Source organism: Microbacterium sp. 22215, from assembly GCF_052045655.1.
GTDB lineage: Bacteria > Actinomycetota > Actinomycetes > Actinomycetales > Microbacteriaceae > Microbacterium > Microbacterium phyllosphaerae.
Genome location: NZ_JBQEPC010000003.1, coordinates 170,007 through 227,549, shown reverse-complemented (window position 1 = coordinate 227,549; position 57,543 = coordinate 170,007). Strand labels below are relative to the sequence as shown.

At 68.0% G+C, this 57,543-nt stretch carries 49 protein-coding genes (1 of these 49 cut by a window edge); 35 read left to right on the top strand and 14 right to left on the bottom strand.

Annotated elements, in window-relative coordinates; genetic code table 11:
- Positions 1-857, top strand: partial view of an EamA family transporter RarD gene (rarD, locus tag ACTJKH_RS07010; protein WP_440736439.1) — the 3' portion only. It extends 79 nt beyond the left edge of the window; only the last 857 of its 936 coding nucleotides appear in the window; its start codon lies off the left edge, out of view; it ends in the stop codon at positions 855-857.
- Positions 858-1,000: 143 nt separating this feature from the next.
- The gene (locus ACTJKH_RS07005) at positions 1,001-2,269 is read left to right on the top strand and encodes an ABC transporter substrate-binding protein (protein ID WP_210097204.1); all 1,269 of its coding nucleotides are present in this window, start codon (positions 1,001-1,003) and stop codon (positions 2,267-2,269) included.
- 152 nt (positions 2,270-2,421) lie between these two features.
- Here ACTJKH_RS07005 and ACTJKH_RS07000 read toward each other — a convergent pair whose 3' ends face one another.
- The 4 genes from ACTJKH_RS07000 to ACTJKH_RS06985 are packed head-to-tail and all read right to left on the bottom strand — an operon-like array spanning position 2,422 to position 6,494.
- Positions 2,422-3,189, bottom strand: a complete 768-nt coding sequence (locus ACTJKH_RS07000) for an ABC transporter ATP-binding protein (protein ID WP_440736310.1) — start codon at positions 3,187-3,189, stop codon at positions 2,422-2,424.
- The gene (locus ACTJKH_RS06995) at positions 3,186-4,208 is read right to left on the bottom strand and encodes an ABC transporter ATP-binding protein (protein WP_440736309.1); all 1,023 of its coding nucleotides are present in this window, start codon (positions 4,206-4,208) and stop codon (positions 3,186-3,188) included. The genes ACTJKH_RS07000 and ACTJKH_RS06995 overlap by 4 nt, the downstream gene beginning before the upstream one ends.
- On the bottom strand, positions 4,198-5,175 hold the full coding sequence (locus ACTJKH_RS06990) for a branched-chain amino acid ABC transporter permease (protein WP_440736308.1): 978 nt from the start codon (positions 5,173-5,175) through the stop codon (positions 4,198-4,200). Before ACTJKH_RS06990 ends, ACTJKH_RS06995 begins: the two co-directional genes overlap by 11 nt.
- A gap of 2 nt (positions 5,176-5,177) precedes the next feature.
- Positions 5,178-6,494: a branched-chain amino acid ABC transporter permease gene (locus ACTJKH_RS06985; RefSeq protein WP_440736307.1), complete on the bottom strand. Its 1,317-nt coding sequence runs from the start codon at positions 6,492-6,494 to the stop codon at positions 5,178-5,180.
- A gap of 299 nt (positions 6,495-6,793) precedes the next feature.
- Here ACTJKH_RS06985 and guaB point away from each other — a divergent pair, with 299 nt between their 5' ends.
- Positions 6,794-8,296, top strand: a complete 1,503-nt coding sequence (gene guaB / locus ACTJKH_RS06980) for an IMP dehydrogenase (protein ID WP_210097208.1) — start codon at positions 6,794-6,796, stop codon at positions 8,294-8,296.
- 58 nt (positions 8,297-8,354) lie between these two features.
- On the opposite strand, the gene ACTJKH_RS06975 is transcribed toward guaB, so the two are convergent.
- Positions 8,355-8,747, bottom strand: coding sequence for a DUF4190 domain-containing protein (locus ACTJKH_RS06975; RefSeq protein ID WP_210097209.1), 393 nt, complete (start codon positions 8,745-8,747; stop codon positions 8,355-8,357).
- Positions 8,748-8,882: 135 nt separating this feature from the next.
- Here ACTJKH_RS06975 and ACTJKH_RS06970 point away from each other — a divergent pair, with 135 nt between their 5' ends.
- The 9 genes from ACTJKH_RS06970 to ACTJKH_RS06930 all read left to right on the top strand — a co-directional run bounded on the left by ACTJKH_RS06970 (position 8,883) and on the right by ACTJKH_RS06930 (position 17,609).
- Positions 8,883-9,197 (top strand): DUF2277 domain-containing protein, encoded by a 315-nt coding sequence (locus tag ACTJKH_RS06970; RefSeq protein ID WP_440736306.1) that lies wholly within the window; start codon positions 8,883-8,885, stop codon positions 9,195-9,197.
- Positions 9,198-9,360: 163 nt separating this feature from the next.
- Positions 9,361-10,404, top strand: a complete 1,044-nt coding sequence (locus tag ACTJKH_RS06965) for a response regulator (protein ID WP_440736305.1) — start codon at positions 9,361-9,363, stop codon at positions 10,402-10,404.
- Positions 10,404-11,393: an ATP-grasp domain-containing protein gene (locus ACTJKH_RS06960; protein WP_440736304.1), complete on the top strand. Its 990-nt coding sequence runs from the start codon at positions 10,404-10,406 to the stop codon at positions 11,391-11,393. The genes ACTJKH_RS06965 and ACTJKH_RS06960 overlap by 1 nt, the downstream gene beginning before the upstream one ends.
- Positions 11,390-12,103: a PHP domain-containing protein gene (locus ACTJKH_RS06955; protein ID WP_440736303.1), complete on the top strand. Its 714-nt coding sequence runs from the start codon at positions 11,390-11,392 to the stop codon at positions 12,101-12,103. The genes ACTJKH_RS06960 and ACTJKH_RS06955 overlap by 4 nt, the downstream gene beginning before the upstream one ends.
- On the top strand, positions 12,103-13,590 hold the full coding sequence (locus ACTJKH_RS06950) for a glycosyltransferase family 2 protein (RefSeq protein WP_440736302.1): 1,488 nt from the start codon (positions 12,103-12,105) through the stop codon (positions 13,588-13,590). The genes ACTJKH_RS06955 and ACTJKH_RS06950 overlap by 1 nt, the downstream gene beginning before the upstream one ends.
- Entirely contained in the window at positions 13,587-13,730 is a 144-nt protein-coding gene (locus ACTJKH_RS06945) for a hypothetical protein (RefSeq protein WP_210097215.1), read from the top strand. Before ACTJKH_RS06950 ends, ACTJKH_RS06945 begins: the two co-directional genes overlap by 4 nt.
- On the top strand, positions 13,727-14,074 hold the full coding sequence (locus ACTJKH_RS06940; RefSeq protein ID WP_210097216.1) for a response regulator transcription factor: 348 nt from the start codon (positions 13,727-13,729) through the stop codon (positions 14,072-14,074). The genes ACTJKH_RS06945 and ACTJKH_RS06940 overlap by 4 nt, the downstream gene beginning before the upstream one ends.
- Positions 14,071-15,846 (top strand): sensor histidine kinase, encoded by a 1,776-nt coding sequence (locus tag ACTJKH_RS06935; RefSeq protein WP_440736301.1) that lies wholly within the window; start codon positions 14,071-14,073, stop codon positions 15,844-15,846. Before ACTJKH_RS06940 ends, ACTJKH_RS06935 begins: the two co-directional genes overlap by 4 nt.
- A gap of 74 nt (positions 15,847-15,920) precedes the next feature.
- Complete coding sequence (locus ACTJKH_RS06930) at positions 15,921-17,609, top strand: ABC-F family ATP-binding cassette domain-containing protein (protein WP_440736300.1); 1,689 nt, start codon at positions 15,921-15,923, stop codon at positions 17,607-17,609.
- 27 nt (positions 17,610-17,636) lie between these two features.
- On the opposite strand, the gene ACTJKH_RS06925 is transcribed toward ACTJKH_RS06930, so the two are convergent.
- Entirely contained in the window at positions 17,637-18,719 is a 1,083-nt protein-coding gene (locus ACTJKH_RS06925; protein ID WP_440736299.1) for an FAD-dependent oxidoreductase, read from the bottom strand.
- Positions 18,720-18,795: 76 nt separating this feature from the next.
- Between ACTJKH_RS06925 and ACTJKH_RS06920 the strand changes: the two genes are divergently transcribed.
- From ACTJKH_RS06920 to ACTJKH_RS06910, 3 genes are all read left to right on the top strand, one after another.
- A complete protein-coding gene (locus ACTJKH_RS06920) occupies positions 18,796-19,911 on the top strand; it encodes a GuaB3 family IMP dehydrogenase-related protein (RefSeq protein WP_210099112.1) in 1,116 nt (371 codons plus the stop codon).
- A gap of 58 nt (positions 19,912-19,969) precedes the next feature.
- Positions 19,970-20,722: an SURF1 family protein gene (locus ACTJKH_RS06915; RefSeq protein WP_440736438.1), complete on the top strand. Its 753-nt coding sequence runs from the start codon at positions 19,970-19,972 to the stop codon at positions 20,720-20,722.
- A gap of 236 nt (positions 20,723-20,958) precedes the next feature.
- A complete protein-coding gene (locus tag ACTJKH_RS06910; protein WP_440736298.1) occupies positions 20,959-25,593 on the top strand; it encodes an ExeM/NucH family extracellular endonuclease in 4,635 nt (1,544 codons plus the stop codon).
- Positions 25,594-25,685: 92 nt separating this feature from the next.
- On the opposite strand, the gene ACTJKH_RS06905 is transcribed toward ACTJKH_RS06910, so the two are convergent.
- Complete coding sequence (locus ACTJKH_RS06905) at positions 25,686-26,489, bottom strand: DeoR/GlpR family DNA-binding transcription regulator (protein ID WP_210097221.1); 804 nt, start codon at positions 26,487-26,489, stop codon at positions 25,686-25,688.
- A 250-nt stretch (positions 26,490-26,739) separates the two neighbouring features.
- On the opposite strand from ACTJKH_RS06905, the gene ACTJKH_RS06900 reads away from it, so the two are divergent.
- The 11 genes from ACTJKH_RS06900 (at position 26,740) to ACTJKH_RS06850 (ending at position 37,951) form a co-directional block, all read left to right on the top strand.
- The gene (locus ACTJKH_RS06900) at positions 26,740-28,035 is read left to right on the top strand and encodes an ABC transporter substrate-binding protein (RefSeq protein WP_210097222.1); all 1,296 of its coding nucleotides are present in this window, start codon (positions 26,740-26,742) and stop codon (positions 28,033-28,035) included.
- A gap of 82 nt (positions 28,036-28,117) precedes the next feature.
- Positions 28,118-29,041, top strand: a complete 924-nt coding sequence (locus tag ACTJKH_RS06895) for a carbohydrate ABC transporter permease (RefSeq protein WP_440736297.1) — start codon at positions 28,118-28,120, stop codon at positions 29,039-29,041.
- Positions 29,042-29,043: 2 nt separating this feature from the next.
- Positions 29,044-29,889: a carbohydrate ABC transporter permease gene (locus ACTJKH_RS06890; RefSeq protein ID WP_210097224.1), complete on the top strand. Its 846-nt coding sequence runs from the start codon at positions 29,044-29,046 to the stop codon at positions 29,887-29,889.
- 45 nt (positions 29,890-29,934) lie between these two features.
- Positions 29,935-30,798, top strand: coding sequence for a ketose-bisphosphate aldolase (locus tag ACTJKH_RS06885; protein ID WP_210097225.1), 864 nt, complete (start codon positions 29,935-29,937; stop codon positions 30,796-30,798).
- Positions 30,799-30,816: 18 nt separating this feature from the next.
- Positions 30,817-32,025 carry an ADP-dependent glucokinase/phosphofructokinase gene (locus tag ACTJKH_RS06880; RefSeq protein ID WP_440736296.1) on the top strand — a complete coding sequence of 403 codons (1,209 nt, stop codon included), beginning with the start codon at positions 30,817-30,819 and terminating at the stop codon, positions 32,023-32,025.
- Positions 32,022-32,999 carry a class I mannose-6-phosphate isomerase gene (locus ACTJKH_RS06875; RefSeq protein WP_440736295.1) on the top strand — a complete coding sequence of 326 codons (978 nt, stop codon included), beginning with the start codon at positions 32,022-32,024 and terminating at the stop codon, positions 32,997-32,999. Before ACTJKH_RS06880 ends, ACTJKH_RS06875 begins: the two co-directional genes overlap by 4 nt.
- Positions 33,000-33,040: 41 nt before the next feature.
- Positions 33,041-33,511 (top strand): DUF3817 domain-containing protein, encoded by a 471-nt coding sequence (locus ACTJKH_RS06870; RefSeq protein WP_440736294.1) that lies wholly within the window; start codon positions 33,041-33,043, stop codon positions 33,509-33,511.
- Positions 33,508-35,094, top strand: a complete 1,587-nt coding sequence (gene guaA / locus ACTJKH_RS06865; protein ID WP_210097228.1) for a glutamine-hydrolyzing GMP synthase — start codon at positions 33,508-33,510, stop codon at positions 35,092-35,094. The genes ACTJKH_RS06870 and guaA overlap by 4 nt, the downstream gene beginning before the upstream one ends.
- A gap of 87 nt (positions 35,095-35,181) precedes the next feature.
- On the top strand, positions 35,182-36,120 hold the full coding sequence (locus tag ACTJKH_RS06860; RefSeq protein WP_440736293.1) for an L-lactate dehydrogenase: 939 nt from the start codon (positions 35,182-35,184) through the stop codon (positions 36,118-36,120).
- 114 nt (positions 36,121-36,234) lie between these two features.
- Positions 36,235-36,663, top strand: coding sequence for a YciI family protein (locus ACTJKH_RS06855; RefSeq protein ID WP_210097230.1), 429 nt, complete (start codon positions 36,235-36,237; stop codon positions 36,661-36,663).
- A 1-nt stretch (position 36,664) separates the two neighbouring features.
- Positions 36,665-37,951, top strand: coding sequence for an RNA polymerase sigma factor (locus ACTJKH_RS06850; protein ID WP_440736292.1), 1,287 nt, complete (start codon positions 36,665-36,667; stop codon positions 37,949-37,951).
- 84 nt (positions 37,952-38,035) lie between these two features.
- Here ACTJKH_RS06850 and ACTJKH_RS06845 read toward each other — a convergent pair whose 3' ends face one another.
- Positions 38,036-38,308, bottom strand: a complete 273-nt coding sequence (locus tag ACTJKH_RS06845) for a GlsB/YeaQ/YmgE family stress response membrane protein (RefSeq protein ID WP_210097234.1) — start codon at positions 38,306-38,308, stop codon at positions 38,036-38,038.
- A 158-nt stretch (positions 38,309-38,466) separates the two neighbouring features.
- Positions 38,467-39,381 carry a Bax inhibitor-1/YccA family protein gene (locus ACTJKH_RS06840; protein ID WP_440736291.1) on the bottom strand — a complete coding sequence of 305 codons (915 nt, stop codon included), beginning with the start codon at positions 39,379-39,381 and terminating at the stop codon, positions 38,467-38,469.
- 87 nt (positions 39,382-39,468) lie between these two features.
- Here ACTJKH_RS06840 and ACTJKH_RS06835 point away from each other — a divergent pair, with 87 nt between their 5' ends.
- Positions 39,469-40,455: a glycerophosphodiester phosphodiesterase family protein gene (locus tag ACTJKH_RS06835; RefSeq protein ID WP_440736290.1), complete on the top strand. Its 987-nt coding sequence runs from the start codon at positions 39,469-39,471 to the stop codon at positions 40,453-40,455.
- A 27-nt stretch (positions 40,456-40,482) separates the two neighbouring features.
- Here the strand turns inward: ACTJKH_RS06835 and ACTJKH_RS06830 are convergent, their stop codons facing one another.
- Complete coding sequence (locus tag ACTJKH_RS06830) at positions 40,483-40,878, bottom strand: YccF domain-containing protein (RefSeq protein ID WP_210097236.1); 396 nt, start codon at positions 40,876-40,878, stop codon at positions 40,483-40,485.
- A gap of 98 nt (positions 40,879-40,976) precedes the next feature.
- Here ACTJKH_RS06830 and ACTJKH_RS06825 point away from each other — a divergent pair, with 98 nt between their 5' ends.
- The 6 genes from ACTJKH_RS06825 (at position 40,977) to ligD (ending at position 51,102) form a co-directional block, all read left to right on the top strand.
- The gene (locus ACTJKH_RS06825; RefSeq protein WP_440736289.1) at positions 40,977-41,996 is read left to right on the top strand and encodes an ABC transporter ATP-binding protein; all 1,020 of its coding nucleotides are present in this window, start codon (positions 40,977-40,979) and stop codon (positions 41,994-41,996) included.
- Positions 41,993-43,012: an ABC transporter permease gene (locus ACTJKH_RS06820; protein ID WP_440736288.1), complete on the top strand. Its 1,020-nt coding sequence runs from the start codon at positions 41,993-41,995 to the stop codon at positions 43,010-43,012. Before ACTJKH_RS06825 ends, ACTJKH_RS06820 begins: the two co-directional genes overlap by 4 nt.
- A gap of 130 nt (positions 43,013-43,142) precedes the next feature.
- Positions 43,143-46,229: a lamin tail domain-containing protein gene (locus ACTJKH_RS06815; protein WP_440736287.1), complete on the top strand. Its 3,087-nt coding sequence runs from the start codon at positions 43,143-43,145 to the stop codon at positions 46,227-46,229.
- A 150-nt stretch (positions 46,230-46,379) separates the two neighbouring features.
- Positions 46,380-48,833, top strand: a complete 2,454-nt coding sequence (locus ACTJKH_RS06810; RefSeq protein ID WP_440736286.1) for an ATP-dependent helicase — start codon at positions 46,380-46,382, stop codon at positions 48,831-48,833.
- A gap of 27 nt (positions 48,834-48,860) precedes the next feature.
- A complete protein-coding gene (locus ACTJKH_RS06805; protein ID WP_440736285.1) occupies positions 48,861-50,009 on the top strand; it encodes an SseB family protein in 1,149 nt (382 codons plus the stop codon).
- Positions 50,010-50,049: 40 nt separating this feature from the next.
- Positions 50,050-51,102 (top strand): non-homologous end-joining DNA ligase, encoded by a 1,053-nt coding sequence (ligD, locus tag ACTJKH_RS06800; RefSeq protein ID WP_440736284.1) that lies wholly within the window; start codon positions 50,050-50,052, stop codon positions 51,100-51,102.
- Between the two features lie 3 nt (positions 51,103-51,105).
- Here ligD and ACTJKH_RS06795 read toward each other — a convergent pair whose 3' ends face one another.
- Positions 51,106-52,149, bottom strand: a complete 1,044-nt coding sequence (locus tag ACTJKH_RS06795; RefSeq protein WP_440736283.1) for an ATP-dependent DNA ligase — start codon at positions 52,147-52,149, stop codon at positions 51,106-51,108.
- 58 nt (positions 52,150-52,207) lie between these two features.
- Positions 52,208-53,659, bottom strand: a complete 1,452-nt coding sequence (locus ACTJKH_RS06790) for a phytoene desaturase family protein (protein ID WP_440736282.1) — start codon at positions 53,657-53,659, stop codon at positions 52,208-52,210.
- Between the two features lie 41 nt (positions 53,660-53,700).
- Between ACTJKH_RS06790 and ACTJKH_RS06785 the strand changes: the two genes are divergently transcribed.
- On the top strand, positions 53,701-54,186 hold the full coding sequence (locus tag ACTJKH_RS06785; protein WP_440736281.1) for a hypothetical protein: 486 nt from the start codon (positions 53,701-53,703) through the stop codon (positions 54,184-54,186).
- Between the two features lie 33 nt (positions 54,187-54,219).
- Here the strand turns inward: ACTJKH_RS06785 and ACTJKH_RS06780 are convergent, their stop codons facing one another.
- Both ACTJKH_RS06780 and ACTJKH_RS06775 read right to left on the bottom strand, forming a co-directional pair.
- The gene (locus ACTJKH_RS06780) at positions 54,220-55,455 is read right to left on the bottom strand and encodes an acyl-CoA dehydrogenase family protein (RefSeq protein ID WP_440736280.1); all 1,236 of its coding nucleotides are present in this window, start codon (positions 55,453-55,455) and stop codon (positions 54,220-54,222) included.
- A 126-nt stretch (positions 55,456-55,581) separates the two neighbouring features.
- Positions 55,582-56,244 carry a TetR/AcrR family transcriptional regulator gene (locus ACTJKH_RS06775; RefSeq protein ID WP_056508423.1) on the bottom strand — a complete coding sequence of 221 codons (663 nt, stop codon included), beginning with the start codon at positions 56,242-56,244 and terminating at the stop codon, positions 55,582-55,584.
- Between the two features lie 79 nt (positions 56,245-56,323).
- Between ACTJKH_RS06775 and ACTJKH_RS06770 the strand changes: the two genes are divergently transcribed.
- A partial coding sequence (locus ACTJKH_RS06770) for a S8 family peptidase (protein WP_440736279.1) occupies positions 56,324-57,543 on the top strand: 1,220 nt, incomplete at its 3' end.

Sequence of the window (57,543 nt, the reverse complement as noted above, 5' to 3'; positions counted from 1 at the left end):
TGCTGCCGCTCTACTTCCTGCTGCTCGTGCCGACCGGCCCCTGGGAGGTCGTCGCCTGGCGCGTGCTGCTGTCGTTCGTCTTCTGCATCCTCCTGCTGACGATCACCCGCGGGTGGAAGGCGATCGGCGCGATCATCCGGCAGCCGAGACTGCTCGGGTGGACGGCACTGGCCGGAGCGCTCATCTACGTCAACTGGCAGGTCTTCCTGATCGGCACCCTCACCGGTCACGTCGTAGAGACCAGCCTCGGCTACTTCATCAACCCGATCGCCACCGTGCTGCTGGGCGTCTTCGTGCTCAAGGAAAGGATCCGCAGGCTCCAGTGGGCCGCGATCGGCATCGCCGCCGTCGCGGTGATCGTGATCGTCCTCTTCTACCGGTCCTTCCCGTGGATCGCGCTGTCGCTCACGGCCTCGTTCGGCGTGTACGGGCTCATCAAGAAGAAGATCGGTCCGGCGGTCGACGCGATCAGCGGGCTCACTCTCGAGTCGTTCTGGCTGATCCCGATCGCCGTAGCGCAGCTGATCCTCGTCGCCACGACTCCCGAGGGCATCACGATGGGCGCCAACGGCACCTGGCATGCCGTGCTGCTGGCCTTCGCAGGAGTCGCCACCGCGGTGCCGCTGCTGCTCTTCGCGGCAGGAACCAGACGCATCAATCTCACCGTGATCGGCATGATCCAGTTCGTCACTCCGGTGATGCAGTTCATCATCGGCGCCGCCGTGCTCGGCGAGCCCATGCCGATCGAGCGATGGATCGGATTCGTCATCGTCTGGATCGCCATCGCGGTGTTCGTGGTCGACCTGGTGCTCGCCGCTCGGCGAGGGCGTAGGAGCGCTCACACGAGTCTCGGCTGAACGGCCGGATCAGCCTGCGGGAACTCGGTGTCGGATCGTTAACGCACCGAAACATCGGCGACCCCTACACGAAGCTTTTCGGTCCTAGTGTTAGAGCACCCGACCGTGGTCACAATCCACGGCCAGTCACGCAAGGGAGCATCATGACCGCATTCACGCGCTCGCGCAGCGCCAAGATTCTCGCCGGAGTCGCGCTGCTGAGCGTCTCGGCGATCGTCGTCGCAGGCTGTAGCAGCACCCCCTCGGACGAGCCGTCCGACGGCGGCAAGCCCGCCGCCGACCTCACCCTCGAGCTCGGCTCTCTGCTGCCGCAGACCGGTTCGCTGTCGTTCCTGGGCCCGCCCATGGAATCCGGCGTCGGACTCGCGGTCAGCGAGGTCAACGAGGCCGATGCAGGCGTCACGATCAATCTGACCGCCGAAGACGAGGGCGACACCGACACCAAGGCGTACGAGACCTCGATCACCAAGCTCCAGGGTGCAGGCGTCTCCGCGATCGTCGGCGCAGCGGCATCGGGCGTCTCCCGCCTGATCCTCGACGGAAACGTCAGCGCAGGAATCCTGCAGATCTCCGCCTCGAACACCGGTCCGGACTTCACCGACTGGGACGACAACGGCCTGTACTTCCGCACCGCCCCCAGCGACCTGCTGCAGGGCGAGGTGCTCGGCAACCTGATCGCCGAGGACGGCCACAAGACCCTCGGCGTCATCTACCAGAACGACGCCTACGGCACCGGCCTCTTCGACAACATCAAGTCGACGTTCGAGGGCGCCGGTGGCGAGGTCGTCGCCGACGCGTCGTACAACGTCGGTGACGGTCAGTTCGACGCACAGGTCGAGACCATCAAGGCTCAGAACCCCGACGCCGTCGCGATCGTCTCGTTCGACCAGTTCAAGACCATCGCCCCGCTGCTGGTCAATGCCGGCATCACGCCGGACAAGTGGTACCTCGTCGACGGAAACCTGTCGGACTACGGCTCCTCGCCCGACACGAACTTCCCGTTCTCGCTCGAGGGCGCACAGGGCACCAAGCCGGGCCCGGCGCTCGAGGATGACTTCACCGGTCGTCTGCAGACGTTCTGGACGGGTGAGGGCAACCCCGAGGTGAACGACTTCACCTACGCGGCCGAGGCCTACGACGCCGTCGTGCTCGTGGCACTCGCCTCGCTCGCAGCAGGCTCCACCGAGGGCGCGGACATCGCGGCCAAGATGGAAGAGGTCTCGGGCGGCTCGGGCGACGGAGAGAAGTGCACCAGCTTCGCCGACTGCGCCAAGATCATCAACGACGGCGGCACGGCCGACTACGACGGCTACTCCGGCGAGATCACGTTCGATGAGAACGGTGACCCGCAGGGAGCCTCGATCGGCACGTACAAGTACAGCGCCGACAACCTGATCACCCGCACCAACTGATCACGAGCGAAGGCCCCGGATGCAGCATCCGGGGCCTTCGTCGTGCCCGGGCTCCTTGAGGTGCCGTCCACTGTGCGGTGCGGGCGCGGCGCTCGGGCACGAGAGAGGGGCGGATGCCGCAGCATCCGCCCCTCTCTCTGTGTATACGCCGGTCAGGCGGCGTCGGTGCCGAGCGTGCCGAGGTAGAGGCCGATGACCTTCGGATCGTTCAACAGGTCGCGCCCTGTGCCCTCGTAGGCGTCCTTGCCCTGGTCGAGCACGTAGCCGCGGTCGCAGATCTGCAGGCAGCGACGAGCGTTCTGCTCGACCATGATCGTGGTGACGCCCGCCTTGTTGATGTCGGAGACGCGGATGAACGCGTCGTCCTGACGCACGGGGGAGAGACCCGCCGAGGGCTCGTCCAGGAGCAGCACCGACGGATCCATCATGAGCGCCCGAGACATCGCCACCATCTGGCGTTCACCACCGGACAGGGAGCCTGCACGCTGCTTCAGCCGCTTGCCGAGTTCGGCGAAGATGCCGGTGACGAACTCGAGCCGCTCGGTGTAGATCTTGGGGTTCTGGTAGAGCCCCATCTGCAGGTTCTCCTCGATGGAGAGCGAGGGGAAGACGTTGTTCGTCTGCGGCACGAAGGCGACGCCGCGCTTGACGAGCTTGTCCGCCTTCAACCCGACGATGCTCTCGCCGTTGACGGTGATGTCACCGCTGCGCACGTTGACCATGCCGAAGATCGACTTCAGCAGCGTCGACTTGCCCGCGCCGTTGGGACCGATGATGCCGATCAGCTCACCCTGGCGCGCGACGAGGTTGGCGCCGTTCAGGATGTTCACCCCTGGCAGGTAGCCGGCGTGGACGTCCTTGAGCTCGACGACGACGTTATCGGTCGACGGCGTGGATCCTGCGGAGGTGTCGGCGCTCATGCGTTGCCCTTCTGATCGGGATCGGCGGTGCTCGTCGCTTCGAGTTCCGCCTCTGCCTCTGCTTCGATCTGCTCGCGGAGCTTCGCCGCGGCGGCGTTCTCGATCACGGGGATGCGACCGGTGACGGCCCCGAGGTCGAGGTCCTGGTGGGCGCCGAGGTAGGCATCGACCACGGCAGGGTCCTCCATGACCTCATCGGGCGGTCCCTCGGCGACGACGCGGCCCTCCGCCATCACGACGACCCAGTCGGCGATGTGGCGGACCATGTGCATGTCGTGCTCGACGAACAGCACCGTCATCCCGAGACCCTTGAGATCGAGGATGTGGTCGAGGAGCGACTGCGTGAGAGCCGGGTTCACGCCGGCCATCGGCTCGTCGAGCATCACCAGGGTCGGGTCGCTCATGAGCGCCCTCGCCATCTCGAGCAGCTTGCGCTGACCTCCCGAGAGCGATGCGGCGAAGTCCTTCTCCTTCGCATCGAGCTTGAAGCGGGCGAGCAGCTCGCGCGCCTTCACCTCGATCTCCTGATCCTGCTTGCGCCACAGGAACGGGAACAGGCTCGACCAGAAGCCCTCGCCGCGCTGGCCGGGAGCGCCGAGCTTCATGTTCTCCAGCACCGTGAGCAGCGACAGCGACTTCGTCAGCTGGAACGTGCGCACCTGACCCATCCGCGCCACCTTGAAGGAGGGGACGCCGGAGAGATTCTTCCCGTCGAACGACCACGTGCCGCTGTTGGGCTTGTCGAATCCGCAGAGCAGGTTGAACAGGGTGGTCTTGCCCGCGCCGTTCGGGCCGATCAGGGCAGTGATCGCCCCGCGGGGGATCTCGACGTGATCGACGTCGACGGCGGTCAGGCCGCCGAACCGCCGCTGCACGGCGTCGGCCACGAGGATCGGATCGACCTTCGGCACTCCGGGGGCCGCGGGGCCCTTCGCGAGACCGGTGGTCTTCGGACGTCGGACGCTCCCGGTCTGGGGCGCCGTCTCGACGTTGTCGTCGGGGGTGGGTTCAATTGACAAAGGTCATCTCCCTCTTGTCGCCGAGGATGCCCTGAGGACGGAAGATCACGAGCAGCATCAGGGCGATGCCGACGAAGATGAACACGAGCGTCGAGGCCTGGCTGTCGGACATGGGCAGGATGCCCGCCTTGGCCATCGACGGCAGCAGGTTCGCCATGAACGCGAACACGACCCAGAACAGGATCGCGCCGAGCGTCGGGCCGAACACCGTCGCCGCTCCGCCGAGGAGCAGCACCGTCCACAGGAAGAACGTGAGCGAGGTGGTGTAGCTGCCGGGGACCACGGCCGAGGGGAGGACGAAGACGATCCCACCCGCTGCGCCGATGATGCCACCGACCACGAGCGCCTGCATCTTGTAGGCGAAGACGTTCTTGCCGAGCGACCGCACGGCGTCCTCGTCTTCACGGATGCCCTTGAGCACACGTCCCCACGGGCTGCGCATCAGCGACCACACGAGCAGGATCGCGATGGCGAGCACGATCACCCCGAAGACGCGGTTCCACAGGTCGTTCGCGCTGAGAGTCCACGGACCGAAGCCGTAGGTGCCAGGGGGGAACGGGTTGGCGTCGCGGAATCCGCCGTTGAACTGCGCGAGACCGTCGGCCGAGTTCGTGTACTCGTCGAAGATCTGAGTGGTGAACAGCAAGCGCACGATCTCACCGGCCGCGATCGTCGCGATCGCGAGGTAGTCGGCGCGCAGCCGCAGCGTCGGGATGCCGAGGAGCACCGCGAAGAACGCGCCTCCCAGGAGTCCGATCAGCATGCCGATCCACCAGGGAAGACCGAAGGTCAGCACCGAGATGGCGTAGCCGTACCCGCCGATGGCCATGAAGGCGGCCATACCGAAGTTGAGGAGTCCGGCGTATCCGAAGTGCACCGCCAGACCGGTCGCCGCCAGTGCATAGGCGATGGTGACCGGGCTGATGAGGTAGACCGCGGTATTGGAGAAGATGCTTCCGAAGTCCATGATCAGCCCAACCTTTCCTTGCGTCCGAGCAGACCCTGCGGTCGCACGAGGAGGATCACGATGAGCACGACGAGCGCGCTCGCGTACTTGAGGTCGGACGGGATCCAGAGGGTCGAGATCTCGACCGCGATGCCGACGATGAGCGAGCCGACGAGGGCTCCGAACGCGGTGCCGAGTCCGCCGAGCGTGATGGCGGCGAAGATGAGCAGCAGCATCTGCATGCCCATGTCCCACTTCACGCCGGGGCGGAAGTACGCCCACAGGATGCCGGAGATCGCAGCGAGCGTTCCGGCGAGGATCCAGACGTAGCGGACCACCTTGTCGACGTCGATGCCGGATGCCGCAGCGAGCTGCGGGTTGTCGGAGATCGCCCTGGTGGCCTTGCCGATGCGTGTGCGGGTGAGGAAGAAGGCGACGCCGATGATCACGACGATGCTCACGCCCATGCCGATCATGTCGATGTACGAGAGCGAGATCGGCCCGAAGCGGAACGGCTCGGGGCTCGCTCCGGGGAGCTGGCGGGTGCCGCCGCCGATCAGGTACTGGAACGCGTAGCGGAGGGCGAGCGAGAGTCCGATGCTGACGATCATGAGCTGCACGACTCCGAGGCCGCGTCGTCGGAGCGGACGCCAGATGCCGGCGTCCAGGGCCCAGCCGAAGAGACCGCCGCCGACCACGGCCGCGATGATGCCCAGCCAGAGGGGGAGGTGCCAGAAGCTCGTCGTCACGAGGGCGACCAGTCCGCCCCACGTGACCATCTCGGCGTGGGCGAAGTTCGACAGGCGGGTCGTTCCGTAGATGAGTGCCGCGCCCATCGATGCGAGCGCCAGCAGGAGGCCGAAGTTGAGTCCACCCACCAGGCGCGAGGCCAGCTGGTCGATGAACGATGTCGTCATGCGCTCGCCCTCGCCGAGGAAGAGGTTCATGATCTTCGTGCCGGTCAGGCCGAACTCGACCTCGAACGAGGCCGTGGTGCCCGAGATCGGCTGAGTGCCCTCCGGCAGCTGCGCCGCGTCGACGATCACACCGTCAGGGAGGGTCTCCTCATCGACGGTGAGCGTGTACGTCTCCTTCTCGGGAACGTACAGACGCCACTTGCCCTCGGCATCCGTCTTCGTCTCGCCCTCGAAACCGTTGCCCTTGATCGTCATCACGACGTCTTCGACGGGGGTGTCGTCGAAGGTGATGACACCGGCGAAGTAGAAGTCTGTGATCTCCTGGCCGTCGTCGGTCTCGTCGGCGGAAGCCGCCGACGGAGGCTGCAACCACAGGAAAGCGATGGCGAGGAGCGACGCCAGCAGGATGATGACCCACCGCATTCCGCTTCGATTCGCCGAGATCGTCGGACGCACAGAACCTCCAGCCCAGTACACAGGCCATGACGGAGTTGTTCATCGGCCTTGATGTACGACGGTATGAGCGTAATGTGTCGGCTCTGTTTCAACCAAGGCACGATCTGCTCACGGTGAGAACGATCCCATCACGAAGTTGCGAAATGCCGCGCTCCCGAGCACCCCGGCGCAGGCTCTTCCGAGGCGGACGCCGGGAATTTCCTCAGCCTCTCCACGCTTAGAATTGGTACACCCTCGCCCAGATCGCGCCCGCAGGAGGACTATCCATGGACCAGCACGACCCCTTCGGCTTCGTCGGACTCACCTACGACGATGTGCTGCTCCTTCCGGGGCACACCGACGTCATCCCCAGCGAGGCCGACACCTCGTCGCGGATCACTCGCCGGATCTCGGTCGCGACTCCGCTGCTCTCCAGCGCCATGGACACGGTCACCGAGTCGCGTATGGCCATCGCGATGGCCCGTGAGGGAGGCATCGGCATCCTGCACCGCAACCTGTCGATCGCCGACCAGGCCGCGCACGTCGACCGGGTCAAGCGGAGCGAGTCGGGCATGATCACCGACCCGATCACGACCACGCCGGATGCGACCGTCGAAGAGGTCGACGCGCTCTGCGCCAAGTACCGCATCTCGGGCCTTCCCGTGGTCGACGCCGACGGACGCCTCGTGGGCATCATCACCAACCGCGACATGCGCTTCGTCTCGGGCTTCGAGCGTCAGACCACCTTCGTGAAGGACGTCATGACCTCCGAGGGTCTCGTCACCGCTCCCGTCGGCGTCGCCGCCGGCGAGGTCATCGCGCTCTTCGCCCACCACCGCGTCGAGAAGCTCCCGCTCATCGATGAGGACGGCAAGCTCGCCGGCCTCATCACCATCAAGGACTTCGACAAGAGCGAGAAGTACCCGCTCGCCACGAAGGACGACCAGGGGCGTCTGCGCGTCGGCGCGGCCATCGGATTCTTCGGCGATGCCTGGGAGCGTGCGGAGGCACTCCGCGACGCCGGCGTCGACGTGCTCGTGGTCGACACCGCGAACGGGCAGTCGCAGGGCGTGATCGAACTGGTCAAGCGCCTCAAGGCCGACGAGAGCTTCGCGCACATCGACGTCATCGGCGGCAACGTCGCGACCCGCGAGGGTGCCCAGGCGCTCGTCGACGCGGGCGTCGACGCCGTCAAGGTGGGCGTGGGCCCCGGCTCGATCTGCACCACGCGCGTCGTCGCGGGTGTCGGCGTGCCGCAGGTCACCGCCGTGTACGAGGCGTCGCTCGCCGCGCGCCCCGCCGGTGTGCCGGTGATCGCCGACGGAGGGCTCCAGTACTCGGGCGACATCGCCAAGGCGCTCGTCGCCGGAGCAGATGCAGTCATGCTCGGTTCGCTCCTCGCCGGAACCGACGAGTCGCCGGGCGAGATCGTCTTCCAGTCGGGCAAGCAGTTCAAGCAGTACCGCGGCATGGGTTCGCTCGGAGCCATGCAGACCCGCGGCAAGCAGACCTCGTACTCGAAGGACCGCTACTTCCAGGCAGACGTCCCCAGCGACGACAAGCTGATCCCCGAGGGCATCGAGGGCCAGGTTCCCTACCGCGGCCCCGTGTCGGCCGTCGCGTACCAGCTGGTCGGCGGACTGCGTCAGTCGATGTTCTACGTCGGCGCACGCACCATCGAGGAGCTCAAGGAGCGTGGCCGCTTCGTGCGGATCACGGCAGCCGGGCTCAAGGAGTCGCACCCGCACGACGTGCAGATCGTCGTCGAGGCGCCCAACTACAAGCGCTGAGCATGATCGAAGAAGGGGCCGGATGCGTCTGCATCCGGCCCCTTCTTCGTCTGCGCGTTCAGTTGCAGGTGTAGGTGACTCCGTCGACCTGCCACACGCCGGGACCGAGTTCCGCGCACATCGAGAAGAGGTTCGCGAACACCGTCACGAGCAGCACGAGGCCGATCACCGCGATCACGGTGATGATCGCGCCGATGATGATGCCCGCGATCGCGATCCCCTTCGGTGCACCTGCTTTGCCGAGCTTGACGGCCGCCACGATGCTCAGGATGAGGCCGAGTGGGGCGATCACGAACGCCAGGACGAGTCCGGCGATCGCGAGTCCGTTCCCGGGCGCTGCGGCGGGCGGAGTGGCGTAGCCGGGCCCCGCGACCGGATACGCCGCGGGGTTCGTGGCCGGGTCTGCGGGCGGCGTGTACTGCGCATCGCCGGGAGAGGGCGGGTTCGTCATGGTGTCGCTCCGATCTGGGGTGCGCGGTCGCTGGGGTGGCCGCACTCGTAGCCGAGCGTAGTGAGAGGCGTGGTATGCGCGCCATCCCGGGTTCGCGGCCTTACGGATGCCCGCATCGCGGCGTACCGTGCCGGTATGTGCCGCAACATCGTTCCCCTGAACAACCTCGAGCCCGCCGCCACGGACCATGAGTGCCATGACGCCGCCCTGCAGTTCGTGCGCAAGATCGCCGGGACGACGACGCCGTCCCGCGCGAACCAGGCCGTGTTCGATCGCGCCGTCGAGGAGATCGCTCGCGCCACGAGAGCGCTCGTCGACGATCTGACGACGACGGCGCCGCGCAAGAACCGCGAGGACGAGGCGACCAAGCGTCGGGCACGCTCCGCGGAGAGGTACGAGGCGATCCGGGTGTTCCAGGAGCAGAAGCGGGCTGCACGCCCCGCATCCTGACACGACCGGGGCGCGCGGAATCCTGTCGCACCGGGTGACTAATCGGTATGCCAGTATTTAGAGATACCCGCTCGATTTTCCTCGGGCTCCAGACGCGAAGGGCGCCGGGAGCTGCATGCCGGAGCATGACCGGCAGGGAACCTCCCCATTGAGAGCTGCAGATATGCCTCAGGATGCACCCCGCGTCCTGGTCGTCGACGACGACCCGGACGTCGCCCTCCTCGTCAAGACCGTGCTCGAAAGACGAGCCGGCTGTGAGGTCGCGGTCGCGGAAGACGGTCTCTCCGCCGTCGAGCGCCTCACGCGCTTCACACCCGACGTGGTCGTCACCGACATCGAGATGCCCGGCCTCGACGGCCTCGAGCTTCTCGCGGAACTCCGGCGGAAGCACCCTCTGGTCCCGGTCATCGTGATGACCGCGCACGTCTCGGTGGAGTACGCGGTCTCGGCGCTCCGAGCGCAGGCTGACGAGTTCCTGACCAAGCCGCTCGACAACGCGCGCCTGGTCGAGGCGGTCTCGCGACTCGCAGCCGAGGGACGCGCCAGGCGAGAGGCGAACCGGTCGCCGGAGGTGATCCTCGCGATCGGCGCCCATCCGGACGACGTCGAGATCGGCGTCGGCGGCATCCTCGCCGCTCACGCGCGTGCAGGCGACTCGATCACCGTGCTCACCCTCTCGCGCGGCTCGCGCGGGGGAGACGCCGAGAGCCGTCAGCATGAGTCGCTGGCGTCGGCCGACATGCTGGGGGCGCGCCTCTTCCTCAAGGACCTCGTCGACACCGAGATCTCCGGAGGCGGCGCGACGGTGCGGCTGATCGAGGAGGTCGTGCAGGAGGTGCGCCCGACGATCGTCTACACGCACTCCAGTCACGACCGTCATCAGGACCACCGGGCCGTGAGCGAGGCGACGATCGCCGCCACCCGACGTGTCGGTACGGTCGCCTGCTATCAGAGCCCCTCGTCGACGATCGACTTCCGCCCGACCCGGTTCGTGCGGATCGACCAGGACCTCCCTCAGAAGCTCCGACTGCTCGAGTGCTTCGCCTCGCAGACCGCGATGCGCGACTATCTCGAGCCCGACTTCGTGACCGCCACCGCCCGGTACTGGTCGCGCTTCGGCGGAGGAGTGGCCGTCGAGCCGCTCGAGGTCGTACGCGAGACCGCCGAGTTCATCGGAGCCCACGAGCTCGCACGACGGGAGAGCTGATGACTGCACGCGTACTGGTGACCGGTGCGGGAGGGCCCGCCGGAGTCGCCGTGATCCGCTCTCTCCTGCGTCGCTCCGACCTCGAGGTCTTCGCCGCCGATATGGACGGCTGGGCGAGCGGCATCTACCTGGTGCCCTCCACGCATCGCCGTCTCGTACCGCCGGGGCGGGACGAGGACTTCGTGCCGGCGATCTCGCGGATGGTGGCCGAGGACCGACTCGATCTGGTGATCTCGACGGTCGACGTCGAACTGATCGCGCTGGCCGGACGCCGCGACGAGCTCGGCCCCGCCGTGCTCGCGGCTCCTTCCCAGGACACGCTGTCGGTCGCGCTCGACAAGCTGCTGCTCGCCGAGCGCTGCGAGGCCACGGGTCGCACCCCGCGCACGGTGCTCGCAGGTGCCGACGCCGTGGCCGTCGACTGGGAGTTCCCCGTCTTCGCCAAGCCTCGTCAGGGCGCGGGCAGCCGAGGCATCCGCCTGGTTCCCGATCGCGCGGCCCTCGAGGCGCTGCCGCTGGACGAGGGCCTGATCGTCCAGGACTACCTCCCCGGCGAGGAGTACTCGGTCGATGTGATCGCGGATGCTGCCGGTGCGGTGATCGCCGCGGTGCCCCGCACCCGTGCGAGGGTCGATTCGGGCGTGGCCATCGCCGGTCGCACCGTGCACGACCCCGAGCTCGAGGAGACCGCCGCAGCCGTCGCGAAGGCGATCGGTCTCGTCGGCGTCGCGAACGTCCAGCTCCGCCGTGACCGCGCGGGGCGGGCCGTGCTGCTCGAGGTGAACCCACGGTTCCCCGGGGCGCTGCCGCTCACCATCGCGGCAGGCGTCGACATCCCCTCGCTCGTCGCGGATCTGTTCCTCGGGAGGGATCTGCCGTCGTCGATCGCCTTCCGTGAGATCGCCTCGGTGCGCTTCCTCGAGGACGTCATCGTCGAGGTCGACGAGGTGCTCGTGTCGGAGCACGCCGGGCATCAGGAGGAGCTGTGAGCGACCCCCTTCTGCGCGGCGATCACCACGTCCACTCGACGTTCTCGGACGACGCCGTCTCGACCCTCGCCGAGAACGTGGCCGCCGCCGCGGCGGCAGGGCTCACGACCCTCCGCCTCGTCGATCACGTGCGCCGGTCGACGACCTGGGTTCCCGATTACCTCGCCGCCGTGGGCGAGCTGCAGGTGCCCGACGGACTCACGATCCTGACGGGCGTCGAGGCCAAGATCCTCGATGCGTCGGGCGAGCTCGACATCCCTCAGCTCCCGGCAGGGATCGACCGCATCCTGATCGCCGACCATCAGTTCCCCGGCATCGACGGTCCGCTCGGCCCGACCGCGGTGCGTGAACGGATCGCGGACGGCTGGGCGCCGGACGACGTGCTCGACCAGCTGGTTTCGGCGCTGGACGCCGTGATGCGCCGTCACCCGGGCAACCAGCTCGCCCACTGCTTCTCGATCCTCCCCAAGATCGGTCTGTCTGAGGACGACCTCGGTGCCGAGCGGGTGGCCGCATGGGCGAAGACCGCAGCCGAGACCCACACGCTGGTCGAGGTGAACGAGAAATGGGGCTGCCCCGGACCGCTGCTGCTCGACGCCCTGCACGATGCGGGTGCCGAGCTCGTGGCATCCACGGACAGCCACGTCGCCTCCGAGGTCGGGCGCTATGCGCGCGTGGCCGAGCTCCTCTCGCAGCGGAAGTCGCGCTGATGCCCGAGCTGAATCTGCTCGAGACCGTCGTCGTCGTCATCCTCCTGCTCTGCGTGCTCGTCGGCACCCTGCCGGTGATCAACACGGGTCTGCAGTTCCTCGCGCTGCCCCTGCACGCGTTCCGCAACCACTACGGCAAGGCGGCGCCGCACCATCCGCGGGTCGCCGTGCTGATCCCCGCCTGGAACGAGGGGCTCGTGCTCGGTCCGGCGATCGAGCGGCTGATGCAGCTCGAGTACCCGGCCGATCGTCTGAAGATCTTCGTGATCGACGATGCGTCGACCGATGACACGCCCTCCGTGGTGGCGGCCAAGGTCGACGCGTATCCGGGCCGGGTCGTGCACCTGCGCCGCGAGCAGGGCGGTCAGGGCAAGGCGCACACGCTCAACCACGGACTCGAGATCGTGCTCGCGGACGAGTGGACCGAGGCTGTGCTGATCATGGATGCCGACGTGATCTTCGCGCGCGACTCGCTGCGCAAGATGAGCAGGCACCTCGCAGACGAGAAGGTCGGCGCGGTCACGGCGTACATCGCCGAGGGCAGTCGGGATCGCAACTACCTGACCCGGTTCATCGCGATCGAGTACGTGATCGGACAGCTGTCCGCGCGTCGCGTGCAGAACGTGGGAGGAGCGATCGCCTGTCTCGCCGGAGGGGCGCAGCTGCACTCACGGGCCAACCTCGAGGCGATCGGCGGGAGGATCCCGACGGGCACGCTCGCCGAGGACACCATGACCACGTTCGAGGGCCAGCTGGCCGGCCGACGCATGGTCTTCGAACCGCATGCCGTCGTGCTCGCCGAAGAGCCTCGCACGATCGACAGCCTCTGGAAGCAGCGTCTGCGCTGGGCGCGAGGCAATGTGCAGCTGACGTCGATCTATCGGAAGCTGTGGTTCCGACCCAGCCGCGCGCACAACCTGGGGAGCTTCTCCTTCGGGCTCGCCTGGTTCACGATCCTGCTCCTGCCGGCCTTCATGATCCTCGCCGCCGCGGGGATGCTCGCCCTGCTCGTGCTGCACAGCGACATCGCCGATTTCGTGTTCCGGTTCATGTGGATCTCGGCCGCGTGCATCTACCTGTTCTCCATGCTCTACTCGGTGCAGCTGGATCCGCGGATCGGTCGTCAATCCTGGCGCGAGGCACTCATGTTCCCGGGGCTCGGCGCCCTGATCCTGATGGCGATCGCCCTCTTCCCGTGGTTGTTCGAGAGCGGCCTGCAAGCGCTCGGTCTCGCGGTCACGGACCAGACCCGCGTCCTGTGGGCCGTGATCTTCTACCTGTGGGGGCCGATCTCGATGCTCGGGATCTGGCTCGCCCGTGCCGTGGAACCACTCCCGGCCGGACGCTTCTTCGCCGGGCTCCTCCTCTACGTGTGCGGCTATGGGTCATTGCTCTGTGCCATCACCGCGGATTCGTACATCAAAGAGTGGCGTCGCGCCGACGCCGCATGGATCAAGACCGAGAAGATCGGACGGGTCGACTCATGACCGCCACACCCTCACCCCAGGCGGAGCAGGAGGAGATCGCGACGGACGCCCGTCGCGAGAAGCGCCTCGTACCCCAGGCGCTCCTCGCTCTCGGAATCGTCGTCGTCGTCGTCATCGTGCGAGAGCTGTTCCTGCGATGAGCGGGCGGCCGCTGGCTCTCGTCGTCGAGGACAGCGCGGATCAGATGGACCTCCTCCAGCGGTACCTGGATCGCGAGGGGTTCGACGTGTTCGCAGCGATCGATGCGGAATCGGCCATCGCGGCGTTCCCGACGATCAGCCCGTCCGTGGCCGTCGTCGACCTCCTGCTTCCCGGAATCACGGGTGAGGAGTGCGCACGCCTCGTGCAGGCGAGATTTCCGGACTGCTTCCTGATCGTGAGTTCGGTGCTCGATGTCGCCGACTATCCGGATGCCGATGCGGCGTTGCCGAAGCCGATCGTCGGAGCGGACCTCCGCCGACTGCTCCGAGGCGTGGCGCGATGACCACGACGAACGTCGTCCAGGCGTCGATGGAGCGGGGATGGCGAAAGTACTTCGACAATCCCACTCCGCTGATGAAGCAGGGCCCCACGGCGATCGCGGTCGGGATCGCGGCGCTGCTGATGTGGGCGATCCCAGGGGTCCCCGTCACCGACGCGGTCGTCGCGATCACCGGCATCCTCGCGGTCGCGGCGGTCACCGCGCTGGCCGGCGTCCTCTCCGTTCGCGGCGTGTACGACGGCTGGGTGACGATGCTGATCCCGATCGTCAGCATCCTCGGGATCGGCGCGCTGCGTGCGGGCACCGGAGGAGCGACCTCGCTCTTCTCCTCGCTCGTGCTGCTTCCGGTGATATGGATCGCGGCCGCTCCCGGACGCAGACAGGTCTTCCTCGTCGGCATCTTCACGTCGATCGCGCTCCTGATGCCGAACATCATCGATCCGCCGGAGGACTCGGCCGCCTGGCTGCGCGGCATCATCGGTCCTCTCGTGTTCGCCACGGTGGGCGCGATCGTGAACGAGCTGTCCCGGCTCCAGCGGCTGCGCACGTCGCAGGCCGAGGCTCTCGTCGCCGAGCGGACCGCCGCCCTCGTCGCCAATCAGGCGATGCTCGAGAAGCTCAGCGCCAGCGAGCAGCAGTACCGAGCGCTGTCGGAGTCGTTCACGAGTCTGTGGAACTCGATCACCGGTCAGGCGGTCATCGCCACCGACAACTGCGGCACGATCAGTGCATGGAACCCCGGGGCGGTGCGGTTGCTGGGCATGCCCGTGCGCGACGCGCTGGCCGAGGTGCGCGTCGACCGGTTCTTCGAACCGACCGTTCTCGCGCAGTTCGCCCCGAACGGGGCGGTCGCGACCGAGGATCGACTGCACCCCGGATTGCGCGCACTGTTCGACGAGGCCGATTCCGGTCTGTCGGTCGACTCGCACATCGACGTCATGACGACCGGCGGGTCGACGGTGCCGGCGCGGGTCACCGTGTCGCCGTACCAGGATTCCGACGGCTCGCGACACGGGTACCTGCTCGTGATCACCGATGAGACCCGGGCGGTCGAGGTCGCCCGCATGAAGGACGAGTTCGTCGGCATGATCTCGCATGAGCTGCGCACGCCTCTGAGCGCGATCATCGGATTCCTCGATCTGCTCCAGAACGACCCGGGGCAGCCCCTCACGACCGATCAGCAGGAGTTCGTCGGCATCATCGAGCGCAACGCGCAACGCCTGCTCAACCTCGTGGGAGACCTCCTCTTCACCGCTCAGGTCGAATCGGGGAGATTCCCGCTCGAGCGTCGGGACGCCGACGTCGTCGAGCTCGTGCGCAACGCCGTGGAATCCGCAGGACCCCATGCACAGCGCGAGGGGATCGAGATCGTCGCCGAGGTCCCGACCGCTCCCGTGCACCTGTCCGTCGACTCGGGACGGATCGGTCAGGCCCTCGACAACCTGCTCTCGAACGCGCTCAAGTTCACCGGCTCAGGGGGGCGGGTCACCGCGAGCGTGCGGATGCATGACGGAGGCGTCGAGTTCGCCGTCCGCGACACGGGTGTCGGCATCCCGGAGGACGAGCAGGGGATGCTGTTCACACGCTTCTTCCGCGCATCGACGGCGACACAGAACGCGGTGCCCGGGGTGGGCCTCGGGCTCACGATCACCCGCGCGATCGTGCTGGCCCACGGCGGCACGATGGATGTGACGAGCAGGGAGGGCGTCGGCACCGAGTTCCGGATGCTCCTTCCAGCGGCGCCGCGCACCGAGGCCATCCAGGTCGTCGGCTGATCCCGACCGTCTGCGGGGCTGCGACCTGATAGCCTGGTCGGCTCGCCATGCGGGCGGAAGGACGGCCACGCACGGTGGGATATATCGATGTAGCTGGGGTCTCACTGACCCTGCCGGACGGCAGACCGCTGCTGGATGACGCGACGTTCCGCGTCGGATCGGGGTCGACGAGCGCGTTGATCGGCCCCAACGGGGCGGGCAAGACGACGCTGCTCCGCATCATCCGCGGCGAGCAGGCTGCCGACGCCGGAGTCGTGACGATCGACGGCGGACTCGGCGTCATGGACCAGTTCGTCGGGCACGGTGAGCCGGGGCAGACCGTGCATGAGCTGCTGGTGCGTGTCGCCCCTCGGCGCATCAGGCAGGCGGCGGACGCGCTCGAAGCGGCCGAGAACGCGCTGATCGAGCGCGACGAGCACGACACGCAGATGGCGTATGCGACGGCGATCGCCGAGTACGCCGACGCGGGCGGCTACGAGCACGAGACGGTGTGGGACCAGTGCACGGTCGCGGCCCTCGGCGTTCCCTACGACCGGGCGCGCTTCCGCGAGTTGACCACGCTCTCGGGAGGCGAGCAGAAGCGCCTCGCTCTGGAGGCGCTGCTTCGAGGCCCCGACGAGGTGCTCCTTCTCGACGAGCCCGACAACTATCTCGACGTGCCGACCAAGCGCTGGCTCGAGGAGCAGCTGCGGCAGACGCCGAAGACGGTCCTCCTCGTGTCGCACGACCGTGAGCTCCTGGCGCGCGCGGTCGACCGGCTCGTCACTCTCGAACCGGGCGGGGCCGGGGCGTCGGCATGGGTGCATGGCGGAGGCTTCGCGACGTACCACCAGGCGCGCAGCGACCGGATGGACCGCCTCGACGAACTGCGTCGGCGGTGGGACGAGCAGCACGAGAAGCTGCGCGTCCTCGTCGCGAATCTCAAGGTCAAGGCGTCGGCGAACGACGGGTTCGCCTCGAGGTATCAGGCGGCCCAGACCCGTCTCCGCAAGTTCGAGGAGGCGGGACCGCCCGAGGAACGACCACCCGCCCAGGAGTTCGACATGCGCCTCCGGGGGTCGCGCACCGGCAAGCGGGCCGTCGTCGCGGAGCGGTTGGAGCTCACGGGACTGATGCGCCCCTTCGACGCAGAGGTCTGGTACGGCGACCGCGTCGCCGTGCTGGGGTCCAACGGATCGGGGAAGTCCCACTTCCTGCGCTTGCTGGCCCGCGGCGGAAGCGATCCCGACTCGACGCTCGGCCATGTGGCCTCGACGGGTGAGCAGCTGGCGGAGGTCGCTCACGAGGGCCGTGCGATCCTCGGTGCCAGAGTCGTCCCCGGGCTGTTCGCGCAGACGCACGCGCACCCGGAGTTCGTGGGGCGCACGCTGCTCGAGATCCTGCACCGCGGTGACGAACGTCGGGCGGGGATGCCGAGGGATGCCGCGAGCTCGGCGCTGGATCGCTACGGGCTCGTGCGGCAGGCGCAGCAGACGTTCGAGTCGCTGTCGGGTGGGCAGCAGGCCCGATTCCAGGTGCTCCTCCTCGAGCTCTCGGGTGCGACACTGCTGCTGCTCGACGAGCCGACCGACAACCTCGACATCGAGTCGGCCGAGGCTCTCGAAGAGGCACTCGTGCGCTTCGAGGGCACTGTGCTCGCGGTCACGCACGACCGCTGGTTCGCGCGCTCGTTCGACCGGTTCCTGGTGTTCGGGTCGGACGGGGAGGTGTACGAGGCGGATGCTCCCGTGTGGGACGAGCGCCGGGTCGCACGCGCCCGCTGAGATCGGTCGATCTGAGCGCGTCCGGCGTCAGGCGAGCCGGAACGCTGCGGCGGCGTGCGCGGCCGGGTCGAGCGCGAGATCGGCCAGCGTGGCGCCGACCCCCGGGGCGAACTTGAACCCGTGCCCCGAGAAGCCCGCTCCCACCACGATCCGTCCCCGCCGGTCGAGCACGAAGGCGCTGTCGTCGGTCGAGGTGTAGGTGCAGCTGATCGGCGAGGCGGATGCCGGGTCGAGGCCCGGCATCCACTCGCGCACGTAGTCGGCCAGCGCCTCGGCATGGGTCGTCCGGTGCGGGCGCGCATCAGGGTCGACGGCATCGCCGACCCGGTGGAACCCGACCTTGACGCCCTCACCCGGCGTCGGCATGCCGTAGACCGTCGCCGGATAGCGGTCGGTGTCGACGTAGTGGTTGAACGACGGCCATGTCGATCCGTCGACCGGCAGGAAGTGGGCAGGCGTCTCCTCGGTGACCTCGAGCCGGGGAAGCCCGATGCCGGGGAGCATCTTCTCGGTCCATGCGCCCACCGTGACGACGGCGACGTCGGCGCGCACACGGCGCTCGCCGATGACCAGTTCGACGCCGGCGTCGGTCTCGTCGATCCGTGTCACCGGGGTCTGCCAGCGGACCTCGCCACCGGCGGCGACGATGCGTCTTTCGAGTTCTCCCAGTGCCGCGGATGCCCGGGCGACGCCGGCGTCGCGGGAGAACAGCACGGGGCTGTCGAATCGCATGCCCTCCCAGCGCGATGCGGCCTCGGCTGGTTCGAGGATCCGGGCGTGGATGCCTCGCTCGCGGAGGCGGCGCTCGATCGTGACGACATCGACGTCGCCGTGCGTGACCAGGCCGTGCAGACGAAGCAGCGGCTCGCCGTCGACGGGGCCGAGCGCCTCCCATCCCTCGCGCGCGCGGACGAGGAGGTCGAGGTAGTGCTCCTCGTCGTAGGCGTTGTTGAAGTTGCGCGTCGCACCGTGCGAGGCTCCTTCTCGGTGCCCGCGGGCGAAGCGCTCGAAGACCACCGGTCGGTGGCCTCGCCTGGTCAGCTCCCAGGCTGTGGCGAGTCCCATCACGCCGCCTCCGACGACGGCGACTTCCACGGCATCCACCGACATACTGCCTCCCGATCTCGGTTCCAGTCTCCCAGCCGTCGGCACCTCCGCGCGCGCCCGGTAGTCTGGAGGGGTGACCATGGAGATCGAGCTCGGCCGAGGCAAGCGCGCGCGACGCGCGTACACGTTCGACGACATCGCGGTGGTGCCGTCCCGGCGCACGCGCAACCCGGAGGATGTGTCGACCGCCTGGACGATCGACGCCTTCGGTTTCGGCATCCCGGTGCTGGGCGCCCCGATGGATTCCGTCGTGAGCCCGCAGACGGCGATCATGCTGGGGCAGCTCGGCGGTCTGGGCGTGCTCGACCTCGAGGGTCTGTGGACCCGCTACGAGAACCCCGAGCCGCTGCTGGCCGAGATCGCCGGTCTCGATGAGAGCAAGGCGACGGCGCGCATGCAGCAGCTGTACGCCGAGCCGATCAAGCCCGCCCTCATCACGCAGCGCCTCGCCGAGATCCGCGAGGCCGGCGTGACCGTGGCCGGATCCCTGACCCCGCAGCGCACACAGGAGTTCTACGACACCGTGGCCGCAGCCGGTGTCGACCTGTTCGTCATCCGCGGCACGACGGTCTCGGCAGAGCACGTGTCGAGCGTCGACGAGCCGCTGAACCTCAAGAAGTTCATCTACGACCTCGACGTGCCCGTGATCGTCGGCGGCGCAGCCACGTACACGGCCGCGCTGCACCTGATGCGCACCGGTGCCGCCGGCGTGCTCGTCGGCTTCGGCGGGGGAGCGGCATCGACCACGCGCGCCACGCTCGGCATCCACGCGCCGATGGCGACGGCCGTCTCCGACGTCGCGGCTGCGCGTCGCGACTACCTCGACGAGTCCGGCGGGCGCTACGTGCACGTCATCGCCGACGGTGGGGTCGGCACGTCCGGCGACATCGTCAAGGCGCTCGCGATGGGTGCTGACGCCGTCATGCTCGGCGTCGCGCTCGCCCGCGCCACCGACGCGCCCGGCCGCGGATTCCACTGGGGCCCCGAGTCCCATCACCCGAAGCTTCCGCGCGGTCGCCGCGTCGAGGTCGGCGGCATCGGCACCCTGGAGGAGATCCTCTACGGTCCGGCTCCGGTCGCCGACGGCACGGCGAACCTGATCGGGGCGCTGCGCAAGTCGATGGCCACCACCGGATACTCCGATCTCAAGGAGTTCCAGCGGGTCGAGGTCGTGCTCGCACCCTACGAGGCCTGAGGCTCCGCTCGTCACCGTGACTTCTCCCGTACTGTTCCCGCCGACCCTTCGCGAGGTCATGCTCCGGGGACGCTGGATCGGGATGCTCGTGCTGTGCCTGGTCGTCGCCGGCGTGTTCGCCTGGCTCGGCCAGTGGCAGCTGGAGCGTGCGATCGAGACCGATCCGCCGCCCGCCGGAGCGACCGAGCAGGTGCGTCCGCTGACCGACGTCGTCGAACCAGGCGCGTATCTGCCCGAGCCGCTCGTCGGACAGAAGGTCGAGACGTCGGGAACCTGGGTCCCGGATGACTTCCTTGTGGTGTCCAGCCGGTTCAACGACGATGTCGAAGGCTACTGGGTCACGGGTCAGCTGCGCGTCGCGGAGCGCACCTCGATCGCCGTCGCGATCGGATGGACCGCCGATCGGGCCGTCGCAGATGATGCCGTGGAGAAGCTGAACGCCGGCGAGACGGAAGCCTCGATCACCGGTCGCCTGATTTCGGACGAAGGGCCCGCGGCGCCGCCGAAGGACGACCCTCAGCGCATGGACCGCATGTCGACCGCCGCCCTGCTGAGCCACTGGCACGACGTCGATCAGCTCGATGTGTACCGGCCGTACCTCGCGTCGACGACGGCGTCGGCCGGACTCGCCGACATCTCGTCCCCGGCGCCCGAGGAGCAGTCTCCGGTGAACTGGCTCAACATCTTCTACGCGGTGGAGTGGGCGATCTTCGCCGGGTTCGCGTTCTACCTCTGGTATCGACTCGCGAAGGACGCCTGGGAGCGCGAGGTCGAGGAGTTCGAGGACGCCGCCGCGGGCGAGACCGCCTGACCGGTCGCGCGCGCCTGCGCGTGGAACGATGCGCATCCGAGCGCGGACGCTCGCGGTGTTCCACCTTCGTCAGGGGTGCTTTCCGACGTTCGGTGAGGGCTTGGTTACCAATCGGAAAACTCCGTTGAGGTTGTCTGAGGGCCTCCGTATGCTCGCTCACATGTGCGTCAGCTGAGAGCGCGCAGCCACGGTTTCACGAGAGCCGTCGCCAGACGATACCCGAGGAGACAACACAGATGATGTCCGCTCCCGACGCCGCGAACCACGAGGTTCACGGGTCAGCTCGCAGAAGTCGGGGGCGTCTCGGCGTCCTCGCCGCCACCTGCGTCGCCGCTCTGGGCGCCAGCGCCCTGATCGCGGCTCCCGCATCCGCCGACGTCTCCGGGACGGGGGTCGTCATCAACGAGGCCTACCTCTCCGGAGGTAGTGCCGGCGCAGCCTTCACGAACAAGTTCGTGGAGCTCTACAACCCCACCGCATCGCCTGTCACGCTCGACGGCATGTCGCTGCAGTACCGCTCGGCGACGGGAACGGGCAACTCCAACGGCGTCGCGCCGCTCACCGGCGTCATCCCGGCCGGCGGCCACTACCTCGTGCAGGCAGGCAGCAACGGCGCGAACGGCGCCGCCTTGCCGACCGCGGATGCGGTGAGCACCCTCAACCCGAGCGGCACCAACGGCACCCTCGCACTCGTCGACGGCACCGCAGCGGTCGCGCTGACTCCGGGCTCGGTCACCGGTGTCGACGGCGTCATCGACGTGCTCGGCTACGGCACCTCGAACACCTTCGAGACTGCAGCGGCGACGCCGCCCACCGGCAACACCGACGTCAAGTCGCTCAACCGCACCGACGGCAAGGACACCGACGACAACAAGGCGGACTTCAGCCTCTCGGCGACCATCACGCCCCAGAACACCGGCGGCACCGACCCGGGCACCGACCCTGGCACCGACCCGACCGAGGTGTCCATCGCCGAGGTCCAGGGCACGGGTGATGTCTCGCCGCTCAACGGCCAGACCGTCACGGTCGAGGGTGTCGTCACGGCCGACTACCGCACCGGCGGCTACAAGGGCATCGTCATCCAGACTCAGGGGTCTGGCGGAGAGAACGACGCCACCCCCGGCGCATCCGACGGCGTCTTCGTCTTCCTGAACGCGCTCGCGCCCACGCTCGAGATCGGCGATCTCGTCTCGGTCACGGGCTCCGTCAGCGAGTACTTCGGCCAGACCCAGATCAACCCCACCGCGCTCTCCGGCGTCTCGGTGGTGCAGGCGGGCGTGGGAGTCCCCGAGCTCACGCCGCTTCCCGACACGATCGAGGGCACGGACCGCGAGCAGTACGAGAACATGTACGTCGCACCCGCCGGCACCTACCGCGTCGCGTCGAGCCACCAGCTCTACAACTTCGGAGCGCTCTGGCTGAACGCCGGTGCCGACCTCAACGTCAAGAACACCGAGACCGTGCGCCCAGGCGACGAGGCGAAGGCGATCGCCGCGGCGAACCGCGCGAACCGCATCCTCCTCGACGACGGCTGGTCGATCCAGGTCACGAACAGCGGTCACCCGAACGACCAGCCCTACTTCACGAAGGACCTCGTCGTCCGCAACGGCGACACGGTCGACTTCAGCGACAACGGATACGTGCTGCAGTACGGCTTCGACGACTGGCGTCTGCAGCCGGTCGTGCCGATCGACAGCACCTCGTCCGACGACCTGAAGGTCGGCTTCGACGCGACCAACCCCCGCACCGACTCGGCACCCGACGTGGGCGGCGACGTGCAGGTCGCGTCGTTCAACGTGTTCAACTACTTCACGACGCTCAAGAGCGAGAACTCGAACGCTCGGGGCGCGGCGAACGCGGCCCAGTTCGAGATCCAGAAGTCCAAGATCGTCGCGGCCATCAACGGGCTGGACGCAGAGATCGTCTCGCTCATGGAGATCGAGAACTCGATCAAGCTCGGCGGCTCGCTCGACGAGGCGCTGGCCGATCTGGTCGACGGACTCAACGACGCTCTGGGCAGCGAGGAGTGGGACTACGTCCGCACCCCCGACGAGCTGAACGACTCGGCAACCACGGACTACATCACCAGCGCGATCATCTACAAGAAGGATGCCGTCGAGACGGTGGGCGACAGCCTGACCGTGACCGACGAGACCGTCTGGGGCAACGCCCGCGAGCCGATCGCGCAGGCGTTCGACATCGACGGACGCGTCGTCACCGTCGTGGCGAACCACTTCAAGTCGAAGTCGGCACCCGAGGGCGGCGGCGCGGAGCCGGCTGACGGCCAGGGCTTCTTCAACGCCGACCGCGTGAAGCAGGCGAACTCGCTCAAGGGCTTCACGGAAGAGATCGAAGAGAAGACCGGCAGCAGCGACATCCTGCTGATCGGCGACTTCAACGCCTACGCGAAGGAAGACCCGATCGAGGTCTTCACGACCGCGGGGTGGAGCGACGTCGCTCGGGAGAAGGCCCCCGAGCAGCACACCTACTCGTTCGACGGTGAGCTCGGCTCGCTCGACCACGTGCTGGCATCCCCGTCGCTCGCCGCATCGATCACCGGTGCAGGTGTGTGGAGCATCAACTCGCCCGAGTGGAGCGACCGCGGCTACGCGTTCGGCGCCACCGAGGCGGGCACGCCGTTCCGCTCCAGCGATCACGACCCGATCGTCGTCGGTGTCTCGTCCGAGATCCCGCCGGTCAGCATCGACGTCGTCACGATCAACGACTTCCACGGCCGGATCGAAGCCGACGGCGCTGCCGCCGGTGCCGCCGTGGTGGCCGGAGCCGTGAAGCAGTTCCGCGAGGAGAACCCGAACACGATCTTCGCCGGCGCCGGTGACCTGATCGGCGCCTCGACGTTCACCTCGTTCATCAACGACGACAACCCGACGATCGATGCGCTCAACGCCGCCGGTCTCGACGTCAGCGCGGCAGGAAACCACGAGTTCGACCAGGGCTGGGAGGATCTGCGCGACCGTGTGCAGGACCGCGCGGACTGGGAGTACATCTCGTCGAATGTGTTCGTGACCGAGACCGGAGAGCCTGCGCTCGCCCCGGCCTGGGTCAAGGAGCTCGACGGCGTGCGCGTCGGTTTCGTCGGCGCCGTCACGGAGGACCTCGACTCGCTCGTGTCTCCCGAGGGCATCGCCGACCTCGAGGTGCGCAGCATCGCCGACTCGGTGAACGCCGTGGCCGACGACCTGCGCGACGGAGACCCCTCCAACGGCGAGGCGGATGTCGTCATCCTCCTCGTCCACGAGGGCGCATCCAGCGTCGAGCTGTCGAGCATCACTCCGGACTCGCCCCTCGGCGAGATCGTCTACGGAGTCGATGACGACGTCGACGCGATCGTGTCGGCGCACACCCACCTCGCGTACAACCACGTCATCGACGGCCGACCGGTCGTCTCGGCAGGGCAGTACGGCGAGAACCTGGGTCTCATGAACCTCCAGGTCGACCCGAAGACGAAGGAGCTCATCTCGATCACCAACGAGATCAAGCCCCTCACCGCCGCCGGCAAGCCGCTCTACCCGGCCGTTCCTGAGGTCGCCGACATCGTCGCCAAGGCGAAGGCCGAGGCCGATGTGCTCGGAGCGGTGAAGGTCGGCGACATCACCGCTGACTTCAACCGCGCTCGCCAGACGAACGGGTCGGAGAACCGCGGTGGCGAGTCCACCATCGGCAACTTCGTCGCCGACGTGCAGAAGTGGTCCACCGGCGCGGACATCGCGCTGATGAACCCGGGTGGCATCCGTGCCAACCTCACGTACGCCTCGTCGAACGCCAGCGACCCGAACGGCAACGTCACGTACCGTGAGGCGGCGACGGTGCAGCCGTTCGCCAACACGCTCGTGACGCTGACGCTCACCGGCGCGCAGCTGAAGGGCGTGCTCGAGGAGCAGTGGCAGCCGGCAGGCTCCGCGCGTCCGTTCCTCAAGCTCGGTGTGTCGGAGGGGCTCGTCTACACGTACGACCCCGCAGCCGCACAGGGCTCACGGGTCACCTCGATCACGCTCAACGGAACCGCGATCGACCCGGCGGCGAACTACACCGTGGCGGCCAACTCGTTCCTCGCGGCGGGTGGAGACAACTTCTTCACCTTCAAGGAGGGCACGGGCAAGCGCGACACCGGCAAGATCGACCTGCAGTCGATGGTCGACTGGTTCGACGCGAACAAGACCGCGACCCCCGACCTCGCCCAGCGCGCGGTGGGCGTCTCGGTCAGCGCACCGGATGCCGACGGCTACAGCGCCGGCGACCAGGTGACCGTCGCGCTCTCCTCGCTGGCTTTCAGCGCGGGGGAGCAGGCTCCCGGCCAGGTGACGCTGTCGCTCGGTGACACGCAGCTCGCCGCCGGTGCTGTCGACCCGACGATCGTCGACACCACCGATGAGGCCGGTCGTGCGTCGCTCACCTTCACGGTTCCCTCGGGCGTCTACGGGGAGCAGCTGCTCACCGTCGCGGTCGCCGGGACCGGGACGACGGTGCAGGTGCCGTTCACGATCGCGGGGGAGGAGCCGGCGGAGTTCGCGGGTTCCATCGACCTCGGATCCTCGAAGGTGACCGCGGGCAAGAAGCTGAAGATCACCGGTGAGGGCTACGAGCCCGGCGAGACGGTGACCGTCGAGCTGCGGCCCAAGAAGGGTGCGGCCACCGAGGTCGGCACCGTCAAGGTCAAGGCCGACGGCACCTTCTCGACATCGGTCACCGTGCCGAAGGGCACGCAGCCGGGCAAGTACACGGTCGCAGTCGCGCAGGCCGACGGAGACGCGGCCACGGCCACCGTCACCGTGAACCGCGCAGGCGGCATCGGTGGCATCATCGGTGGCATCATCGATTGGCTGTGGGACCTCCTCAACGGGTGGTTCTGACGCCATCGTGAGCGTGACGCAGGTATGACAGAGGCGAAGGCCGCCGGGAGACATCCCGGCGGCCTTCGTCGTGCGTGCGAGCGATCGCCGCGTCAGGCGGAGATGACCTCGACCTCGGCCTGCGCGAGAGCGGTCGCGAACGCCGATTCCGGGGGAGTGTCCGTCACCAGGTAGTCCGCACGGTCCAGAGTCGTGACCTGCGCGAACAGGCGGCGACCGAACTTCGAGGAGTCGGCGAGGATCGCCGTGCGCTCGGCACGCTGGATCATCTCGGACATCATGTTCGCGTCGCCCATGTTCGACGTCGAGAACCCCGCCTCGTCGATCGCTCCGACGGCGATCAGCGCGAGATCGCAGCGGATGTCGACCTCCGGGCCACCGGGGGTCATCGTGAACGTGACGGGTCCGGTCGTGGCCTGCGTGATCGCCCTCACGGCTCCCCCGAAGACATACAGGTCGCGGAAGGCGGAGGGCGAGATCTCCGCCGGGATGCGGAGATTGTTCGTGGCGATCGTCAGATCGCGGTGATTGCGCAGAGCACGGGCGAGAGCCAGGGTGGTCGTCCCCGCGTTGAGCATCACGACGGCGCCGTCGTCGATCAGCCCCGCGGCGAGGCGGGCGATCTTCTCCTTCTCCTCGATCTGCATCCGGAGTCGCACATCGAGCGCGCGGTCTTTGAGCTGGCCTTCGGCGCTGACGGCGCCGCCGTGGGTGCGGATGACGACGCCCTCGCGGTCGAGCTGGTCGAGATCGCGGCGGATCGTGTCGATGGAGACGCTGAAGTGCTCGGCGAGACCTCCGACGGTCACCTCTCCCACCTGCTCGACATAGGCGGCGAGATCGGCCTTCCGACCAGCGGGGAGTCGGCGCTTCGGCGACGGTGCAGATGCTTCCATGCACACATCTCTAGCACATGTCGGCAGAGAAGTCGGCAGACTTCAGCAGATAACAGCATCCAAGATCTCGGTATGACCAACTTGGTTCTCGCCGGGAAAACAGGGATACAGTCATCAAATCTGTAGTTACATGTGGGAACAAACGCAGATATGTGCTTGACGTTCTCGCAAATGTCGGCATAACATGGCTTAAAACCGCACGAACAAGCATCGAAGCGCGTGTGCGGCACGATCTCGAAGAGGAGAAGTGATGATCACAGTGGGGCGAGGGCGACGCATTCTGAAGCTCGCCGGCGCAGCGACAGCAGCCGTGACAGTCCTGGCCGTGGCAGGTTGCGCGGCTGGCGACAGCGGAACCGATGGAGGGGATGGCGGAGACGTCACCATCGAGTTCGCACAGTGGTGGGAGCCCGAGCTCCCCGACGGTGAGTTCCGGGCGCTCATCGACGAGTTCGAAGACGCCAACCCGGGCATCACGGTCAAGCTCGTGAGCGGACCGTATGCATCGACCAAGGAACAGCTGTTCGCAGGAGCGGCATCCGGAACCATGCCGGACGTCGTCGGCCTCGACGGCGCGTGGGTGAACGACTTCGCCTCGCAGGGCGTGATCGCCGACCTCACCGCTCTGATGAAGGAGAACGACTACGACGACAGCGAGCTGGCGAGCCAGATCCAGGTCGACGGCAGCACCTACATGATCCCGGTCGTGAACTTCGTCTACCCGATGTTCACGAACGACACCCTGCTGGCCGACGCGGGCGTCACCGCACCTCCCACCACCCGCTCGGAGTTCGCGGACGCGGCATCGAAGGTCTCGGCTCTCGGCGGCGACGTCTCGGGCTGGGTGCTCCCGCTCTCGCTGGAGGCACCGAACGGCGTGCAGAACGATGTCATGTCGTGGGTCTGGGCATCGGGCGGCTCGATGCTCAAGGACGGCCAGCCCGACCTGACGAACGACGACGTCACCTCGGCCGTCGACTTCATCGGCGACATGTGGGATGACGGCTCGATCGCCTCGGGCTCCTTCACCATGAAGGAGCAGGACAAGGTCGAGGAGTTCACCAACGGTCGTGTCGGCATGATGATCGACTCGCTCGCGCACATCAACCTGATCCGCGAGACGAACCCCGACCTGAAGTTCTCGATCTCGGCGCTTCCCGCCGAGGACGGCTACGACGGCGAGCGGGGCATCCCGTACGCATCCTGGGGCATCGGCGTCGCCGAGAACTCGGAGCACAAGGATGCCGCGTTCAAGCTCGTCGAGTTCCTGATGAGCGAGCAGACCAACTCGGAGCTCTCGACGATGGCCAAGGCCTTCCCCGGCAACTCGAAGTCCGTTCCCGACTTCGTGAACGACGACGAGCTGTTCAAGCAGGCGTTCGACATCTACCAGGCGGGATACCCGGCGAACGAGTTCACCGGACTCCCCGTGGCGGAGGACCTGATGCGTCAGCTCGGCGAGCAGCTGCAGTCGGCCTTCGACGGTCAGCAGTCGATCGACGACGCGCTCAAGAAGGCGCAGGAGAGCTGGAAAGCGGAGTTCTGATCTCCCGCTTCCCGAATGAACGGGGTGCCGCATCGCGACCGATGCGGTGCGGCACCCGACCAACCAAGGAGCCACGCTTCCCATGAGTCTGAGAACATCCGACGACACCGAGGTGATCGTCACCGGGGTCTCGATGTCGCGTCGCAGGCGGCAGCTGCGCAAGACCACCGAGTCGTACGCCTTCCTCTCGCCGACGATCATCCTGCTCTTCGTCCTGATGATCGTGCCGATCGTCATGGTGATCGGGTATTCGTTCCAGGACAACGTGATCCTGAACAAGTCGCCCGAGTTCATCGGCATCGGCAACTACGTCGAGATCCTCTCGGACCCCCGGTTCTGGAAAGCCACCGGCAACACGATCCTGTTCACGGTGACCAGCGTGGTCGCGCACCTGGTGCTCGGGCTCGCCTTCGCGATGATGCTCAACAGCCCGCTGCTCGGCCGCTTCTCGCGCTCGTTCTTCCGGGCCCTGTACGTCCTGCCATGGCTGTTCACCGTGGCGGTGATCGCCGTCCTGTGGCGCATGCTCCTCGCGCCGAACGGCGTCGTGAACTTCCTGCTCAACACCGACATCGAGTGGCTCGCGTCACCGCAGCTCGCGCTCGGGACCATCATCTTCATCAACATCTGGGCCGGCTACCCCTTCTTCATGGTGAGCCTGCTCGCGGGCCTCCAGGGCATTCCAAACGAGCTGAACGAGGCGGCCACGGTCGACGGCGCGGGTGCGGTGCAGCGGTTCTGGAACGTCACGGTCCCGCAGCTCCGACCGATCATCGTCAGCCTCGTGCTGCTCGACCTGATCTGGACCTCGCAGCAGTTCGCCCTCATCTGGATGACCACCGGTGGCGGACCGATCGACGTGACCGAGGTGCTCAGCACCTTCACCTACAAGCTCGCCTTCGCCAAGTACGACTTCTCGCTCGCGGCGACCTCCGCGGTGCTGGTCCTGCTCATGTCGATGGTGCTCGCCGTCTTCTACGTCCGTCACCAGAAAACGAGGGACTGATCATGGCTCTCACCGTGCAGAATCAGCGTCGCGTCGCCAAGACCGGCGTGATGATCGGCCTCATCCTCGGTGCCGTGTTCGCCGCGGGCCCCGTGCTCTGGATGCTGTCGAGCTCGTTCAAGTCGAACACGCAGATCTTCGAGCTCCCGCCGCGACTCGTCACCGACACGTTCTCGTTCGACGCGTACGTCGCGATCTTCACGAACCCCGAGACGATGCGGTTCTTCCTGAACAGCTACGTCGTCGCCGGCTCCGTGACGATCCTGACCCTGCTCGTGGCGATCCAGGCGGCCTACGCGTTCAGCCGCTTCGACTTCCGCGGCAAGCGCATCCTGAACGTCGTGATCGTCAGCGTGCAGGCCGTGCCGCCGATCACGCTGCTGATCCCGTACTTCGGGCTGATGGTCGCGCTCGGCCTCTACAACTCGTACCTCGGGCTCATCCTCACCTACATGGTGTTCACGCTGCCCTACGCGATCATCATGATGACCGGCTACTTCAATACCCTGCCGAAGGAGCTCGACGAGGCCGTCCGCGTCGACGGCGCCGGGTCCATGACCGCCCTGTGGCGCATCCTGGTGCCGATCTCGATCCCCGGCATCGTCTCCGTCGGCATCTACACCTTCATGATCGCGTGGAACGAGTACCTGTTCGCGCTCACCCTCACCCGCACGATCGACATGCGCACGGTGCCCATCGGCATCCAGCTGCTCATGGGTCAGCACTCGTACGAGTGGAACCAGATCATGGCGATGAGCGTGCTCGGGTCCATCCCCGTGCTCATCCTCTTCCTCTTCTTCCAGCGGTACTTCATCAGCGGTCTCACGGCGGGGTCCGTGAAGAGCTGACGCGGCGCCGACGGATCAACGACCACCACGAAACAGGAGAATCAAGTGCTCTACACCGGCAAATCCATCCTCGATGTCGCCAACGAGAACAACTTCGCCATCCCGGCGTTCAACATCAGCGACTGGGCGATGTTCAACGGCATCATGGACATCAGTGAAGAGAAGGCCGCTCCGGTCATCATCGCGATCCACCCTGACGAGGTCTCGCACATCACCACCGATCTGATCGCCGCGATGCACTCGCGTGCGCACCGTTCGAGCGTGCCCGTCGCGATCCACTGGGACCACGGCGGAAGCTACGAGCAGATCATCACGGCCATCAAGGCCGGCTTCACCTCGGTCATGATCGACGCCTCGCTGCTGCCGTTCGACGAGAACGTGGCGCTCACCCGAAAGGTCGTCGACGCAGCTCATGCGGTCGGCATCCAGGTCGAGGGCGAACTCGGCACGATCGGCGCGAACGACAGCTACGGCGAGTCGGGTGCGGCCGAGATCATCTACACGAACCCCGCCGACGCGGTGCGCTTCGTCGAGGAGACCGGGGTCGACAGCCTCGCGATCGCGATCGGCACCTCGCACGGCCTCTACCCGAGCGACAAGAACCCCGAGCTGCGCCACGATCTGCTCGAGGAGATCAAGGCCGCGATCGGCATCCCCCTCGTGCTGCACGGCGGATCATCGAACCCGGATGCGGAGCTCCGCCGAGCGGTCGAGCTGGGCGTCAACAAGATCAACATCTCCAGTGACATCAAGGTCTCGTACCACAACCGCATGCGCGAGGTGCTCGGCACCGATGAGCGTCTGCGCGAGCCGAACGCGATCCAGCCGGCGGCGCTCGAGGCGATGAAGGTGACCGCTGCCGAGAAGATCGATCTGTTCGGGGCGGACGGCAAGGCCTCGCTGTACTGAACTGCGGACAATCGGAGGATGATCGGCGACGTGGACAGAACGCTCGTACTCGGACTCGGCGGCACCGTCGACTATGAGCTCAGGTGGGACTCATCGGTGTTCGACACGCTCGCGCATGCGCACGGCGTGCGGCGCCACGAGCTCACGACCACGGCGCCGATCGTCGACGAACGCTCGCTGCTGGTGGCAGTGCTCGCGTTCGTCGCCTCGGGCACGGGGGCGGAGCGATTCGTCGCCTCGTCCGAGGTGATCGAGGACTTCGTCTCGCATTTCGACTACGCGATCACACTCGGTGGCACCGGGGTGCGGGCGGGCCTCGTGCTCGACGCCCTCGGGCTCCCGAGCACCCAGCACCTCGTGAGCATCGACGACAACGTCCGGCGGCTGCTGCCCGACTCGATCTCGTACATCTGCTCGGCGACCGAGGACACCCTCGACCCGCACCTGATCGTGCAGTACCCGGTCGGCGCGCACGTGCGGCTCACCGACGGCGACGTGCTGTCGCCCGCGCCCAACCGGCTGATCTTCGCGAACGATCCGCCGAACCGGCGGATGCTCCTCTCTGCCGAACTGCCCGCGTCCCTGTCCGGCGCCGGGGTGTTCCTCGTCTCGGGATTCAACACGATGCAGGATCACGACCTGCTCGAGCTCAGACTCGCCGAGGTGCATCGGGCGATGCAGAGCCTGCCCGCCGACGCTCTCGTCTACTACGAGGACGCGGGCTTCTACACCCGCGACTTCGCCGACACGGTGCGACGACGCCTGCTGCCGCAGATCGACGTCTACGGCATGAACGAGGACGAGCTGCAGGAGTACCTCGGGCGCGCGGTCAACCTGCTCGACACGGCCGACGTCATCCGCGCGCTTCGCGAGGTTCAGACGATCATCCCCGCGCGGGCGCTGGTCGTGCACACGCGCTACTGGGCGATCGCGGTGGGGCCGGACGCCGGCCGCCACCGCTCCGCACTCGACTCCGCCGTGCGCGTCGCCGCCACCCGTTACCGCGTGGGCGACGGCCTCACCTCGGCCGACATCGATGACACGGCCGGGATGCCTCGTCACGGCGGAGGGGAGGCCCTCGTCAACGCGGTCGAGGCGGCGCTACCCGGTGCCGTCGGCGTTGCGGCGTTCTCGCTCGACGTCCCCACGCCGACCACGGTCGGTCTCGGCGACACATTCGTCGGCGGCTTCCTCGCCGGCGCGGTGCTCTCCAAGGAGAACGCATGAACCCCGTCCTGCTGCCGTCCAACAGACCCGCCGAGCGCTTCTACCGCGGAGGTGCGCGCATCAGCGCCTTCCGCGGCGAGGACGCCGTCGCGCCCCGCGAACCCGAGGACTGGATCGGCTCGACGACCACGGTCAACGGCGAACCCGAGCTCGGTCTCACCACCCTCCCGGACGGGCGAGTGCTCCGTGACGTGATCGTGCGGGATCCGGTCGCCTGGCTCGGCGACGAGCACGTCGCACGGTGGGGTGCCGACACGAGACTCCTGGTCAAGCTGCTGGATGCCGGTCAGCGACTGCCCGTGCACGCGCACCCGCACGACGACTTCGCGGCGACCCACCTCGGCCGACCGCACGGCAAGGCCGAGGCCTGGTACATCCTGCAGGGCGGCACGGTGCACGTCGGGCTTCGACAGGATGTCGAGGCATCCGATCTGGCGGCCCTCGTCGAGCGACAGGATGCGACGACGCTGCTCGGTCTGCTGCACGAGGTCGAGGTCGCTGCGGGAGACGTGGTGTGGGTGCCGCCGGGCGAGCTGCACGCGATCGGTGCCGGCGTGCTGCTGCTCGAGCTGCAACAGCCGGAAGATCTGTCGATCCTCCTCGAGTGGGGAGGCTTCGCGATCGACGGCGCCGCGGTCGGCCATCTCGGGATCGGCTTCGACCTCGCGCTCGCCGCGGTGACCACCCGCGCACGATCGGCCAGCACCCTCGCCGCACTCATCTCCACCGCCCCCGCGTCCGGATCCGCCTTCCCCGAGGCTGCCGATGAGTACTTCCGACTCGAGCGCATCCCTCTGCACGGAACAGCGACCGTCGATCAGGGCTTCTCGATCGTGATCGTGACCGACGGTGAGGTCGAGATCGGAGCGCAGCGACTCCGCAGCGGCTCGACCCTGCTCGTGCCCCACGCGGCCGGAGCACTCAAGGCGACAGGCGCGGGTGAGCTGCTCGTCGCACGTCCGCCGGCGCCCTGAGGCCGGAATCGACGCGGATTCTCCCCGGCTAGACTGGAGTCATGCCCGAACCGAAAGTCGCCAGCTTTCCGGCGATCCGTGGTGCGCTGAAGTTCTACCAGATCGCGTCGATCATCACCGGAGTCATGCTGCTCCTGCTGGTCGCCGAGATGGTGCTGAAGTACACGCCGATCCGACTCGAGCTCTTCGCGGGAGGATCCGGCGGCCTGCTGTGGTTCGCTCCCGTCGTCGAGGGCCCTGAGGGACTCGAATCGACCGGCGACGGACTCAACATCTCGCTCTCGATCCTCGTGGCGCACGGCTGGTTCTACGTCGTCTATCTCTTCGCGTGCTTCCGCATGTGGAGCCTGATGCGCTGGCCCTTCCTGCGCTTCATCCTGCTCGCGCTCGGCGGCGTGATCCCGCTGCTGTCGTTCTTCATGGAGGCCATCGTCGCTCGCGACGTCAAGGCCTATCTCGCTTCGAGGGAGGCCGCCGCGGCCTCCGCCCCTGCCACGGAAGGTGTCCGGTGACCGAACAGTCCGAGACCCAGCAGCGCCCCGCGCTCGTCGTCGATTTCGGCGCGCAGTACGCGCAGCTGATCGCCCGTCGAGTCCGTGAGGCCGGTGTCTACAGTGAGATCGTGCCGCACACCGCCACGGCCGCCGAGATCGCCGAGAAGAACCCCGTCGCGATCATCCTCTCGGGTGGTCCGTCGTCGGTGTACGAGGAGGGCGCTCCGCGCCTCGACCCCGCGGTCTTCGACCTGGGCGTTCCCACGCTGGGCATCTGCTACGGCTTCCAGTACATGGCGCAGACCCTCGGCGGCGAGGTCGCGAACACCGGCCTCCGCGAGTACGGCGCGACGGATGCCGTCATCTCGGGTGACGGCGGAACCCTGCTCGGCGGTCAGCCGGCAGAGCAGAACGTCTGGATGAGCCACGGCGACCAGGTCGCCAAGGCCCCGGAGGGCTTCGACGTGCTCGCCACGACCGACGCCACCAAGGTCGCCGCCTTCGCGAACGAGGAGCGCGGCTTCTACGGGGTGCAGTGGCACCCCGAGGTCAAGCACTCCGACCACGGTCAGCAGGTGCTGGAGAACTTCCTGCACAAGGGTGCCGGGCTCGCCTCCGACTGGAACAGCGGCAACGTGATCGCCGAACAGATCGAGCGCATCCGCGAGCAGGTCGGTGACGCCCGCGTCATCTCCGCACTCTCGGGTGGCGTCGACTCGGCCGTCTCGACGGCTCTCGTGCACAAGGCCATCGGCGACCAGCTCACTGCGGTGTTCGTCGACCATGGTCTGCTGCGCAAGGGCGAGCGCGAGCAGGTCGAGAAGGACTATGTCGAGTCCACCGGCGTGCGACTGATCACCGTCGACGCGGCCGACACCTTCCTCGGCCACCTCGAGGGAGTCACCGACCCCGAGGAGAAGCGCAAGATCATCGGGCGCGAGTTCATCCGCGCGTTCGAGAAGGTGCAGCTCGACCTCGTCGCCGAGGCCAAGGCCTCGGGCGGCGCTCCGGTCAAGTTCCTCGTGCAGGGCACGCTGTACCCCGACGTCGTCGAGTCCGGCGGCGGCGCGGGCACTGCGAACATCAAGTCGCACCACAACGTGGGCGGCCTCCCCGATGACCTCGACTTCGAGCTGATCGAGCCGCTCCGCGCCCTGTTCAAGGACGAGGTGCGTGCGATCGGCCGCGAGCTCGGCATCCCCGAGGCCATCGTCGGGCGTCAGCCGTTCCCCGGGCCCGGCCTCGGCATCCGCATCATCGGAGAGGTCACGCAGGATCGCCTCGAGATCCTCCGCGAGGCCGACGCGATCGCTCGCGAGGAGCTCACCAAGGCAGGTCTCGATCAGGACATCTGGCAGTGCCCGGTCGTGCTGCTCGCCGACGTCCGCTCGGTCGGCGTCCAGGGAGACGGCCGCACGTACGGCCACCCGATCGTGCTGCGTCCGGTGTCGAGCGAAGACGCCATGACCGCCGACTGGACGCGCCTGCCCTACGACGTGCTGTCGAAGATCTCCAACCGCATCACCAACGGTGTCCGCGACGTCAACCGCGTCGTGCTCGACGTGACCTCGAAGCCGCCGGGAACCATCGAGTGGGAGTGACGCAGGAGCTCCCACGCCGGTGACGACGAACGGGCACGGACCATCACGGTCCGTGCCCGTTCGCGGTATTTCGGGCAGGATGAGCCTATGACCAAGGCGCGGACGAAGATCACGGTTATCGGTGCGGGCAGCGTGGGGGTGAGCGTCGCCTATGCGGCGCTGATCCGGGGGAGTGCGGCCGAGGTCGCGCTCTACGACATCGCCACAGACAAGGTGGATGCCGAGGTGCTCGATCTCGCCCACGGCACGCAGTTCACCTCAGCGGCCGTGAGCGGCGGTTCCGATCTCTCCGTCGTCGAGGGCAGCGACGTGATCGTGGTGACCGCGGGTGCCAAGCAGCAGCCGGGGCAGACCCGCATGGAGCTTTCCGGGATCAACGCTCGTCTACTCGAGAAGCTCATGCCGCAGCTCGTCGAGCGTGCCCCGGACGCGGTCTTCATCATCGTCACCAACCCCGCCGATGTGATGACGGTCGTCGCGCAGCGCGTCTCGGGTCTCCCGCCGCATCGGGTGTTCGGGTCGGGCACCGTGCTCGACACGTCGCGGCTGCGCTGGCGCCTCGCGCATCGGGCGAACGTGAGCACTGCGAGCGTGCACGCCGACATCGTGGGCGAGCACGGCGACACGGAGTTCCCCCTGTGGTCGAATGCCACGATCGGCTCCGTCCCCATTCTCGACTGGCCCGCCGAGGAGCCGTTCACGGTCGAGGAACTCGACCGCATCGCGATCGAGGTGCGCGATGCCGCCTACGCCGTGATCCGCGGCAAGGGGGCGACGAACCTCGCGATCGGTGTCAGCTGCGCCCGCATCGCCGAGGCCGTGCTGCACGATGAGCGCGCCGTGCTCCCGGTCGCGACGGTGCTCGACGGCGAATACGGTCTGCAGGGAGTCGCCCTGTCGGTGCCGTCGGTCGTGGGTGCGGCGGGTGCGGTGCCGCTGGCGGAGACGCCCATGAGCGAGCACGAACGAGGGCTGCTGCAGGCCTCCGCCGACGCGATCCGGTCGGCGATCGACGAGCTCGGCTGACCCCGCCCGAAAGAATCTCGAGAAACTTCGGCGAGCGTGTCGATCCGGGGTGTTCTCGTTCGACGTCTTCAATGAGAGGGTCGAGAAGCGGCCCCACCCACCAAGGAGAACATCATGAAGTACATGCTGATCATGCGCTCGAACGACGAAGCAGTCGAGGCATACAAGGAGATGCCGTTCGAAGAGGTCATCGCGGCCATGGGCGCCTACAACGAGTCGATGATCAAGGCCGGCGTGCTGGCTGCGGGCGAGGGACTCAGCGACGCGGCCGAGGGCTTCGTGGTCGACTTCAGCGCCGAGACGCCGCTCATCACCGACGGGCCCTACGGAGAGACGAAGGAGCTGTTCAACGGCTTCTGGATCCTTGAGGTGTCCAGTCGCGAAGAGGCGGCGGAGTGGGCGAGCCGGGCACCGCTCGGCAAGGGGTCGTTCCTCGAGGTGCGTCGAGTGACCGACGAGTCCGACTTCCCGGCCGACAACGAGTGGATCGAGAAGGAGAAGGGCTGGCGCGAGGAGGAAGAGGCGCGTCGCGCCCAGCAGTGAGATGACGCACGACAGCGAGACGGCGCGCTCCGCATCCGACACGGGTGCCGCAGAGCGCGCCGTCGCGGCCGTGTGGCGCATCGAGTCCGCGAAGATCGTCGGCACCCTGACGAGGACGGTCGGTGACTTCGGCCTCGCGGAGGACCTCGCGCAGGAAGCGCTGCTGGATGCTCTGCATCAGTGGCCCGTCGATGGTGTGCCCCGCAACGGCGCTGCGTGGCTCACGGCCGTCGCGAAGCGCAAGGCGATCGACGGCTGGCGCCGCCGCGAGCGGCTGGACGACCGGATGGCTGTGCTCGCCCACGACCTGGAGCGCGAGCAGGCCGAGGCCGCGGATGCCGCCCCGTGGGACCCGGATGCCGTCGACGACGACGTGCTTCGACTGATCTTCATCGCGTGCCACCCCGTTCTCTCGCGAGAGGCGCAGGTGGCGCTGACGCTGCGGGTGGTGGGCGGTCTGTCGAGCGAGGAGATCGCTCGGGCGTTCCTCGTGCCGACAGCCACGGTGCAGCAGCGCATCGTCCGCGCGAAGAAGACCCTCGCGGTCGCGCAGGTGCCCTTCGAGATGCCTCCCCGCGACGAGCACACCGCGCGACTCGGCGCGATCCTCGGTGTGCTGTACCTGATCTTCAACGAGGGGCACGCGGCCAGCAGTGGTCCTGAGTGGATGCGCCCCGAGCTGAGCCTGGAAGCGATCCGACTCACGCGCGTGCTCGCGGCGCTGATGCCCCGAGAGCGCGACGTGCACAGCCTCCTCGCGCTCATGGAGCTGACCGCCACCCGGTTCCCCGCTCGCGTCGATGCGCACGGCGAACCCGTGCTGCTCGCCGACCAGGACCGGTGCCGCTGGGATCGCAGCCGTATCGCTCGTGGGCGTGCCGCCCTGGCGACCGCGGATTCGCTCGGTGCCGGCCGCGGACCCTACGGCCTGCAGGCGGCGATCGCCGAGTGCCACGCCCTCGCGGCATCCGTCGACGAGACCGACTGGGACCGCATCGTGGTGCTGTACGAGGCGCTCGGCCGCATCGCGCTGTCACCTGTGGTCGAGCTCAACCGCGCCGCAGCCGTGGCGATGGCGACCGGTCCGGCGTCCGCTCTGCGGATCATCGATCAGCTCGCCGCCTCGGGAGCTCTGGCCGGCTATCACCTGCTGCCCGCGACGCGCGGCGAGATGCTGCTCCGGCTCGGACGCGACGAGGAGGCTCGGGGCGAGTTCGCCGTCGCCGCCGCTCTCGCGGGCAACGATCGCGAACGGGCCGTGCTCGAGGCCAAGGCCCGGGCTCAGTGACAGCAGGTGCACGAAGAACCGCCCCCGTGGGAAGCGGTGCTTCCGACGAGGGCGGTTCTGTTCACCGCGCGATGCGCGATGTGGTCAGCTGCGGGCCTTGCTGCCGCGGTTGACGACCAGGCCGTAGATCAGCAGCACGATGATCGAGCCGCCGATGGCGAGGAGCCACGTGCCGAGGTCCCAGAACTCCGTGAGGGGACGGTTCAGGATCAGGCTTCCGAGCCATCCTCCGAGCAGCGCGCCCACGACGCCGAGCAGGAGGGTGATGAACCATCCGCCGCCCTGCTTGCCGGGAAGGATCAGCTTCGCGATGGCTCCGGCGATCAGGCCGAGAAGAAGGAATCCGAGAAAGCTCATGTTCAGCTCCTTTGTTTCGTGAGCCCCGGGGTGCCAGGGCTCGTGAGATCCACTGTGCCCTCCCAGCTGATTATCAGCCAACCCCTTGCGCTGAGGCCTTCGAGTATGCAAAGAGGCCCGCCTCCGGAAGGAGACGGGCCTCGTCGAGCGACCGAGGGTCAGTTGTTGCCGCGGGCGATCGCGATGATGCGCAGGATCTCGACGTAGAGCCAGACGACCGTGACCATGATGCCGAAGGCGCCGAGCCAGCCGTACTTGCGGGGAGCGCCGTTGCGCACGCCCTGCTGGATCTGGTCGAAGTCGAGCACCAGCGAGTACGCGGCCATGATGACCACGAGAACGCCGATGATGAGACCCAGCGGGATGCCGAGGATCTCGACCTTGCTGAGCAGACCGAAGGCCGCTCCCTCGCCGAGGACGCCGGTCCAGGTGAGGACCACGTTGAGCAGCGAGAAGACGAGGTAGCCGATCATGGCGATCATGAAGATCTTGGTGGCCTTCTTCGACGCGCGGATCTTGCCGCTCGCGAAGAGTGCCAGGGTCACGCCGACCACCGAGACGGTGGCGAGGGTGGCCTGGAAGACGATGCCGGGGTAGAGCACCTCGAAGAACGCCGAGATGCCACCGATGAAGAGACCCTCGAAGGCGGCGTACGCGAAGATCAGCGCGGGGCGCACCTTCTTGCGTGACGTGAACGAGATGACCATCGCGAGCACGAAGCCACCGAGTGCACCGACGATCCACGGCATCATCGAGACGCCCTGGTACGGGTTGCGCTCGAGGCCGCCGAGCGTCCACACCCAGCCGACGGCCGCGGTGACGAGAAGGATGGCGAAGAGTCCGGCGGTCTTCCAGACGGTGTCCTCGACGGACATGCGGTCGGTCTCGATGGCGCCGGCGGGCGGAGCGGCGTACATGCCCTCCAGCTGTGCGTTCGCGGCAGCGTCCATCGTGCCGTGCTGGAACGACGCGGCCTGTGCGCCCTGAGCGCCCTGCGGCGCACCCGGGTAGGTCGCGACGTTGCGCGGATCCTGCTGCTGGAACGCCGGGTTGTTGAAGGCGAAGTTGCTCATGTGGGCCTCACTCCAAAGTGGGTTGTAGGTCTCTTTCCTCAACGATAGCCGGAATGCCGGTTCATCAGGGTGTCCTACGCTGAGAGCGTGCCCAGGAAATCGCCTCTCGTGATCGGGCACCGCGGTGCGCCCGGTTACCGTCCCGAACACAGTCGCTCCTCCTACGAGCTCGCCCTCGCGATGGGGGTGGATGCGGTCGAACCCGATGTGGTGGCGACGAAGGACGGCGTGCTCGTCGTGCGGCATGAGAACGAGATCTCGGGTACGACGGATGTCTCCGAACATCCGGAGTTCGCCGAGCGCAAGACGACCAAGCGCGTCGACGGCGAGGCGCTCACCGGCTGGTTCACCGAGGACTTCACGTGGGACGAGCTCGCGACGCTGCGCAGTCGCGAACGTCTCCCCGAGGTGCGAGCGTCGAGTGCGAGTTTCAACGGGTCGCAGGGGATCCTCCGTCTCATCGACGTGCTCGACATCGTGCGAGCGGGGTCTGTCGAGTACGGCCGTGAGATCGGCGTCGTGCTCGAGGTCAAGCACGCGACGTACTTCGCGAGCGTCGGCCTGGACCTCGCGCCGCTCATCGACCGTGATCTGCGCGCCGCGGGGTGGGCGAACGGAGAGCTGCCGCTGATCGTGGAGTCGTTCGAATCCACGGTGCTCGCGCAGCTCAAGGAACGCGGGATCGCGGCATCCTACGTCTACCTGATCGAGGCGGCGGGGCGACCCTACGACCTCTTCGTCGCACACGGGTCGAAGGGGCAGACCTACAAGGACGCCGTCACCGCCCAGGGCCTCGACGGGTGGGCGGGGCTTGTCGACGGCATCAGCGTCGACAAGCGGATGCTCCTCGCGCGGGGCAACACGATCGTCGAAGACGCCCATGCCAGGGGGCTCACGGTCTTCACGTGGACGTGTCGGCCCGAGAACAGGTTCCTGGCGTCGGAGTTCCGTGCAGGTGGGGGCAAGAGCGCGTACGGCGACTACGAGGCCGAGTGGGGAGTCATCGCGCGCACCGGGGTCGACGGGGTGTTCGTCGACCATCCGGATCTCGGTGTCGGGTTCTTCCGAGACTAGGCGGCGTGCTCAGAGCGGGCCGAGCCGTCAGAGGGTGCGATCGAACGCGCCCTTGCGCGACACGATCTCCTTGCCGAGCGGCATCAGCGAGACGGGGACCATCTTGAAGTCGGCGATGCCCATCGGGATGCCGATGATCGTGACGCACAGCGCGAGGCCCGAGACGATGTGTCCGATGGCGAGCCACCAGCCGGCCAGGATCACCCAGAGGACGTTGCCGAGGAAGGACCCGACGCCCGACGTCGGCTTGCTCACGATCTCGCGCCCGAACGGCCAGATCGCGTAGCGGGCGATGCGGAACGACGCGATCGCCCACGGGATCGTCACGATCGGGATGCACAGCAGGATGCCCGCGAGCATGTACCCGAGGAAGAGGCCGAGTCCGGCGAAGATCAGCCAGATGATGTTCAGGATCGTGCGCACGACACGATCCTCGCACCGTCGCCTGAGCATCTGCCGGTTCGCCGTGGATCCGTTTCGGCCTCCCGGGATCGGGCCGCTGTCGATGCCAGACTGACCGCATGACCGGAATCATCGTCGACAGCGTCAGCAGATCCTTCGGGAGCGTCCACGCGGTACGAGCCGCGACATTACAGGCGGAACCGGGGCGGGTGACCGGATTGGTGGGCCCCAACGGCGCGGGCAAGACGACGCTGCTGCTCATGCTCGCGTCTTTGCTGGCTCCCGACGCCGGCACCATCCGCATCGGCGGGGTGGATCCCTCTGAGGACCCGCTCGCTGCTCGGCGGCTGCTCGGATGGATGCCGGATTCCCTCGGCGCGTGGCCCTCGCTGACCGCTCGCGAGACGATCACGACGACGGCGCGGCTGTACGGCATCCCGCCGGCGGAGGCCGCAGCCAGGGCGTCGCATCTGCTCGAACTGGTGGATCTCGGTGCTCTCGCCGACTCGCCTGCGAAGGTGCTCTCCCGCGGCCAGAAGCAGAAGCTCGGCCTCGCCCGCGCGCTCGTGCATGATCCGCAGGTGCTGCTGCTCGATGAGCCGGCGTCGGGGCTCGACCCGGAGGCGCGCATCCAGCTGCGGGTGCTGCTGCGACGATTCGCCGCAGAGGGGCGCACGGTGCTGATCTCGAGCCACATCCTCTCGGAGCTGGAGGAGGTCGTCGACGACGCCGTCTTCCTCGTCGCGGGTTCGGTCGTCGATGCCGCTCCCGCGCAGGCGACGGGTCGGGCCTGGCGGATCCGGCTCGTGGGGGCGGATGCTGCTCGGCAGAACGCGGACTCCTGGCAGGTGGCGCAGACGCTCGGCATCCCCGTCGAGTCGCTCGGTGCCGACCGCGGGGGAGTGCTCGTCGGCTTCGAGACCGAGGATGCGGCCGCGCTCGGTCTGCACGCCCTGGTGCACGCAGGACTCAGGGTGTCGGAGTTCGCGCCGGCGCAGAGCGCGCTCGAGCACACGTTCCTCGCCCTGAACCACCAGGCTGCGGCGGCGGCCGCCGCAGCCGCCTCGGCGCCACCGGCACCACCGACGGCACCGCCGCCCCCGCCTGCCGTCCCGAACGCCGAGGAGGCGGGAGCATGAGCCTCACGAACATCCGCATCATCGCCCGTCTCGAGCTGACCCAGCGGCTGCGCAGCGTCGGCTGGTACATCCTGCTCGGCGTCTTCGCCGTCGTCCTGATCGGTGTGACGGCGCTCTCCTTCGCGGTCTACGCCTGGGGTGAGTTCATCGGCGCCGGCGTGTTCTCGATCGTCGTGAACATGGTGCTCCTCCTGGTCGCGCTCGTCTCGCCCACGCTGAGCGGAAACGCCATCAACGGCGACCGCGAGGCGGCGACCCTCGCAGCCGTGCAGGTGACCGCGGTCTCGACCGGCGACATCATGCTCGGCAAGCTCGTCGCCGCCGTGGCGACCGGCTTCGCCTTCCTGATCGTCGCGATCCCGTTCCTGGCGATCTCGCTGCTCGGGGGAGGATCGAACCCGCTCGTGCTGCTCGTGTCGCTGCTCGTGCTCGTGGTCGAGATCATCATCGTCGCGGCGATCGGGGTGGGTCTCAGCGGTCTGATCGCTCGGCCTCTGTTCTCGGTCGCGACCACGTACCTCGTTGTGGCCGGACTCACGATCGGAACCCTCATCCTCTTCGCGCTCGGCGGCATGGCGATCCGCACCGAGACGACGCAGTACAGCCGGCCGTACGACGATGTGGGCAACGTCGACTGCGAGTCGTGGGACACCTACACGACCGAGGTGCCCCGCTTCGACCTCGTCTGGTGGGTGCTCGCGGCGAACCCCTTCGTGGTGCTCGCCGATGCGACGCCGACGGAGTTCAGCGCGGACGGCTACCCGGTCGACATGTTCGGTCAGATCAAGCTCGGCGTGCGCAGCGCGCAGCAGTCCCCGATCGATCAGCGCTGGGACGAGTGCTCGTCCGAGCCGTACGACTATCCGACCCCGCAGGAGATCATCGACAGCACGGTGCCGAGCTGGTTCGTGGGCCTGGGGGTGCAGATCGTGATCGCCGGCGCGCTGTTCGCCGGAGCCTGGTCGCGCACCCGGACTCCCGCCAAGCGGCTGCCCCCGGGGACGCGCATCGCCTGAGCGGATGCCGGTGAACGGCGGATGATGAACGGCCACTCGCCGTTCACCGTCCGTGCACCGGGGAGTCGTCGGGACGCCATGCGGAATCGGTGGTGTGGGGTGATACCCGTCTGCCTTCCTCAGGAGCCCCATGTTCCGCCTGCACTCCGCGGCTGCGATCACGACGGTGTGCGCGCTCAGCGCCGCCGCTCTGCTCGCCGTTCCGCTCGCCGCCACCGGCGCCGAATCCGGTGTCCGCATCAACGAAGTCGAGTCCAACGGGGGCACGCCCGGGGACTGGATCGAGTTCGTCAACACGTCGGCCGTCGCGGTCGACCTCAGCGGCTACGTCGTCAAGGACAACGGTGAGGACGAGTCCTACACGTTCCCCGAGGGGACGATCGTCGAGCCCGGCGCCTATCTCGTGCTCGACCAGGTGGCGGCGGGAGGCGACGGATTCACCTTCGGGCTCGGCAAGGAAGACCAGGTGCGCCTGTTCGACCCGAGCGCCGCGCTCGTCGACGAGACATCGTGGGCGGCTCACGCTGCGGTCACGTGGGGTGCGCGCGAGGTCGAGGGCACCGTGGGATGGGCGGAGACGTCCGAGTCGACGAAGGGCGCGGCGAACGTGTTCGCGGCCGACAACCCGCTCGGCGGCAGCATCGTCATCAACGAGGTGGACTCGCAGCCGGCGGACTGGGTCGAGTTCTACAACGCGGGCGATGCCGCTCTCGACATCTCGGGATACGAGATCCGTGACAACTCCGACGACCACCGCTGGCAGTTCCTGCCGGGCACCGAGATCGCCGCGGGCGAGTTCCTCGTCGTCGAGGAAGGCTCGATCGGACTGGTCGACGGCGTCGAGACCGCGTTCCGCGATCCGATCGGAATCGGCAGCGCCGACCGCATCCGTCTCTTCGATGAGGCCGGCGTGCAGATCGACGACACGCTCCCGTGGACCGGGCACGCCGCGATCGACGGCGACGTGATCGCCGCGACGCTCGCGCGCTGCCCCGACGGCGAGGGAGCCTTCGTGCTCGCGTACTCGACTCCGGGGGCGGCGAACTCCTGCGTCATGCCCGATGTCGTGATCAACGAGATCGAGTCCAATGGCGACGTGACCGACTGGGTCGAGGTCGTCAACGCCGGCAGCACTGCTGTCGACCTCTCGGGCTGGACCGTGATGGACGGCGACCCGGTCGGCCACGCCGCCGAGACGACACAGCTCCCCGCGGGCACCGTGCTCGCACCCGGCGCCTACTTCGTCTTCGACCAGCCGAAGGACTTCGTGTTCGGCCTGGGCAACGGCGACACGGTCACCCTGCGCGACGCCACCCTGAACGTCGTCGACGAGCACGTGTACGCGGCGCATGCCGCGGGCGTGCTCGCGCGCTGCGCGGACGGCAGCGGCGACTTCGTCGACATCGCGGTCTCGACCAAGGGCCAGCGCAACGCGTGCGGCAACCCGGTGCGGATCAACGAGGTCGAGTCCGACGGCGGATCGCCCGGCGACTGGATCGAGCTCGTCAACCCGACCTCGTCGGTCCTCGACGTCGCGGGTGTGGTCGTGAAGGACGACGACGACACCCACTCGTACGTCATCCCGGCCGCCTCCACGATCGCCGCGGGCGGCTACCTCGTCATCGAGGGCGCCGATCTCGGCTTCGGCCTCGGCGAGGGCGACACCGTGCGCGTGTTCGACGGCGACCTGCTCGTCGACTCCACCACCTGGGGCGCGGGGCATGCGACGACCACGTGGGGGCGCTGCCCCGACATCACCGGCGCCTTCGCCGTGACCGCGGAGAGCACGAAGGGCGCGGCGAACGTCTGCGCCGGCGAGATCGCCGTCTCGACGTGGCCGGGTTCTGCCGACGTCCGCGTGCTCGACACCGCGCCGACCTTCCTCGAGGACAGCTCCGGTCTCGACGTGCAGGAGACGGCCGACGGCTCGTTCCTCTGGGCGGTCGACAACGGTGAGGGACGCATCTGGAAGCTCGAGGCTCACGCAGACGGGTCGTTCTCTCAGATCGACGGCTGGGAGTCGGGCAAGCGCGTGCGATTCCAGCGGGATGCGGCGAACCCGGGAGCTGCAGGGCCCGACACCGAGGGGATCACGGTCGACGGTGACGGCTTCGTGTACGTCGCCTCCGAGCGCGACAACAGTGCCAAGGGCGTCAACCAGAACACGGTTCTGAAGGTCGACCCCGAAGCCGGCAGCGGCGACCTCGTCGCGCAGCAGGAGTGGGACCTCACCTCGCTGCTGCCCGCGGTGGGTGCGAACCTCGGCATGGAGGCCGTGCAGTGGGTACCCGACAGTGCACTCGACGGTGCGCTCTTCGACACCAACACGGGCGCGGCCTACGACTCGGCGGACTACGCCGGGCACGGCGACGGGCTGTTCTTCGTCGCGGTCGAGGACAACGGACACGTCTATGCGTTCGCGCTCGGTTCCGACGGCGCGGCGACGCTCGTGTCGGAGATCGCACCAGGTCTCGCGGGGGTCATGGCCCTCGATTACGACAGTGTGCTCGACGTGCTCTGGGCCGTCTGCGACGACGGATGCCACGGGCAGTCCGCGCAGATCACGCTGAACGGCACGGCGACGCCCGGCATCGCGCACTTCGCCCGCCCTGCGGGAATGCCCGACATCAACAACGAGGGCTTCGCCACCGCTCCCGCCTCGCTCTCGGTCGAGGGTCAGCGCCCGGTGTGGTGGTTCGCCGACGGCTTCGCGTCCGAGGCGTTGCGGGTCGGGACCCTTCCGGGAGCAACGGGAGAGAACCCCGGCGAGAACCCGGGGGAGAACCCGGGGGAGAACCCCGGCCAGAATCCGCCGCTTCCCGGCAGTGCGCTCACCGACGGCAACCGCAACGGCGTCACGGTGAACCCGGCGGTCGCGGCGCGCGGATCGCAGGTCACGGTGACGGCGGGCGGTGACAGCGCCGGTGACGAGATCTCGGTCTGGATGTACTCCGACCCTGTGCAGCTCGCATCCGGCTCGGCAACCGCATCCGGCGCGCTCACGGTGACGATCCCGACGGATGCCGCGCTCGGCGCTCATCGGATCGCGGTCTACTCCGCGACGGGCGACCTGATCGGCTGGGCCGACATCCGCATCACCGAACCCGGCGGACTCGCCGCGACGGGCGCGGACGTGCCTGCTGCGCTGATCGCCCTCGCGCTGATGCTGATGGTCGCCGGCGTGCTGATCGTCCGTCGACGCAGGAGCACCCTCTGAGTCGGACCCCTCCGACACGACGACGGGGAGGATGCGCGGGGAATCGTGCATCCTCTCTCGTCGCCGTGCGGGCCTCGGCATGCTGAGCGCTCCCGGACGAGACGCTCACCCGCGGTCGGTGTCGGTGGCGCGGCTTAGACTCATAAGGCCATGACCGAAGCCCCCCTCATCGTCCCCGGATCCGTCGGCCCTCGCCCCACTGGGGAACAGGGGCAGGACGACCTCCTCGCCGGCCTCAACCCTCAGCAGCTCGAAGCCGTGACCTATCGCGGCCCCGCGCTGCTCATCGTCGCGGGAGCAGGGTCGGGAAAGACGAGCGTGCTCACCCGCCGCATCGCCTCGCTGCTGCGTGCGCGAGAGGCCTGGCCGAGCCAGATCCTCGCCATCACCTTCACCAACAAGGCGGCGGGCGAGATGCGAGAGCGCGTCGAGGCGATCGTCGGCGACGCGGCGAGAGGCATGTGGATCTCGACCTTCCACTCCGCGTGCGTGCGCATCCTGCGCCGAGAGGCCCAGCAGTTCGGGTTCACCAAGTCGTTCACGATCTACGACTCCGGTGACTCCCGTGCGCTCATCAAGCGTCTGGTCAAGGAGCACGAGGCGGACGCCTACGGTCTGACCCCCGCGTCCGTGCAGTCCCGTATCTCGAAGCTCAAGAACGAGCTGTCGGATGCCGATGCCTATGCGCGCCAGGCCAACATGAGCGACCCGGCGGAGCGGATCTTCGTCGAGCTGTTCGCCGACTACCAGCGCCAGCTGCAGAAGGCCAACGCCTTCGACTTCGACGACCTGATCGGACAGACGGTCTACCTGTTCCGCGCGTTCCCGCAGGTCGCCGACACCTACCGCCGGCGTTTCCGCCACATCCTGGTCGACGAGTACCAGGACACGAACCACGCCCAGTACGCGCTGATCCACGAGCTCACCCGGCCGGTGTCGGGCGACGCCCCCGACCCGTATGCCTCGAACGGCATGATGATTTTCGAGCCCGAGACGACCCCCGAGCTCGAGGGCGCGTCGCTCACGGTGGTCGGCGACTCCGATCAGTCGATCTACGCGTTCCGCGGCGCCGACATCCGCAACATCAGCGAGTTCGAGCGGGACTTCCCCGGAGCGCGCGTGGTGCTCCTCGAGCAGAACTACCGTTCGACCCAGAACATCCTCTCGGCTGCGAACTCGGTGATCGGCAACAACTTCGATCGCAAGGACAAGAAGCTCTGGAGCGACAAGGGCGACGGCGACATGATCGTCGGCTTCACCGGGTACTCGCAGCACGACGAGGCCCAGTTCGTCGCCGACGAGGTCGAGGCACTGCGCCGGTCGGGCATGCCGTACTCCGAGATGGCTGTCTTCTACCGCACCAATTCGCAGTCCCGTGCGCTCGAGGAGATCTTCATCCGCTCGGCCGTGCCCTACAAGATCATGGGCGGCACGAAATTCTACGATCGCGCCGAGATCAAGGATGCGCTCGCCTACCTCGTCGCGGTGTCGAACCCCGCAGACGAGATGGCTGTGCGGCGCATCCTCAACAAGCCGAAACGCGGTATCGGCGACGTCACCGAGACCACGATCGCGCGCTTCGCCGAGGAACACGGCATCACGTTCCGCCAGGCGCTGTCCGTGCCCGATCAGCTCGGCTTCGGTCCGAAGATCCAGGCCGGGATCGCTCAGCTCGACGCGGTGCTCGCCGAGGCGACCGAGATCATGCTCCCCGCCTCCGGCGAGGTGCCCGCGCCGACGGCGGTCGCCGACGGGCTGAACGTTCTTCTGTCCAAGAGCGGGTATCTCGACGCACTGCGTGCGAGCCGTGACCCTCAGGACGAGGCGCGTGTCGAAAACCTCGACGAGTTCGTCGCCGTCGCGCGCGACTTCGCCCGCAACAACCCCGACGGCACGATCGTCGACTTCCTCACCGAGGTCGCGCTCGTCTCGGACGCCGACGACCTCGACGACGAGTCCGGCTCGGTCTCGATGATGACGATGCACACGGCGAAGGGCCTCGAGTACGACGCCGTCTTCGTCACGGGCGTCGAAGAGGATCTGATTCCGCACCGCATCTCGGCGGGGGAGCCCGGTGGTCCGCAGGAGGAGCGTCGACTCTTCTACGTCGGCATCACACGTGCGCGCAAGCGCCTGCACCTGTCTCTCGCGATGACCCGCGCCCAGTTCGGCGAGGTCTCGGTCGCGATGCCCAGCCGGTTCCTGCAGGAGATTCCCGCGGGGCTCATCGACTGGCGGCAGTCGCCGGGCGATGTGAACTCGCGTGGGGGAATGCAGTCGCGCGCGCTCAATGCGCGCCGCGCCGGAGGATTCGGCGGGTCGGGCTCGGGCGACCGTTTCGCGGTCACGCAGCTCCCCGGACGCGACTCGCTCAAGCCGCTGTCGACCGCGATGGACAAGTTCCCCAACCGGGTGACGGCGAAGATGCGCGACAACGGCGACCTCGAGCTGGCCGCGGGCGATCGCATCCGGCACTCCGATTTCGGGGAGGGGCGCGTCGACGCGGTCACGGGCGAGGGCGCGAAGCGCATCGCGCACGTGCGCTTCGATTCGGCAGGACAGAAGAAGCTCCTGATCAAGGTCGCGCCGATCGAGAAGATCTGAGCGGGTTCGCGGGTTAGGCTGGCTGATATGGCCCTGTTCTCCCGCCGCAAGAAGTCCGCTGACGACGCCGTCGCCGACCAGATCGAGACCCAGACCGAGTCCGAGGAGTCGGCCGCCGACGCTCCCGAAGAGACGGATGCCGCGTCCGAAGCGCCGGAGGCCGCCGAGGCCGCCCCGACCATCGGCATCTCCGTGCAGGCGTTCCGTGGAGTGGGCGCTGAGGCAGGCCCCGAGGTCGCGCTCCCGAGCCCCGACGCGTCGCCTGCTTCCCCTGCCTCGGCCACAGCCCCGGTTGCTCCGGCGGCGCCTGCGGCCGCCCCGGCGCCGGAGCCCGAGCGCCGCCTCCCGCTGGGCCCGACACTGCCGCCGGAGCAGACCGAGACGGTCGCCGGCATGAAAGACAACGTCCTGCTGCGAGAGTCGCTCAAGCAGGTCGAGCAGGGGGCCACGAACGAGCAGCTCCTCGGCGTGCTGCGCCAGGCGCTGCAGGCGCACCTGTACATCCGTGTGAACGGCGACGCCCGTGCCCAGATCAGCGAGGGCAAGCCCCTGGCCGTCGCCGTCGTCCGAGACGGCGACCGTCAGTTCATGCTCGCCTTCAGCTCGGCAGCCGCCGTCCGCGACTCCGTGCAGCTCGAGAAGGACCCGGCCGCGACGTCCGCCGTCGCGCAGCCGACCACCTCGGTGCTGCAGCAGGTCGTCGCGGGGGAGTTCGCGGGTCTCATCGTCGACAACGCGTCGGCCCCGCACCGTGTGGTGTTCCCCACCGAGCTGCTGCAGAAGGCACTCGAGCAGGCCGACGTCGACATGACGGTCAAGTCGCTCATCGCCGCGCCCCGTGAGCAGGACACCGCGGCCAAGGTCGGCGAGGCGCTCGCCACGAAGCGCATGTGGGTCGCCGTCAACGAGGGCGACGGCAGCGGACAGGTGGGCATCGCCGAGGCGCAGACGCCCGAAGGCAAGCGATTCCTGCAGCTCTTCTCGCACCCGTTGGAGGTGCTCGCGCTCGGCCGCGGCGATCGCCCGCTGCCCTTCGAACCCGAGCAGCTGGCCAAGCTGCTCTCCAGCCACCTCGACATGGCGGGCGTCATCATCGACCCCGCGGGGCCGAGCATCGTCGTCGAGCGCGACGCCCTGACCTCGGTGCTCATCCTGGCCGTCGACCTCGACGCCTGACGGTCTTCCGCGCGCTGCACGTGCGCCCTAGGGTCGGAGCATGGCCTCAGAACGCGTGACCCTGTCCGTCGTCGATCCGGACGGTGAGCGCGAGGTCGTGCTCTCGAGCCCGAACAAGGTCGTGTGGCCGAAGGTCGGCATCACGAAGGCCGAACTCGCGGAGTACTTCCAGCTCGTCGGCGCACCCTTCCTCGAGGCGAACGGCAACCGACCGGTCTCTCTCGAGAGGTTCCGAGACGGCATGGGCAGCGAGGGTTTCTTCTCGAAGAACCCGCCCAAGGGCACGCCCGACTACGTCGACGCGGTGACGGTCACGTACAACAGCGGGCGACGGCATCCGCAGATCGTGCTCAACCGCCCGAGCGCGATCGTGTGGGCGGCGCAGATGAACACGATCGTGTTCCATCCGTGGGCGTCACTCGCCTCCGACCCCGACAATCCCGTCGAGCTGCGGATCGACCTCGACCCTCAGCCCGGCACGGGGTTCGCCGACGCGATCCCGGCTGCGCACGCGCTGCGCGAGGTGCTGCGCGAGGTGGGGTTGGAGGCGTTCGTGAAGACGAGCGGCAACCGCGGGCTGCATGTGTTCGCCCCGATCGAGCCGACCCATGAGTTCCTCGACGTCCGCCACGCGGTGATCGCGGCCGGGCGCGAGTTGGAGCGGCGGATGCCCGAACAGGTCACGATGAACTGGTGGAAGGAGGAACGAGGAGAGCGCATCTTCATCGACTTCAACCAGGCGAACCGTGATCGCACGATGGCCGGCGCCTACAGTCCCCGAGCTCTGCCGGAGGCGACGGTCTCGACGCCCGTGCACTGGGAGGAGCTCGAGGGGCTCGACCCGCAGGCGTTCACGGTCCGCAGCATCCCGAAGCGGCTCGCAGAGGTCGGGGATCCGTGGGCCGGGAAGCAGAGCGCGCCCGGCCGCATCGACACTCTGCTCGACTGGTGGGAGCGCGACAGGGAGGCCGGGCTCGGCGAGCTGTCGTTCCCGCCCGAGTTCCCCAAGATGCCGGGCGAGCCCCCACGCGTGCAGCCGAGCAAGAAGGTCGCCGCGAACTGGGACGAGAACGGCGACCCGGTCGACGAGTGACCGTCAGCCGATGACGTCGGCGAGGTCGTACCCGTCGACGGTGTCGAGCTGATCGTACGTGCACGAGCGCGCGTCGCGGTCGGGACGCCAGCGCTCGAACTGCACGGTGTGGCGGAAACGGGCTCCTTCGAGCTGGTCGTAGCGAACCTCGAGCACCAGCTCCGGGCGAAGCCGCACGAACGACACGTCCTTCGAGCCACTGAAGCGCGAGCGCTCGCCTTCGCCTGTGACGGCGTCGCCGGCGTCGTCGCGTTCCACGAGCGGCGCGAGTTCATCGACGAGCTCCCGGCGTCGCGCGTCGCTCCATGCCGCGACACCGCCCACCTGACGCAGCGTGCCGTCGGAGTCGTACAGCCCGACGAGCAGCGACCCGACGCCGGAGCCCGACTTGTGGATGCGGTAGCCGAGGGCGACGACGTCGGCGGTGCGCGCGTGCTTGATCTTGATGAGAGTGCGCTTGCCCGGGGCGTACGGCTGATCGAGGGGCTTCGCGACGACGCCGTCGAGCCCTGCTCCTTCGAACTCCGCGAGCCAGCGCACGGCGGCGTCGCGGTCGCGGGTGGTGCGGGTGATGTGCAGCGGATGCTCGACATCGGCCATGAGCGACTCGAGGCGCGCGCGTCGCTCGGCGAACGGGGCGCTCAGCAGATCCTCGTCCCCGAGGGCGAGCAGATCGAACGCGATGAACATCGCCGGGGTCTCGTCGGCGAGCTTGGCGACCCGTGACGCGGCGGGGTGGATGCGCTGGCTCAGTGCCTCCCAGTCGAGGCGCTGTGCGCCGTCGGGTCCGGTGGCGACCACGATCTCGCCGTCGAGCAGGCAGGGTCCCGGCAGCACTCGGGGGATCGCCTCGACGAGCTCGGGGAAGTACCGCGTCAACGGCTTCGCCCCGCGTGAGCCGATCTCGACGGTCTCGCCGTCCCACGAGATCAGTCCGCGGAATCCGTCCCACTTCGGTTCGAACAGCAGCCCGCCCGTCGTCTTCGCGGGGTCGGGGACGGATGCTGCCGCCTTCGCCAGCATGGGGGAGGGGATGTCGTAGCGCATGGGTCCATCCTGGCGGTGTCGGCGCTGCGGCAGAAGGGGTGTCGCTCGCGAACGTTCGTCAGGCGAAGAGGTCGTCGAGGGTCACGCGGGTGCCCGCATCCTTCAACGCGGTGCGTGCGGCGTGCCACCCTGCCATGCCGTTCACGCCGGGGCCCGGCGGAGTCGAGGCCGAGGCGAGGTACACGCCGCGCATCGGCGTGCGCCACGGCGCCGTGCCGAGCACCGGCCGGCGCAGCGCCTGCGGGATCGTGAACGCGCCGCCGAGGATGTCTCCGCCGATCTCCGACGGGTTGATCGCCTCGCGAGACGAGGCGGGTACCGAGTGGTGCGCCAGGATCAGGTCGCGGAATCCCGGTGCGAAGCGCTCGACCTGACGCGTGATCAGCTCCGTCGCGTCGAGGTCGGAGTTCTGCGGCACATGGATGTAGGCCCACAGCACGGCCTTGCCCTCGGGCGCTCTACTGGGGTCGAAGACCGACGGCTGCACGGTGAGCGCATACGGCCGATCGCTGATCCGGCCACGGGCGACCGCATTCTCGCTCTCCCAGACCTCGGCCGCGGTTCCGCCGATGTGCACGGTCGGCGACTGCGCGACATCCGGGTTCGTCCAGGGGATGGGGCCGTCGAGCGCGAAGTCGACCTTGGCGGCGGCCGGGCCGTAGCGGTACCCGCGGATCGCTCGCGCGTATCCGGCGGGGATGTCGGGGTGGGTGAGGGCCAGACGCGGCGACGTGTTCAGCAGCAGCAGGTCGCCACGGGCGGGGTCGCCCCAGTCGAGCGCACTCAGGTCCGTGACGTGCACGCCTGACTCGACGGACCCGCCGTGCGCCTCGATGTCGGCGACCATGCTGTCGGCTATGCGCTGGGCTCCGCCGCGCGGGTACATCCATCCGCCGGCGTGCGCCTGTGCGGCCAGCAGCAGACCCGCCGCCGCTCCAGCGAGCGAGGGGAGAGGGGTGTTGGCGTGGGCCAGGACCCCCGACATCAGACCGGCAGCCTCGTCGGTGCGGAACGTGCGCCTGGCGAGCGGCGTGCCCTGGTCGAGCATCCGCAGTGCGAAGCGCAGCGCTGTGATCGGCTCGCGGGGAACACGGAGCATCTGGTTGCCCGTGAAGTCGACGACACCCTCGACGTGGGTGCTCAGCGGACGCAGCAGTGAGAGCCACGCCTGCTCGTCGACGCCGAGGCCCGCGGCGGTGCGCTCGATGTCGCGCCAGGCGATGCCGGCACGGCCGTCGTCGAGAGGATGCGCGTACGAGATGTCGGGGGTGATCCACTCGATCCGCTCTGCGAGGCCGAAAGCCTGGAAGAAGGGTGACGACAGCGCTGCCGGAAGCACGGCCGCGCAGACGTCGTGTCGGAAGCCGGGGAGCGTGGATTCGGCGGTGCGCACACCGCCGCCGATGGTGCTCGCTGCCTCGAGGACGCGCACCTCGTAGCCGGCGCGAGCGAGGGCCACGGCGGCGGCGAGGCCGTTCGGGCCGGAACCGATGATCGTCGCGCGTGCCATGCGGCCAGTCTTCCACGTCTGGGCGTGAGATCCTTGAGGAGATGAATGAAGTTCAGGGCCCGACCCCCACAGGCACCTCCCGTCCGTACCGAACCCTCGCGGAGGCGCTCCGCGCGCACCGCATCGCCGAAGCGAACCACGAGTTCATCACGGCGATCACGGATGCCATCGGCATCTCCTCCTACATCGACCGCGGCCGCTACATCGAGGCGATCCGCCGTGGTGAGGGCGCCGCGCTGCACATCGGCAAGACCTACACCAACGGCTTCACCGAAGACGAGGTCGTCGTCATCGGCTCGACGCCGCTGCGTCTGCAGCCGAGCGAAGGCCGCGCACCGTTCTTCTTCGTGACGCACCCGAGCGAGTTCCGCCCGATCGCGCCGGTCAAGGCCAAGCGGTCGACCACCCCGCGCGTCGCCGCGGCGCCGAAGGTGCAGCGCACGCCGAAGTTCGTCGAACGCGACTACGGCGTGTGCGACGTCTGCTTCATGGTGAAGACGCCCGCCGGCGGGTGCGGCTGCGACTGATCGTCGGACCCGCTCGCCCGCCCGCCCGGCCGTTCAGGCGAAGGCGCTCATCCCGGTGATGTCGCGTCCGAGCAGCAGGGCCTGCACGCTCTCGGTGCCCTCGTAGGTGTGGATCGCCTCGATGTCGGCCATGTGCTGCATCACGCCGTTCTCGAGCAGGATGCCGTTGCCGCCGAGCAGGTCACGGGCGACGGACGCCACGCGCCGCGCGGCACGCGTGTTGTGGAACTTGGCCAGGGACGCCTGCGTGGGCCGGAGCTCGCCCGCGGTCTCGAGGTCGGCGAGGCGGCGGCAGTAGAGCTGCATCGCGGTGAGGTCCTCGAGCATGTGCGTGAGCCGCTCCTGCACCATCTGGAACTTCGCCAGCGGCTTGCCGAACTGGATGCGCTCCTTCGAGTAGGCGAGGGCGGCCTCGTAGCAGGCGGTCGCGTGACCGAGCGCCGACCATGCCACGCCCGAGCGGGTCGCGTAGAGCACGATCGAGGCGTCCTTGAAGCTCTTCGTCCCCGGCAGCACGGAGTTCAGCGGCACGCGCACGTCGTCGAGCGCGATGTGCGCCTGGTGGATGGCGCGCAGCGACGCCTTGCCGCGGATCGGCGTCCCCGTGTATCCGGGTGTCTCCTGCTCGACGAGGAAGCAGCGCACGGCGCCGTGCTCGGCCGCGGTCTCATCGTCGACGCGGGCCCACACGAAGGTGATGCCGCCCGAGGCGCCGTTGCCGATCCACTTCTTCGCGCCGCGGATGACCCATTCGTCGCCGTCACGCCTGGCCACCGTCTCGAGCGAGACGGAGTCCGACCCGTGGTCGGGCTCGGTGAGGGCGAAGGAGCCGAAGACCGAGCCGTCGGCGAGAGCAGTCAGCCACTTCTCCTGCTGCTCATCCGAACCGAACAGGGCGAGAGTGCGCAGCGCCAGACCGCCCTGCACGGCGAGCACGGTGCCGAGCGACCCGTCGCCGCGCGAGATCTCCATGTTCACGAGGCCGGCGGCGAGGGGAGAGAGTCGGGTCAGCGACGGATGCTCGATGCCGTCGACGACGAGATCCATCTCGCCCATGCGGCGGGCGGCGTCGAGAGGGTACTCGGCGCGGTCCCAGGCATCCGCCATCTGCGGCCCGACCTCGTCGATGTACGCCTTCGCGCGGTCCCAGGCCGAGCGGTCGGCGTCGGGGATGTCGGCGAAGACGGCGTAGTAGTCGCTGTCCTGTCGTCCGGTGACGTCGTACGACGAGACGCGCTCGCCGGGGAAGGGGGAGGCTGCGGTGCTCATGGTGACTCCTTCGTGGCACCAAGTATCGTACTCCTCGATACTCGGTTCCACGACTCCGGGTGCGACGGAGCCCGCGCGCGGTCAGAAGACCTGAGTCAGTCCGGTTGCGCCTCGGTCGGGTGGGGCTCAGTCGAGTTGCGTGCGCAGGCGCCGGGTGACCTCGGCGATCGGCATCGAACGGGGGAACACCGCGACGACGACATCGTCCGGCGCCTCGGCGACTGCTTCGGAGGGCACGCCGTATCGGCGGCGGACATCGGCGAGGGCCGTCTGCAGCGTCGAGAGCGGCACCTTCTTCTTGCCGCGCAGCAGCTGGCGCAGAACGTGGTTGTGCACGGCGGTGACGAGGGCGGAGAATCCGACCGCATCCAGAGGGTCGATGCCGGGAAGCGAGCTGCGCAGGTAGTCGTCGAACAGCCGCTCGTAGCGGAACACCGTGATGATCTCGCGCTCACGGAGCACGGGCACCTGGCGGACGATCTGATAGCGGCGACGCGCGAGCTCCGGGTCGTGCGCGAAGTGGGCGAAGACCGACTCGGATGCCGCACACACTGCACCCCAGGGATCGTCGTGCCCCTCGGCGAGGAATGACCGCAGCTGCTCGAGCAGCACCTCGTGGTCGGCGAAGACGACATCCTCTTTGCCGCCGAACTGGCGGAAGAACGTCGAACGCGAGACCCCCGCGGCCTTCGCGATCTGCTCGACGGAGGTCTGGTCGAAGCCCTGTGATGCGAAGAGCTCGAGTGCAGCGGCCACGACGCCGGTGCGCAGTTCTGCGGATTCGTGCATGGGACGAGCCTAGACCTCGGCTTCGAGCACCGCAGACGTTGCGTCTACGATGAGCGGGTATGCGTCCAGGGTGGGATGAATGATGATTGTGCTGCGTAGTTGGGCTGCTCGTGTTGCCGCGGTGGTGTGTGTGCTGGGAGTCGTGCTGGTGCCGAGTGCGGCGGCAGCGCAGGACTTCTCGGGCGGTGGGCCCCTCTGGTACATGGATGCGATGAAGATTCAGGCGATCCATGATGCCGGGATCACGGGGGAGGGCGTGACGATCGCTGTGTTCGACGGCGCGCTCAACCCGGAGATCGCGAACCTTCAGGGTGCCGAGGTAGAAGTGCGGCAGCTCGACGTCTGCCCGGATCCGCTCGCGGCGGCGGCATCGGACTTCGAAGCACTCCGGCACGGCACGTCGGTCGCGTCGCTGATCGTCGGAAACGGCACTGCTGACAGCGGGGAGGGGCCCGTCGGAATCGCGCCTGGAGCCCGCATCCTCTACTACGGCTCGCTTCAGGAGGGCTGTGAGGGAAATCCGTTCCCCGCAGCGCTCGACGACGCGGTCGATCAGGGAGCAGACATCGTGACCATGTCCGGCGGCAACGGGCGACTGGTCGAAGAGCTCTCGCAGGAATCCGCCGACGGTGTAGCAGCCGCGCTGCGAGCTGGCGTCCTTGTGGTGGCGAGTCTCCCCAACGTGGACTCGGTGTGGGAAGGAGAGCTCGGGAAGATCAACGGCGTGGTGAACGTGGCCTCCGTGGATGCCACTGCTCAGGCGGCCAAGGCGCGGAACGGCTCGGACATGATGAACGACGACGTCGATGTCGCGGCCCCGGGGGTCGACGTTGCTGGCGTGGGTTGGGATCGAACGTGGGGGATGTCCACATGGTCCGGCAACTCCGCAGCTACGCCCATCGTCGCTGGGCTCCTCGCGCTGGCGAAGGAGAAATGGCCGGACGCGACCGCATCACAGCTCCTGCAGTCCTTGATCCGCAACACGGGGTCTGCTCCGCATGAGCTGCAGTGGTCCAACACGTTCGGACACGGGACGGTGAACGCGACTCGCGTGCTGCAAGAGAACCCAGCGCAGTATCCGGACGAGAATCCCCTGTTCACCGACGGCCAGTCGCCGACGTTCGACGAGGTCTATTCGGCGCCGGAGCCGTCTGCATCCGAGGCGCCGAATGCGCAGGCCAACGCCGGGCCGGGAGTACTGCCGTGGGCGCTCGCAGGTGGTGGGGCGGTCGTGGTCGTCGTGGCGGTGACGCTCATCCTCGTCATCCGCAGAAGACGCGGACGTGGTGTCGCGACGGG

Bases quoted from the DNA above. Each gene is read 5' to 3' on its own strand.
- ACTJKH_RS07005 (WP_210097204.1), top strand. From the start codon at position 1,001: ATGACCGCATTCACGCGCTCGCGCAGCGCCAAGATTCTCGCCGGAGTC.
- ACTJKH_RS07000 (WP_440736310.1), bottom strand. From the start codon at position 3,189: ATGAGCGCCGACACCTCCGCAGGATCCACGCCGTCGACCGATAACGTC.
- ACTJKH_RS06990 (WP_440736308.1), bottom strand. From the start codon at position 5,175: ATGGACTTCGGAAGCATCTTCTCCAATACCGCGGTCTACCTCATCAGC.
- ACTJKH_RS06985 (WP_440736307.1), bottom strand. From the start codon at position 6,494: ATGCGGTGGGTCATCATCCTGCTGGCGTCGCTCCTCGCCATCGCTTTC.
- guaB (WP_210097208.1), top strand. From the start codon at position 6,794: ATGGACCAGCACGACCCCTTCGGCTTCGTCGGACTCACCTACGACGAT.
- ACTJKH_RS06975 (WP_210097209.1), bottom strand. From the start codon at position 8,747: ATGACGAACCCGCCCTCTCCCGGCGATGCGCAGTACACGCCGCCCGCA.
- ACTJKH_RS06970 (WP_440736306.1), top strand. From the start codon at position 8,883: ATGTGCCGCAACATCGTTCCCCTGAACAACCTCGAGCCCGCCGCCACG.
- ACTJKH_RS06965 (WP_440736305.1), top strand. From the start codon at position 9,361: ATGCCTCAGGATGCACCCCGCGTCCTGGTCGTCGACGACGACCCGGAC.
- ACTJKH_RS06960 (WP_440736304.1), top strand. From the start codon at position 10,404: ATGACTGCACGCGTACTGGTGACCGGTGCGGGAGGGCCCGCCGGAGTC.
- ACTJKH_RS06950 (WP_440736302.1), top strand. From the start codon at position 12,103: ATGCCCGAGCTGAATCTGCTCGAGACCGTCGTCGTCGTCATCCTCCTG.
- ACTJKH_RS06945 (WP_210097215.1), top strand. From the start codon at position 13,587: ATGACCGCCACACCCTCACCCCAGGCGGAGCAGGAGGAGATCGCGACG.
- ACTJKH_RS06940 (WP_210097216.1), top strand. From the start codon at position 13,727: ATGAGCGGGCGGCCGCTGGCTCTCGTCGTCGAGGACAGCGCGGATCAG.
- ACTJKH_RS06935 (WP_440736301.1), top strand. From the start codon at position 14,071: ATGACCACGACGAACGTCGTCCAGGCGTCGATGGAGCGGGGATGGCGA.
- ACTJKH_RS06925 (WP_440736299.1), bottom strand. From the start codon at position 18,719: ATGTCGGTGGATGCCGTGGAAGTCGCCGTCGTCGGAGGCGGCGTGATG.
- ACTJKH_RS06920 (WP_210099112.1), top strand. From the start codon at position 18,796: ATGGAGATCGAGCTCGGCCGAGGCAAGCGCGCGCGACGCGCGTACACG.
- ACTJKH_RS06915 (WP_440736438.1), top strand. From the start codon at position 19,970: ATGCTCCGGGGACGCTGGATCGGGATGCTCGTGCTGTGCCTGGTCGTC.
- ACTJKH_RS06910 (WP_440736298.1), top strand. From the start codon at position 20,959: ATGATGTCCGCTCCCGACGCCGCGAACCACGAGGTTCACGGGTCAGCT.
- ACTJKH_RS06905 (WP_210097221.1), bottom strand. From the start codon at position 26,489: ATGGAAGCATCTGCACCGTCGCCGAAGCGCCGACTCCCCGCTGGTCGG.
- ACTJKH_RS06900 (WP_210097222.1), top strand. From the start codon at position 26,740: ATGATCACAGTGGGGCGAGGGCGACGCATTCTGAAGCTCGCCGGCGCA.
- ACTJKH_RS06895 (WP_440736297.1), top strand. From the start codon at position 28,118: ATGAGTCTGAGAACATCCGACGACACCGAGGTGATCGTCACCGGGGTC.
- ACTJKH_RS06890 (WP_210097224.1), top strand. From the start codon at position 29,044: ATGGCTCTCACCGTGCAGAATCAGCGTCGCGTCGCCAAGACCGGCGTG.
- ACTJKH_RS06880 (WP_440736296.1), top strand. From the start codon at position 30,817: ATGATCGGCGACGTGGACAGAACGCTCGTACTCGGACTCGGCGGCACC.
- ACTJKH_RS06875 (WP_440736295.1), top strand. From the start codon at position 32,022: ATGAACCCCGTCCTGCTGCCGTCCAACAGACCCGCCGAGCGCTTCTAC.
- ACTJKH_RS06870 (WP_440736294.1), top strand. From the start codon at position 33,041: ATGCCCGAACCGAAAGTCGCCAGCTTTCCGGCGATCCGTGGTGCGCTG.
- ACTJKH_RS06860 (WP_440736293.1), top strand. From the start codon at position 35,182: ATGACCAAGGCGCGGACGAAGATCACGGTTATCGGTGCGGGCAGCGTG.
- ACTJKH_RS06855 (WP_210097230.1), top strand. From the start codon at position 36,235: ATGAAGTACATGCTGATCATGCGCTCGAACGACGAAGCAGTCGAGGCA.
- ACTJKH_RS06850 (WP_440736292.1), top strand. From the start codon at position 36,665: ATGACGCACGACAGCGAGACGGCGCGCTCCGCATCCGACACGGGTGCC.
- ACTJKH_RS06845 (WP_210097234.1), bottom strand. From the start codon at position 38,308: ATGAGCTTTCTCGGATTCCTTCTTCTCGGCCTGATCGCCGGAGCCATC.
- ACTJKH_RS06840 (WP_440736291.1), bottom strand. From the start codon at position 39,381: ATGAGCAACTTCGCCTTCAACAACCCGGCGTTCCAGCAGCAGGATCCG.
- ACTJKH_RS06825 (WP_440736289.1), top strand. From the start codon at position 40,977: ATGACCGGAATCATCGTCGACAGCGTCAGCAGATCCTTCGGGAGCGTC.
- ACTJKH_RS06820 (WP_440736288.1), top strand. From the start codon at position 41,993: ATGAGCCTCACGAACATCCGCATCATCGCCCGTCTCGAGCTGACCCAG.
- ACTJKH_RS06815 (WP_440736287.1), top strand. From the start codon at position 43,143: ATGTTCCGCCTGCACTCCGCGGCTGCGATCACGACGGTGTGCGCGCTC.
- ACTJKH_RS06810 (WP_440736286.1), top strand. From the start codon at position 46,380: ATGACCGAAGCCCCCCTCATCGTCCCCGGATCCGTCGGCCCTCGCCCC.
- ACTJKH_RS06805 (WP_440736285.1), top strand. From the start codon at position 48,861: ATGGCCCTGTTCTCCCGCCGCAAGAAGTCCGCTGACGACGCCGTCGCC.
- ligD (WP_440736284.1), top strand. From the start codon at position 50,050: ATGGCCTCAGAACGCGTGACCCTGTCCGTCGTCGATCCGGACGGTGAG.
- ACTJKH_RS06795 (WP_440736283.1), bottom strand. From the start codon at position 52,149: ATGCGCTACGACATCCCCTCCCCCATGCTGGCGAAGGCGGCAGCATCC.
- ACTJKH_RS06790 (WP_440736282.1), bottom strand. From the start codon at position 53,659: ATGGCACGCGCGACGATCATCGGTTCCGGCCCGAACGGCCTCGCCGCC.
- ACTJKH_RS06785 (WP_440736281.1), top strand. From the start codon at position 53,701: ATGAATGAAGTTCAGGGCCCGACCCCCACAGGCACCTCCCGTCCGTAC.
- ACTJKH_RS06780 (WP_440736280.1), bottom strand. From the start codon at position 55,455: ATGAGCACCGCAGCCTCCCCCTTCCCCGGCGAGCGCGTCTCGTCGTAC.
- ACTJKH_RS06775 (WP_056508423.1), bottom strand. From the start codon at position 56,244: ATGCACGAATCCGCAGAACTGCGCACCGGCGTCGTGGCCGCTGCACTC.